We start from the raw sequence: 56,947 nt of genomic DNA on the forward strand, positions 1-56,947 counted from the left end.
GTTTCAGGGCGTGCTGAAACTCTACGGCTTCGACTGGGACACCGAGTGGGCCGAGGGCGAGGCGCGGGAAAGCGTGATCGTGTTTATCGCCGATGATTTGCCGGAAGAGAAAATCCGCGCGGGGTTTGCCAGGGTGGCGGCAGGCTGAAGGCTGTTCGGTGCCTGTGATGCAGTCATCGCGGGCAATCCCGCTCCCACAGGTCAAGCGGCGGGCACAATGTTTTTGGTCGCCTCAAACCCTGTTGGAGCTGGCTTGCCAGCGATGGCGGTTCAACCGGCAACACAATGTTCGAGGGATGAGCCTAGTAAGGTCTGCTCAAGATGATCCAGATGTCGATTCATCAACCTGTCGGCTTTGGAAAGATCTCTGCGCTCCACCGCCTCAACCAACGCCAGATGTTCCTCCCACGCGCAACATCTGTGCGTCTGCTTACCGCATCGCGCAATCGCCAGTGAGGTCAGCGGCACCAGTGTGCCGAGAAAATGCGCCAGCGGTGCATTCCCGGCCATCTTCGCCAGTTGCAAATGGAACTCCCCGGACAGACGAATCGCCGCACCGCGTCGATCTTTATCCACAGCCTGGCGCTCACGCTCGATCAGGGCGCGCAGGCGTTTCAGGTCTTCAGCCTGCGCATGCTGACAAGCCAATCGCACCAGCGTGTTTTCAGTCAGACGCCGGGCGTGCAGCGCCTGACGTGTCTGCTCGGCGTCCGGCGCGGCCACTCGCGGTCGATGGTTGGCCCGCAGCACGATGATCTGTTCGTGGGACAACTGGGTCAGCACCCGACGCACATCAGCGCGGCTGACACCGAACATCTGCTTCAGGCTTTCTTCGGTGAAACGGCTGGCGGTATCGAGGCGCTGTTCGAGGATCGCGTCGAGCAGGCGCGGATACAGATCGTCCACCGGCGCGTGCAGGCGGGAGAAGGGCAGGGGCGCCGAGGTCGGGCGAGGGTGCGACGGCGTGGCAAGACTGTTCATGGCCGGTCTCCAGTGTGAGGCGTTTCAGTGGCTCAGGTTGTCATCCGGAATATTCAGCGCGATGCCCATCCGCTGGCCTTCACGCAGGATGTGCCGGCGCATTTCGGCACTGGCCTGTGCGCTGTTCTTGCTGCGGATCGCGCGCACCACGGCTTCGTTTTCTTCAAGGCGTTCGGCCAGGTGCTCCGGTGAATTGCGCAGCACTTCGGCACTTTGCTTGAGGGCGTTGCTGGTCTGTTGCACCACGCTCTGGAAAATCGGGTTCGAGGTCAGGGTGAACAGTTCTTCGTGGAAGGCGATGTAGGCACTGACCCCGGCTTCGCTGTCGCCCGCTTCGAGGGCTTCGCGCATGTCCATCAGGGTCAGGCGCAATTGCCCGACTTCCTTGCTGCTGATCGACTGCGCCACCAGACCGACAATGAACGGTTCAAGGGTGTAGCGCAGTTGCAGCACGTCTTCGAGGCTGGCGCCGGCCACAGCGCTGTCGTGGCTTTGACTGTCACCGGCCTGAGCGTCCAGCACGACCACGCCTTTGCCCGGCATCGAGCGCACCAGGCCGAGGGTTTCCAGCACGATCACTGCTTCGCGCAGGCTCGGGCGGCTGATGCCCAGTTGTTCGGCCAGTTCACGCTGGCCCGGCAGCATCTCGCCGGAGCGCCACTGACCCCGGGCGAGGGCGGCCCGGAGTTTTTCGACCACTGAGTTGACGACGGTTGATGTAGTAATCACGTGTTCGCTCCATGAGCCGTGCCTGCATTGGCGCAGGCACGGCGCTCATTCAGAATTCTTTGGCCGCCGCTTGAGCGACCGTTTTTCTCGGCTGAAAGTTATAGCCCTGCTCGCCGTTGAGCACCTTGTTCGCCCGTTGCACGTCGATGTCCTTTTCCCAGCGGGCGATGGCCACGGTGGCGACGCAGTTGCCGATCAGATTGGTCAGCGCCCGGCCGATACCCATGAACCAGTCCACGGCGAGTACCAGCACCAGACCGACCACCGGAATTGCCGGGATGGCCGTCAGCGTGGCGGCGAGAATCACCAGCGCCGAACCGGGAATGCCGTGGGCGCCTTTGGAGGTAATCAGCGACACCAGCAAAATCGTCAGCAGGTCGGTCATGGCCAGCGGCGTGCCGGTGGCGTTGGCAATGAACACGATGGCCAGGGTCAGGTAGATCGAAAAACCGTCGAGGTTGAACGAGTAACCGGTAGGAATCACCAGCCCGACAGTCGAGCTGCCGATGCCCAGATGTTCAAGCTTGCGCATGATCTGCGGCAGCACGGCGTCGGAGGACGCGGTGCCCATGACGATCAGCAACTCTTCACGCAGGTACTTGAGCAACGGCCACATGCGCAGGCCTGACAGGCGCATCACCAGACCGAGAATCAACGCGACGAAGGCGATGCAGGTCAGGTAGAACAAACCGACCAGACTGCCCAGGTGTTGCAGCGAATCGAGGCCATATTTGCTGGTGGTGAAGGCGATGGCGCCGAACACGCCGATCGGTGCCAGACGTACGATCATGCCCATGATCCGGAAGATCACATGGCTCAGTTCGTTGATCAGCCGCGAGATCCCGGAAGCCGCTTCGCCCACCAGATTCAACGCGCTGCCGAACAGCACCGAAAACAGCAGCACTTGCAGGATGTTGTTATCGGCGAAAGCGCCGAGCACCGAAGTCGGGATCAGGTCCATCAGGAACTGAGTGGTGGTGTGCATGTGCTGGCCGCGCTCGGCGATGTCGCCCATGTCGGCGGCGGAAAGTTGCTCCAGATGGATGTTGGCGCCGCTGCCGATCCCGGTGCTGAAGGCGAACACCAGACCGATCACCAGAGCGATGGTGGTCAGCACTTCGAAGTAGATCACCGACTTGAGGCCGATGCGCCCGACCTTCTTCAGGTCGCCGGCGCCGCTGATGCCACTGACCACCACGCAGAACACGATCAGGCCGATGAGCATCTTGATCAGTTTGATAAAGCCGTCGCCGAGCGGTTTGAGCTGGGCCGAGTATTCAGGGAGGGTCAGCCCGCAGACGATGCCGAGCACCAGTCCGAGAACCACTTGAAGAAAGATTGAACGCGAGCACCATCTGAGCATGGGAGGAATCCTGGTCGGTGTCCTGGCTGCCTTGCGCGGGGCGCATCGGATTCAGGACTTAATTATTGTGGTCTTACCGGTATGTCCAGTGCGGGTGCAGTCTAGGCGCTGTTTTTTGCGGATCGCAAGTGAAAAATGACGAATTGGCATGACCGGTCTGACCAGTTAGGCGCCAGGCCCCGACCTTGAGCCGTTTGGTGTGGAAAACTTTTTCGCAGACGAAAAAAAACCGGCCAGTGATGGCCGGTTTTTCATGCTGCGGGTTTAACGTCGCGATTAAGCGCCGTATACCGGCAGTTTCTTGCAGATGGCTTTGACTTTCTCACGAACGGCGTCGATCACCGCTTCGTTGTTCAGGTCAGCCAGGATGTCGCAGATCCAGCCAGCCAGCTCTTTGCACTCAGCTTCCTTGAAGCCGCGAGTGGTCACAGCCGGAGTACCGAAGCGCAGGCCGGAAGTGACGAACGGGGAGCGTGGGTCGTTTGGCACGGAGTTCTTGTTCACGGTGATGAACGCTTTGCCCAGAGCGGCGTCGGCGTCTTTACCGGAGATTTCCTGCTTGATCAGCGACAGCAGGAACAGGTGGTTTTCAGTACCACCGGAAACCACGTCGAAACCGCGCTCGATGAACACGCCGGCCATGGCCTGGGCGTTTTTCACCACTTGTTGCTGGTAAGCCTTGAACTCAGGCTGCAGTGCTTCCTTGAAGCAGATCGCTTTGGCGGCGATCACGTGCTCCAGCGGGCCACCCTGGGCGCCCGGGAATACCGCGGAGTTCAGCTTCTTCTCGATGTCGGCGTTGGCCTTGGCCAGGATCAGGCCACCACGTGGACCGCGCAGGGTCTTGTGGGTGGTGGTGGTCACGACGTCAGCGAACGGAACCGGGTTCGGGTAGACGCCAGCGGCGACCAGACCGGCCACGTGAGCCATGTCGACGAACAGGTAGGCGCCAACCTTGTCGGCGATGGCGCGGAAGCGCGGGAAGTCCAGAACCTGGGAGTAGGCAGAGAAACCGGCCACGATCATTTTTGGCTTGTGTTCTACAGCCAGGCGTTCGACTTCGTCGTAGTCGATCAGGCCGTTGGCGTCGATGCCGTACTGGATGGCGTTGTACAGCTTGCCGGAGGAGGAAACGCTGGCGCCGTGGGTCAGGTGACCGCCGTGCGCCAGGCTCATGCCCAGGATGGTGTCGCCGGCCGACAGCAGGGCCAGGTAAACAGCGGCGTTGGCCTGGGAACCCGCGTGTGGCTGAACGTTGGCGTAGTCGGCGCCGAACAGTTCCTTGGCGCGGTCGATGGCCAGTTGCTCGACAACGTCGACGTACTCGCAACCACCGTAGTAGCGCTTGCCCGGGTAGCCTTCGGCGTATTTGTTGGTCAAAACCGAGCCTTGAGCTTCCATCACCGCTGGGCTGGTGTAGTTCTCCGAAGCGATCAGCTCGATGTGTTCTTCCTGGCGCCGGGCTTCTTGCTCCATGGCGGCAAAAAGATCGGCGTCGTACTTGGCAATAGTCAAATCACGGCTGAACATGGCGGTCCTCAAGGATCGGGGGCAGAAAAGGGGGGCATTCTAACCCAACGGGTTTTGGATGGCATATGAAACGACATCATGTCGCAGACAAGTGGCGTTCATGACCAGATATGTGGCGTCCGTGCCGGCCTTTTCGCTGACCAGCCGGGTCGCACAGTAACCGAGGCCGGCCCGCGATTTTGTGATCGACATCAATCCCTGTGGAAGCGAGCTTGCTCGCGAAGGTCGCGCCGCTGATCTTCAGTCGAACATGAACAGCGCATCATTGCTGAACTGCGCCTCGAACCGTCCCGCCGGCATCGGCCGTCCGAACAGATAGCCCTGAACCTCGTCGCAGCCATGCTCGCGCAGGAAGTCCAGTTGTTCATGGGTTTCCACACCCTCGGCGATCACCGCCAGATTCAGGCTGTGAGCCATGGCGATGATCGCCCGGGCAATCTGCGCGTCCTGCTCGCCGGACGGCAGTCCGTCGACGAAGGTGCGGTCGATCTTCAGCACGTCGATCGGGAATTGCTTGAGGTAGTTCAGCGACGAGTAACCGGTGCCGAAGTCGTCGACCGCGATGCTCAGGCCGAGGTTCTTCAGACCGGCAAGGATCTGCATCGCCTCGCTGACTTCGCGCATCAGGATACTTTCGGTCAGCTCCAGTTCAAGGCACGCCGGCGGCAGGCCGGTTTCCTTGAGAATCGTGGCGATCCGCGTACCGAGCTGGCCGTCGGAGAACTGCCGGGCGGAAATGTTCACCGAAACCTTCGGCACGCGCACGCGGCTCTGATGCCAGGTCTTGAGCTGGCGGCAGGCCTCGCTGATCACCCAGTCGCCGACGTCCACCACCAGCCCGAGCTCTTCGAGCACCGGAATGAAATCTCCCGGCGGCACCAGTCCGCGACGCGGATGACGCCAGCGCAGCAGGGCTTCGGCACCGGTCAGGCGTTTGCCGTCGCCGCTGAACTGCGGCTGGTAATACAGCACGAATTCGTTTTGCTCGAGGGCGTGGCGCAGATCGCTTTCCAGTTCCAGACGCTCCAGCGCACTGGCGTTCATGTCGGCCTGATAGAACTGGAAGTTGTTCTTGCCGCGCTCCTTGGCGTGATACATCGCGGTGTCGGCGTTCTTCATGAGCTGGCTGAGTTCGTTGCCGTCCTGCGGGCTCAGGGCGATGCCGATACTGGCGGTGACGAAGAATTCGCGACCTTCGAGCACGAACGGCCGAACGAGGCTGGCGAGGATCTGCTCGGCCACGTGGATCGCACGGTTCAGCGCCATCTCGCGGCTGGAACGATGTTGCAGCAGCAGGGTGAATTCGTCGCCACCCATCCGCGCCACGGTGTCGTCATCGTCGACACAGGCTAGCAACCGTGTGGCCATGTCCTTGAGCATGCGGTCGCCGGCCGCGTGACCGAGGGAGTCGTTGATCGGTTTGAAACGGTCGAGGTCGAGGAACATCAGCACCACCCACGACTTCTGCCGTTCGGCCGATTGCAGCGCGGTGTGCAGCCGATCCTGGAACAGCGTGCGGTTCGGCAGGTGGGTCAGGGCGTCGTAGTAGGCGAGGCGGTGAATCCGCTGCTCGCTGGCCTTGCGCTCGCTGATGTCGCTGAAGAAGCACACGTAACTGGCCAGGTCGCCCTCGTCGTCGAGCACGGCGGTGATGCCCACCCATGCCGGGTAATGCTCGCCGTTGCGGCGCTTGAGCCAGACTTCGCCTTCCCAGGTGCTGTGCTGATGCAACTGCTTGAGCACGTAGCGCAGGTGCGCGTCCTGCTGTTCGTCGACGGTCAGCATGTTCGGCAACTGGTCGAGCACCTCGCTCACCGCGTAACCGCTGACCCGACTGAACGCCTCGTTGGCCTGGACGATATAGCCGGCCGGGTCGGTGATCAGGATCGCCGAGGTCGAGTGCTCGAATACCGTGGCCGCCATGCGCAGGTCTTTTTCGGCGCGGCGCTGCTGGCTGATGTCGCGACCGACCCCGAGCACGCCTTCGAACGCACCGTGCTCGTCCCACACCAGCACCAGACGCAGTTCGATCGGGATCTTGCGGCCATCGGCACGCAGGCAGTCGAACAGGAACAACTGGGTCTGCACCTGGCTACGCAAAATCACCAGTTGCTCGGGTTTGCCCAAGGCTTTGCTGACCCGATCCATCAGGAGATAGATGCCGCTCAATTGCTGCGGGTTAGCGATGGTCGATTGCCAGCCGTTCTGGAAAATCCATTCGGCGTCATAGCCCAGCACCGCCTGCACCGACGGGCTGACGTAGTTCAGCGAGAGCTTGCTGTCGGTGGAGAAAATCACGTCGCTGATGCTTTCGGCGAGCATCCGGTAACGCTGCTCGCTGTCGCGCAACGATTCGCTGGCTTCGATCTGCTCGGTGATGTCCTTGGCCACGCCGATGATCCGCGTGACCTGATCGTGCTTGTCCCGCGCCAGCGCCTGTTCGCGAATGTCGAAACGCCGCCACTTGCCGTCGCGATGACGGAAGCGCAGCTGGCATTGCAACAACTGGCTGTAACCGGCGTGACGCTGCATCTGCCGCGAGCGGTGGTAATAGTCGGCATCTTCCGGGTGCAGGAGGATTTCCCAGAAGTACTCGCCCATCTGATGCAGTTCGGTGCGGTTGTAACCGAGGGTCTGGCCGAGGTGGTGATTGCTGAAAATCATCCGCTGGCTGATCACATCCTGCACGTACAGATGATCCGGCACGGTGCGCACCACGTCCGACCAGAAACCTTCGCGCTCCAGCAGCGACAGCTCGATCAGCTTGCGGCTGGTAATGTCGTTGATGCTCAGGATCACGGCTTTGTAATCGTGCTGCTCCTCAGGCAGGCGCAGCACCAGCCACAGGTGCTGGTCGCGGCCATTGATGTCCGGCAGTTTGATTTCCAGTTCCAGCTGCTTTTGCTGCTGAAGCACGGCGTCGAGTACCTGATTGCCGATGGCGCACTGACTGTGCGGCTGGCCGTCGATCAACAGTTGCCAGGCGTGATCGCAAGAATTGACGTTGAGCAGTTGCAACGCGACCTGGTTGACCTCGGTGACCCGCAATTCGTGGAGCAATTGCTGGCGCTGCGCCGGCTGGTCGAGCCAGGCCTTGAGCTGGTCGCTGGTCTGGATCTGGGCTTTCTCGAAAACCTGCTTGAGTCCCGAAAGATCGAGCACGCACAACGCCACCCCGGTGCCTTCGAAAATATCCTGATAACGCCGACGCCCTTCATGCACCTGGCGCTGGCGGCGACGCATGTTGAGCAATGCGATAAACGGCAGCAGCGAGAGCGCCAGGCCCAGCAGGCATTTGCCGATGAACGCCGGCAGCAGTTGTTCGAGCACATGCTGGCGGTCGAACAGGCCACGCAGTTGCCAGTCGCTGCTGCTCAGCGGCACGGTCAGCACGCTGTTGGCCAGATCGTCCGGGGTCAGGGTGCTGGTCTTGGTGGACGGCAGGGCTTTGTCACGGCTGATGATCTGATGATTGACGCGGTTTTCCACCAGCCACAATGGGCGGATACCGCTGTCGCCCTGTTTGGTCAGCGCGTCGAAGAAGGTCGGCGTCAGGCGCAGCGCCCAGTAACCGCGCGTGCTGCCGCTGGCCTGATGCAGCAACAGATGCACTACCGAACCGTCGTCGGCGTTACTGAAATAATGGGCTTGAGCGCGGCTGCGGCGCACCAGATCGCTGAGGTAATCGGCGTCGTGGCTGTCGGTGGCGCTGTCGCTGAGGATTTTTCCGGACGGGGTGAGCAGCGCGAGGCTGCGCAGGTCGGGCAACGATTGCTGAAGCTTGCGCAGCAGCGCCTGCTGTTCGTCGGCCGACTGGGGCTGTTCGACGATCGGTAGCAGATTGAGGGCGATCTGCGCGTTCAGCGCCATGTTCAGGCTGACCTGAGCGGCGAGGTCGGCGGTGTAGTCGATGGTGTACTGGCGCTGGTTTTTCTGGGTTTCGTGCAGTTGATCGAGCAACTGCCAGAACAGCAGCGCCAGCAGCATCAGCACCAGTGTCGCCAGCGCGCCTTTCAATGTTCCGCGCAGGGGCGAGCCGGGCGCCGGTTGGGTGCTGCTCACAGAGGCTGGCGGAGTGACGTTGGACAAGCTGTAATCCTGCGGTCTGGCTGGACTGGCGCGACGTGCACTATAAGCCGGACGCCCAAGGGGCGGCTAGCATGCCTTGAGTTGTGGCGAAGTGCCAGCCCCACTCGGCTGGACTGCCTTCTGTCATTAAGGTAGCTTTGCCGGTTACGCGGGAGCCCAGACACTGTTAAAACTACTGCGCTCGGAAATACTGCGTTGAAAACAGGCTCGGACTGCTCATTTACAACCCGTAAACTCCGCGTCCTCGCCTGTTTCCGCCTTGTCTTTCCTTCGCTCGTTACGTTTTAACAGCGTCTGGCCCAGCTCCTAGACTCAGACTTTTTCCGCGCGCACGCATTGATGGCCATCAAGTGGTCAAGTGAACGACGCGCATCGGTCTGGCCGGGCATCGCCTGCGCTCCAATCATTCATCAGTCACTGACCCAAGGTTCTCCATGGCTCAATACGTCTTCACCATGCATCGGCTGGGCAAAGTTGTTCCGCCGAAGCGGGAAATCCTGAAAAACATTTCGCTGTCTTTCTTCCCCGGCGCCAAGATCGGCGTACTCGGCCTCAACGGTTCGGGTAAATCCACGCTGCTGAAAATCATGGCCGGCGTCGACACCGAGTTCGAAGGCGAAGCGCGCCCGATGCCGGAACTGAACATCGGTTACCTGCCGCAAGAGCCGCAACTGGATCCGACCAAGACCGTACGTGAAGTGGTCGAGGAAGCGGTCAGCGTGATCAAGGATGCGCAAGCGCGTCTGGACGAGGTCTACGCTGCCTACGCCGACCCGGATGCCGACTTCGACAAGCTGGCCGCCGAACAGGCCAAGCTCGAAGCGATCCTGCAGGCCAGCGATGGTCACAACCTGGAGCGTCAACTGGAAGTCGCCGCCGATGCGCTGCGTCTGCCGGCCTGGGACGCCAGGGTCGAGCACCTGTCCGGTGGTGAAAAGCGTCGTGTGGCCCTGTGCCGTCTGCTGCTGTCCGCTCCGGACATGCTGCTGCTCGACGAACCGACCAACCACCTGGATGCCGACTCCGTTGCGTGGCTCGAACACTTCCTGCACGACTTCCCGGGCACTGTGGTCGCGATCACGCACGACCGTTACTTCCTGGACAACGTCGCCGGCTGGATTCTGGAACTCGACCGCGGCGCGGGCATTCCTTACGAGGGCAACTACTCGGGTTGGCTGGAAGCCAAGTCCGAGCGTCTGGCCCAGGAATCCAAGCAGCAATCGGCTCACGAAAAAGCCATGAAGGAAGAACTGGAGTGGGTGCGCAAAGGCGCCAAGGCCCGTCAGTCCAAATCCAAGGCTCGTCTGCAACGCTTCGAAGAAATGCAGTCGCAGGAATTCCAGAAGCGTTCGGAAACCAACGAGATCTACATCCCTGCCGGTCCGCGCCTGGGTGACAAGGTCATCGAATTCAAGAACGTCACCAAGGGCTACGGCGATCGCGTGTTGATCGACAACCTGTCGTTTTCGATGCCCAAAGGCGCCATCGTCGGCGTGATCGGCGGTAACGGTGCCGGTAAGTCGACCCTGTTCCGCATGCTGATGGGCAAGGAAACGCCGGACTCCGGCAGCATCGAGATCGGCGAAACCGTACAACTGGCCTGCGTGGATCAGAGTCGCGAAGACCTGGATGGCAGCAAGACCGTGTTCCAGCAGATCTCCGACGGTTCCGACCAGATTCGCATCGGAAACTACGAGATCCCGTCGCGTACTTACGTCGGTCGCTTCAACTTCAAGGGCGGCGACCAGCAGAAGTTCGTCAAGGACCTGTCCGGTGGTGAGCGCGGTCGTCTGCACCTGGCGCTGACCCTGAAGGAGGGCGGCAACGTCCTGCTGCTCGACGAACCGTCCAACGACCTCGACGTTGAAACCCTGCGTTCCCTGGAAGAAGCCCTGCTGGACTTCCCGGGCGCCGCCATTGTGATCTCTCACGATCGGTGGTTCCTTGACCGCGTCGCGACTCACATCTTGGCGTACGAAGACGACTCGCAAGCGGTGTTCTTCGAAGGCAACTACACCGAGTACGAAGCCGATCGCAAAAAGCGCCTCGGCGAAGCAGCGGCCCAGCCACACCGGGTACGCCACAAGAAACTGGCCTGATTACAGGTTGGTTGCATGAAAAAGCGGAGCCTTCGGGCTCCGCTTTTTTTTGCCTGCAATGCAGACTGTTTTATAGCGTGTGTACTATTTGTTTTCATAAATGCGACATTTTTGTCTGTTGCTGTGTACATGTCGTTTGTTACAGTCCGGCTCAATCTCCTCCAACGACAACAAATTTGCCGAGACTTTTCCCATGATCGAATCCGTCGAATCCTTCCTCGCCCGTCTGAAAAAACGCGATCCGGATCAACCCGAATTCCACCAGGCTGTCGAAGAAGTCCTGCGCAGCCTGTGGCCGTTTCTCGAAGCCAATCCGCACTATCTGACCTCGGGGATTCTGGAGCGCATCTGCGAGCCGGAGCGGGCGGTGGTATTCCGGGTGTCGTGGGTCGACGATCAAGGCAAGGTCCAGGTCAATCGCGGTTTCCGCATCCAGATGAACAGCGCCATCGGCCCGTATAAGGGCGGCTTGCGCTTCCATCCTTCGGTGAACCTGGGCGTACTGAAATTCCTCGCCTTCGAACAGACCTTCAAGAACTCCCTGACCTCGCTGCCGATGGGTGGTGGCAAGGGCGGTTCGGACTTCGATCCGAAGGGCAAAAGCGACGCCGAGGTCATGCGTTTTTGCCAGGCGTTCATGAGCGAGCTGTATCGCCACATCGGTGCCGACGTGGACGTGCCGGCCGGCGACATCGGTGTCGGTGCGCGGGAGATCGGTTTCCTGTTCGGTCAGTACAAGCGCCTGAGCAATCAGTTCACCAGCGTGCTGACCGGCAAGGGCATGACCTATGGCGGAAGCCTGATTCGCCCGCAAGCCACCGGTTTCGGTTGCGTGTACTTCGCCGAGGAAATGCTCAAGCGCCGCGAGCAGGCCGTTGAAGGCAAGCGCGTGGCGATCTCCGGTTCCGGCAACGTTGCGCAGTACGCGGCTCGCAAAGTGATGGATCTGGGCGGCAAGGTGATTTCCCTGTCCGACTCCGAGGGCACGCTGTATTGCGAGGCCGGCCTGAGCGAAGAGCAATGGCTGGCGCTGCTGGAACTGAAGAACGTCAAGCGCGGGCGGATCAGCGAACTGGCTTGCGCCTTCGGCCTGGAGTTCCGTGCGCGTCAGCTGCCATGGTCGTTGCCGTGCGACATCGCGCTGCCATGCGCGACTCAGAACGAACTCGACGCCGAATCCGCCCGCACTTTGTTGCGTAACGGCTGCACCTGCGTGGCCGAGGGCGCGAACATGCCGACCACTCTTGAGGCTGTGGATATCTTTATCGAGGCCGGCATTCTGTTCGCGCCGGGCAAGGCCTCCAATGCCGGCGGCGTGGCGGTCAGTGGGCTGGAAATGTCGCAGAACGCCATGCGCCTGCTGTGGACGGGCGGCGAGGTGGACAGCAAACTGCACGGGATCATGCAGTCGATCCACCACGCCTGCGTGCATTACGGTGAGGAAAACGGCCGGATCAACTACGTCAAAGGCGCGAACATCGCCGGCTTCGTCAAAGTCGCCGACGCGATGCTCGCCCAGGGCGTGGTTTAAGCAACGGGGTTCACGAGCGCTCGATGCGGATCACTTCAATCAGTTGATCGCCGGCCGGGCGCTGCCACAGCACTTCGTCGTTGAGCCGCGCGCCAAGCAACGCACGGCCCAGCGGTGAGGCCCAGTTGATCAGGCCGTTGGCCGCATCGGCCTGATCTTCGCCGACCAATTGCACCCGACGCTCGGTGTTATGTTCGTCGGCGTAGGTCACCCAACTGCCGATCTGCACTTTGTCGGTCGAGGTCGGAACGGCCGCGACCTGTGCGCTGGCGACCCGTTGATTGAAATAACGCAAATCCCGTTCGAGGTCGGCCAGTCGCTGCTTGTCGGCCTGTTCGCCCCTGGCGGCCTCTTCGGCGTGCAGGGTTTGCAGTTCGGCGACCTTGGCCTGCAACTGGGCAAACCCTTGCGGCGTGACGTAATTGGGCTGGGTGCTGACCTGCCGTTCGACCGGCTGATCGGCTTGCGCAGCGGCGTTCTCTTCGTTGACGAAAGCGCGACTCATGATGGGCTCCTGTTATAGCCGTTGGGCCATGGTCGCAGGCAAAAGGTTTCGCCGGATGTCTGGAAACGACCTACTGCGAACGATAAGCCCGCGCGGCACCCTGATCCTTTTCCTGCTGCCAGGCGCGCTCGCGTTCGTCCCAGTGCTCGTTGCGATACTGTTCGCGATCCTTGTTTTCCAGCATTGCCTGACACTGCCGGAAGCCGTCGCTCCAGCCTTCGGCGTATTGCTTGTCCTTGAGATAACGCGGCACGTTCTTGCGAAACTCGCCGCTGATCGAACCGGCCGCCTGACGACCGCTGATGCAACCGTCATCGAAACCGTCGGCGAACGCCGGTGGATAACCCTTGGCAATCAAATCTTCGTGGGTGCTCTGACAGCCACCCAACAACAGCAATACACCCGCAAAAACCGCACACCGCCACATCACACTCTCCCGGGCCGGTTTTCCGGCTTATGGGGAAAGTCTAGAAGATGATTCGTCGGGCTTTGGTGAAAGGCCTGTAAGTAATTCGTTAACCAGTGGAGATCCCTGTGGGAGCGGGCTTGCCCGCGATGAGGCCATCAGACTCAACATCTCTGTTGACTGATCATTCGCTATCGCGGGCAAGCCCGCTCCCACAGGTTCAGGGAAATGTTCGGGATCAGTAGTGATACCACTTCACTTCCAGCATCACCTCGGTCTCCGGTGTGGCCAGGTGGCTGAATTCACGCTGGGCACTCAGGCGCAGGCCGAGGTTGCGCGACAACTCCCATTGCTGATTCAGACTCAGGCTACGGCGCACTTCACCATTGAAGAAGTAATCGCCTTTGGCCTCCACGCTGAGATTGCCCAGCGGGTTCTTCCACAACACGCCGGTATTGAAACCGCCTGCGGGAGAAACGAACTCGGCGAAATCATTGTTGTGTTCGACGCGCACGGTGCCGAGGGCGAACCCCAGCACATCGTCACCCAGCGCCCAGGTTCCGCCACCGCCACCGTTGACGTGGCTGACCAGGGTTTCGTCGTCATGCTTGCCCGGCACACGTTCAAGACCCCCGGTGACTTGCCACGACAGCGGCTGCAACAGCGCGTTGCGCGGCGTCAGTGAGCGGATGGTCGCCAGATCCAGTTGCTGGAATTGCCAGTGATTGCCTTCGTACTGGCGCAGCTTCATTTGCAGGATTTCGATCTGCGCGCCAAGGGGGAAACTCTCGGCGTTGTCGTTGAGGTCGTGATAGGCCATGCGCAAGCCGTACTCGCCGAACGCGCGGTCACCGCGAGTGCCGAGACCTGCCTGCCAGGTGCGCGATTCGTGGCCGTCTTCGGGCAGGCCCGGTTGCGGAATTTGCAGCTCCGGCGCCGGGTTTTTGTTGATCGCCCGCAGCAATTCGAAACTGCGCTGCGCCCGCTGCGGATCACGTTCCTGGCCGTTGGCGCGGTAGCGTTCCAGCCGATACGCCGCGTCGATGATCAGCGCTTGGCGATCCCGGGGCAGGGCCTTGAAGGTCGGATCCTGCAATTGCTGTTGATCGGCGCTGACTTTCAGCACCCATTCCTGTTCCTCGCCGCTCAGGGGGGCGGCACGGCTGAGCAGTTCGCGCTCGCGGGACGGACGATATTCGATGTGCTCGACCAGCCCGGCTTCCTTCACCGCTTTGACGGTGTCGGTGGGGATCGCGGTCAGCGGGAATTGTTCGGTCAGGCGCAGACTCGGGCGCGCCACCTGCAACAGTTCGAGCAGGCGATACGAGCAGTTTTCATCGAAGAAGAAATAGTCGAACTGGATCTGCTTCAACTCCCACACGTGTTCGACCATCCGCGCGGTTTCGGCTTGCGTCAGATTGAGCCGGTATTCCCACAGATCGCGGTTTTCCAGGCTGCGGTATTCCGAGAGTTTTTCCTGATAGGGCACCAGCGCGAACAGTCCCGGATAACCACCCATCAAGCCTTTCCAGGCGTAAAGAATGCTGTTGTCCGAGCCTTCGATGTAGGCGCCGAAGTTGATCGCGTAGCTGAGCAGCGAGGTCTTGTCGCTTTGCACGTCGGCCTGGTCGATGCGCAGCAGGGTGTGGCCGAACATCGACGACGGGCTGTTGAGGTAGGCCGCCGGGAAAATCATCACCGCGCTGTGGGGCGAGACGTCCTTGAACCACTTCTTGAATTCGGCGCAGTCCGGCGTCGGCAGGTCGGTCAGGTTGAGCTGGTCTTTCAGCCAGCGCGTGCGCGCCGGGTAGATGCACTGGGCGTGTTGCTCACCGAGACTGGCGGGGGCGTACAGCGCTTGTACGGTGGCCGCCAGTTCATGGTCGGGGTGTTTGTTGCCATCGGGGGCGAGGAAGAATTTTTTGTCGCTGACGTAGCTGCGCCAGCCACCGAGTTTGGCGGTTTCGTAATGACCGAGGGAAATCCAGAAACGGTCGTTGGCCAGTTGCTGCAAACGTTGAGGGTCGATGTGGGGCGCGGCGGACAGCGGGGCGCAGACACACAGCGCCAGCCAGGCAAGGCGTTTGAGCATAAATGGCAACTTAAGTCGAAAGAAACAAAGACCCAAGGAGGGCGGGCCGAAAAAATAAAACCCGCTTCCCGAAGGAAGCGGGTGGGTCGAGCTTAAGCCTGAGTCGCGTACTTGGCCAGACGTGGGTCTGCCTTCAGGACGGCCAGGGTGTTGGTATGCACGTCTTCGGCGGTCACGTCAGCCTTGCTGAAGATCTGCTGGAAGTGCTCGTGAGTGACGGCGGCGAAGTGCGCACGGTCTTCCGGCGCCACGCCCAGTACCACGGCATAGGTCGTCAGCGCTTCGCCGTTGCCTTTTGCCATGTCTTCGGACAGCTCGTTCATCATGCCATTCATGGCAAACCAGGATTTGCCGCCGTAGGTCAGCGAAGCGTTGGTGGAGCAACCGTTGGTGCCGGACGTCATGCCGAAGGTGGCATTGCCGGAGGTGCCGTTGGTGGTGGATGCCAGGAAGTGAGCCGGGGTGCCACGCTGACCTTCGAACAGCATGTTGCCCCAACCGCAATCCGGGCCCCCTGGAGCTTGCGCCATCGCGTTGATGGATACAGCGGTGAAGAGAGTACCGAGAAGAATCCGTTTCATAGCTTTGTTCTCTTTATGTGCATACCAATGGACAGGGTTCTGGCCCCCAAGCTCTGTACGAAACAGATCCAGACGAAGCCAGTGGGCCGGTATTAGTTCCAGCCGCGCAGTTTGGAGTTTAGGCACGTTCCGAGGGTTCCGTGAGTTTTTGCACAATATTTGGAATAAACCCCGGTTTGGCGGGGCCCGAGTGCAGGCAGGCCGGTTGTCTATGCTTTGTGGTGTGGCGCGCCTTGCCAGTGGGGCACGGGCAGCGCCAGAATGCCGCTATCTGCCCCGCCTGATTGTTAAGGAAGCCCGATGCCTGATCCTGTTGCTGCCAGCTTGCGTCTAGCGCCCGAAGCGCTGACCCGTCCGTTTTCCGCTGAACAGTTCAGCTTCACTACCACCAATGATCTGGAGCCCTTTCGCGGTGTGCTTGGCCAGGAACGTGCGGTCGAAGCCTTGCAGTTCGGTGTGGCCATGCCACGCCCCGGTTACAACGTATTCGTCATGGGCGAGCCCGGCACCGGCCGTTTCTCGTTCGTCAAACGCTACCTGAAAGCCGAAGGCAAACGCCTGCAGACCCCGGCGGACTGGGTCTACGTCAACAATTTCGATGAGCCGCGCGAACCTCGCGCCCTGGAGTTGCCGTCCGGCAGCGCCGCTGCGTTCATCGGCGATATCAACGGCCTGATCGACAACCTGCTGGCGACCTTTCCTGCGGTTTTCGAGCACCCGTCCTACCAGCAGAAGAAGAGCGCCATCGATCGCGCCTTCAACCAGCGCTACGACAAGGCACTGGACGTCATCGAGCGCCTGGCCCTGGAAAAAGACGTCGCCCTGTATCGCGACAGCAGCAACATCGCCTTTACCCCGATGCTCGAAGGCAAGGCGCTGGATGAAGCTGAATTCGCCCAGTTGCCGGAAGCCGAGCGCGAACGCTTTCACGATGATATTTCCAGCCTTGAAGAGCGTCTGAACGAAGAACTCGCCAGCCTGCCGCAATGGAAGCGCGAGTCGAACAACCAGCTGCGTCAGCTCAACGAAGAAACCATCACCCTGGCCTTGCAGCCCTTGCTCGCACCGCTGTCGGAAAAGTACGCGGAAAACGCTGCCGTCTGTGGTTACCTGCAAGCGATGCAGGTGTATCTGCTGAAAACCGTGGTCGAGCAACTGGTCGATGACAGCAAGACCGACGCGGTCGCGCGCAAGCTGCTGGAAGAGCAATACGCGCCGAGTCTGGTGGTCGGTCATCCGGCCAGCGGCGGTGCGCCGGTGGTGTTCGAACCGCATCCGACCTACGAAAACCTGTTCGGTCGCATCGAATACACCACCGATCAGGGCGCGCTCTACACCACCTATCGCCAGTTGCGTCCGGGTGCGTTGCACCGCGCCAATGGCGGTTTCCTGATCCTTGAAGCAGAAAAAATGCTCGGCGAGCCGTTCGTATGGGATGCGCTCAAGCGCGCCCTGCAATCGCGCAAGCTGAAGATGGAGTCGCCGCTGGGCGAAATGGGCCGTTTCGCCACCATGACGCTCAACCCGCAGCACATTCCGTTGCAGGTCAAAGTGATCATCATCGGTGCGCGCCAGCTGTATTACACGCTGCAAGACCTCGATCCGGACTTCCAGGAGATGTTCCGCGTTCTGGTGGACTTCGACGAAGACATCCCGATGGTCGACGAAAGCCTGGAGCAGTTCGCCCAGTTGCTGAAAACCCGTACTTCGGAAGAAGGCATGGCGCCGCTGACCGCCGACGCGGTGGCGCGTCTGGCGACCTACAGTGCGCGCCTGGCCGAGCATCAGGGGCGTTTGTCGGCGCGGATCGGCGATCTGTTCCAGCTGGTCAGCGAGGCGGATTTCATCCGGCATCTGGCCAACGATGAAATGACCGACGCCGGCCACATCGAGCGTGCGCTCAAGGCCAAGGCCACCCGCACCGGTCGTGTCTCGGCGCGGATTCTCGACGACATGCTGGCGGGGATCATTCTGATCGACACCGACGGCGCGGCGGTCGGCAAATGCAACGGTTTGACTGTGCTTGAAGTCGGCGACTCGGCGTTCGGTGTGCCGGCGCGGATTTCCGCCACGGTGTACCCGGGCGGCAGCGGCATCGTCGACATCGAGCGCGAGGTCAACCTCGGTCAGCCGATCCACTCCAAGGGCGTGATGATTCTCACCGGGTATCTGGGCAGCCGTTATGCACAGGAATTCCCGCTGGCGATTTCCGCGAGCATCGCGCTGGAGCAATCCTACGGCTACGTCGATGGCGACAGTGCGTCGCTGGGCGAGGCGTGTACGCTGATTTCGGCGTTGTCGAAAACCCCGCTCAAGCAGTGCTTCGCGATCACCGGGTCGATCAACCAGTTCGGTGAGGTGCAGGCGGTGGGCGGGGTCAACGAGAAGATCGAAGGCTTCTTCCGTCTCTGCGAAGCGCGCGGTTTGACGGGCGAGCAGGGTGCGATCATTCCGCAGGCCAACGTCGCCACGCTGATGCTCGACGAGAAGGTGTTGGCGGCAGTGCGTGCCGGGCAGTTCCACGTTTACGCGGTGCGTCAGGCCGATGAAGCGTTGAGCCTGCTGGTGGGCGAGCCGGCCGGTGAGCCGAACGAGGAAGGCGAATTCCCCGAAGGCAGCGTCAATGCGCGGGTGGTGGAGCGCCTGCGAGTGATTGCCGAGATGATCAGCGAAGACGATTTGAAAGAGGCCGAGAAGGAACTGGCGCAGGAGGCGCTGGCTGAGGCCAAACCGGCTTGAGTCAGGCGGCGATCATAAAACGGGAGCCTTGTGCTCCCGTTTTTGTTTTGTCGCGAACGTCGGCAAAAGTGCCATCACTCTGGCGTCAATATTCACACAATGACCATTCGGCGCCTTCTGGTTCTGTGCGGCTTGCGCGCCGGACTTTTCTTCTATTCTCTGCTCAAGGACATCGACAGTATCACTGGATCGAAACAGCTCTTCAGCAAGGGCTGAACACCGGCTTTACCGAGGGTCGCCGCCATGTCGCGCAACCTCTGCCTCACCCGTCAATGCCTGGGTCTTGTGACCCGTATCGAATGCGCCATCAAGCCGTTGGCCGGCGATAACGGCATGTGGACGCTGCTCTTCGCCGCCGGCATGGCCGGTGAACAACCTTCCGCCATCAAGGCTCAGGGCCCGTTTCACGGGCCGATCGCCGCCGAGTCGATTCTCGACACCATCGTTGAAAGCCTGACGATGCACGGCTATGAACTGGCCAATGATCCACAGATCTGGTCGTTGCATCTGCAGGCGCAGTTGCGACAGATCAATGGTGGACGCGGACGCAGCATCGGCACTTTCGACCATTAGCGTCGATCAACGGTGCCGATCAGGGCGCTGCGCCCTGGGTCTGCGCTTTGTCGAGTTTGACCTCGAAGCCGTATTGCACGGTGGTGAGGTCGGTTCGCTGGTAGGTTTCCACGTGCGTCGGATGGCCGTAGAAATAATGCACGCCGAATAACGCCGGCCCTTCCGCGCTCGCGTCGTGACTGACCGACAGAATCTGCTTCAGGTAATGTCCGCTGTCGTCCTTGACGAAGAATCGCCATTCGTTGGCGGGGAATCGCTTCAAATCCACCACCAAGGCGTTGCTCCTGATTTCCAGACCTTTGGGCAGGGCCTTGGCTTCATAAGCCTTTTTGTCCACTGTGGCCAGGAACAACGGCATCGAGCCGACGGCAATCGCCGGGGTTTCCGGGAACAGATTCAGGTCGTAGGTGATGGTCGCCTGTAGCGGATCGACCTGGTATGCCTCGGGCGGCAGTTCGATGGGCTCGTCGAGTTTGCCGTTGTGTTTTTCAGTGAAAAACGTCACCGGGCTTTCGCCGGGGCTGAAGTCGTCGCCGAGCATTTCATCATTGAAGGTTTTGCGGTGGTCGAACTCGATGCGCGCGGCGCTTGGTTCTTCGACCGATTGGCGGATATGAACGCCGCTTTTCAGCTGTTCTTCTGTCAGGGATGCGCCCTTGAGCCAGTCGGGCGCCTGGTCGTCGTAGACGGTGATCGGCAGGTCTAGTGGCTGCACGGTTTTTTCCGTGGTGTGCGGATCGAACTCGCGCACGGGCAGATCCAGCGCCTTGCGGGTGACGGTCGCTTCGGAAAAATCCAGCAGGCTGACTTCAAGGGTGTCGATCGGGCCGTTGAAGTACACCTTGTTGTAGTGGCGCGGGTGCTGTTGCTCAAAGGCCCGTTGTTCATCGTCCAGTTTTTTTTCCAGCGCCTCGCTCCAGGCTTTCTGCTGTTGCAGATAAGCCAGCTGCTTTTGATAGAACGCCACCTGTTCGGGGTTTTCGTTGATGGCGCCGGCACGCACCAGATACTGGCCCGTCGAGTCGCGGGCCTGGACGATCAACGGATTGAGCCGGGTGTTGGCGACTTCCGGGGCGAGCGGCAACTGGTTGCTGAACTCCAGTTCGGCGTAGTGCGTGTCAAGTTTCAGCAAGGTCACGCTGAGGTTGCCGTCGGAGCGGGTCTGGCCGACGTCCTTTTTATCCAGATTGAAACTGTGCAGGCGTTTCGGGGCGATGACTTCCACCTGGCCTTGCAGGCTGACCGGGCGCGGCAGATTCTTCTTGTCGACATTCAACCCTTCGATAAACGGGTAGGTAACGGTCAGGTCATCGGGGTTGGTGACGTTGGAGCTGGATGGGCTCAGCTGAATGCCAGGATCGGTTTCCGACCATTCCGGCTGATAGGCAATGACCCGTTTGTTGCTCAGGGTTACCGATTGCCATTCCACGCCATGGGGGAACAGAAAGCCGCCGGGGATGTTGAGCACGAAAGGGAACACCGGTTGCAGATCGGTGAGGTAATCGGAGCTGGAATCCTTGTGCAACACAAACAGGCCATTGATGAACGTGTCGACCAGTGCCTGGGGTGTCGGGTAGTGCCGGAGTACGCCGAGGGCGTCTTCGCCGTATTCGGTCCGGGGCGGTTTGTTGTCGAGCTTCTGTTGCGCGCGTTCGAGCAGCAACAGCGAACCGCCGAGTTCGGTCACGGCATCCTTGAGTTTCGGATCGGTGATAGCGTCCAGCGATTGCTCGAACCGGGCGGTCTTTTCTTCAAGGCTGACGGCATGCTTTTCATCGCCGGGCGAACATCCGCCAAGCCACAGGGCGAAGCAAATTCCGGCAGTCGTTATCGGCAATCGCACATCCATTTTCCAGTCGTCCTGTCCACTGTCGCTGGGCTGTCAATGGTTTGGACACTAGCAGAAAAACTTTGACACACACACGCAGGTGGCGGATTTCCGGGCGGTTTCTGGCTGTCATGGGCGGCTGGTATACTCGCCGCCGATTTCAACCCTTCTTGTGTGAGAGTCAATGGAACGCTTTATCGAAAATGCAATGTACGCCACGCGCTGGCTGCTGGCGCCGATCTACATCGGGCTGTCCCTCGGGCTGCTGGCGCTGGCATTGAAATTCTTCCAGGAAGTGTTTCATGTCATTCCCAACGTTTTCTCCATGGCCGAGTCCGAGCTGATTCTGGTGCTGCTGTCGTTGATCGACATGGCGCTGGTCGGCGGCTTGCTGGTGATGGTGATGATTTCCGGCTACGAGAACTTCGTCTCCGAACTGAACATCGATGAAGGCAAAGAGAAGCTCAGCTGGCTGGGCACCATGGACTCCTCGTCGCTGAAGATGAAAGTGGCGGCGTCGATCGTGGCAATCTCCTCGATCCACCTGCTGCGGATCTTCATGGACGCCAAGAACGTCGATCCCGAGCACCTGATGTGGTACGTGATCATCCACATGACCTTCGTGGTCTCGGCGTTTGCCATGGGTTACCTGGACAAGCTCACCAAGCACTGATGAGCTGACGATTGCTGTAACAAAACCGCCCGTTTGTTGCGAAACAGACGGGCGGTGTCGTTTGTGGCTTGTGCTTTGTGGCGCCGAGGCATATCCCTGTAGGTCTCAAGGCTCGCCACCGCGTGAGGTGCGTTCATGAACCTGCAAGAGTTGAATGCGTTTGCCGTCGCCAGAAAGGTCGACGAACTGAATCTGATCTCCATGGAAGGCGGAATCTATCTGCTCGAAGCCCGGATGCATGGCGCGGCGTACCCGCTGAGCGATGCACAGGGGAAAATGCTGACGCTGCGTTCGGTCGAGCATGCCCGGGATGTGCTGCATGACTTGCCGGTGCTGCCGTTCAACCTGGTGCACACCTCGGTGCACGATGAAATGTGCGGTCTTGGCGCCAGTGCCGAAGAAAGCCTGAAGGTGCCGCTGGCCTGGCGATCCGCGCTGTAGGCCCTGGGGCCTGATCAATGCCGGAACATCTGTGCTAGTCTGCTCGCCCTTTTGGTTCCGGGCGCGCCGGGACGCGCTGTGTACGCACGGCATGTCCTGAGGCCGTCCGCACAGCGGAGCAGTGTCATGTCCGAAGTAAATCTGTCCACCGACGAAACCCGCGTCAGCTACGGCATCGGCCGTCAACTGGGTGACCAGCTGCGCGACAACCCGCCACCGGGTGTCAGCCTGGACGCCATCCTGGCCGGTCTGACTGACGCCTTCGCCGGCAAGCCAAGCCGCGTGGGTCAGGAAGAGCTGTCCGCCAGCTTCAAAGTGATCCGCGAGATCATGCAAGCCGAAGCCGCTGCCAAGGCTGAAGCCGCCGCTGGTGAAGGCCGTGCGTTCCTGGCTGAAAACGCCAAGAAAGACGGCATCACCACGCTGGCTTCCGGTCTGCAATTCGAAGTGCTGACTCAGGGCGAAGGCGCCAAGCCATCCCGTGAAGACACCGTACGTACTCACTACCACGGCACGCTGATCGACGGCACTGTGTTCGACAGCTCCTACGAGCGTGGCCAGCCGGCTGAATTCCCGGTGGGTGGCGTTATCGCTGGCTGGACCGAAGCCCTGCAACTGATGAATGCCGGCAGCAAATGGCGTCTGTACGTGCCGAGCGAACTGGCTTACGGCGCTCAAGGCGTTGGCAGCATCCCGCCGCACAGCGTTCTGGTGTTCGACGTCGAGCTGCTCGACGTTCTGTAACCCCCGTTACCCTGCACAAGCGTGGCTTGTGCAGGGTTGCTTCGCCGTTCTCATACTTCGATCTTGTTGTGCAGTTCACTGGTCGGGCGCAAGGCCCGGGCATAGCAGAACAGGAACAGATTGCGCACCAGCTCCTTGAGCACCAATGGCTCGCTGGAACTCAGGCCGTTGACGTCCAGATCCCCTTGATCCTGCAATTCGTGCAGGGCTTCTTCTTCCAGTACGGCGCAGACCTCACCGGTTTCCCTATGCAGGATCCTGAGGTACGGGTGCGGGCGATCCAGCCAGGCGTCGATCAAATAAGTCATGGGTCTCATCTCCATTGAAAAGGTTTCAATGAGAATAATTCTTATTCGTCAAATAGCAAGCGCCTATTGGCGGTTTGTGATTTTTTGCGGGTAAAGATTGCGTAAGGTCAAAACGGCTGGCGTTTGGCTGTTGCGAGGATTTGTTGGGGATCGTGGGGGAGGGTGAAGCTCCATCCCACGGCGGGCGCGGGATGGAAGACAGCAGACTCAGACTTTTCTGACAAACTCGGATTTGAGTTTCATCGGGCCGATGCCGTCGATCTTGCAGTCGATGTCGTGATCGCCATCGCACAGGCGGATGTTCTTGACCTTGGTGCCGACCTTGACCACCAGGGAGGTACCCTTGACCTTCAGGTCCTTGATCACGGTGATGGTGTCGCCGTCCTGCAGGACATTACCGACCGAATCTTTCTTCACGGCATCATCGGACGCCACTTCGGCTTCACCGCCGGCAGACCACTCGTGGGCGCACTCCGGGCACACCAGTTGGGTGCCGTCTTCGTAGGTGTATTCGGAATTGCATTTCGGGCAGGGTGGCAACGTGCTCACTAAGGCTCCTTGGAGAGGGGATCGCTAAAAGTCGCACATTGTATAGGGTTTTAGCCGCCGATGGCAGGCAACAAAAAACCGCAGGCTCCATCGGAGGCTGCGGTTTTTTGATGACGCGATGCTGATCAGTGCGTGCGGGCGACCGAGAACTCGCTCAGTTCAACCAGTGCATCGCGGTATTCGCTGGCCGGCAGCGCGTCGAGGCACTTGATCGCACGGGCCACGTAATCGCGGGCCAGTTGCGCGGTGTATTCCAGCGAACCGGACGCTTCCACGGCGATGCGGATGCTTTCCAGGTCTTCGATCCCACCTTTCTGGATCGCCTGGCGTACCAGTGCGGCTTGCTCTGGCGTGCCTTCGCGCATGGTGTAGATCAGCGGCAGGGTCGGCTTGCCTTCCGCCAGATCGTCACCGACGTTCTTGCCCAGGGTTTCGGCGTCGCCCTTGTAGTCGAGCAGGTCATCTACCAGCTGGAACGCCACGCCCAGGTGATCGCCGAAGGTGCGCAGGGCTTCGCTCTGCTCGGCGGTGGCACCTGCCAGCGCCGCGGCGCTGTGGGTCGAGGCTTCGAAGAGCATCGCGGTCTTGCCGCGGATGACTTCCATGTAGGTTTCTTCGGTGGTGCTGGCATCGCGAACCTTGGACAGCTGCAGCACTTCGCCTTCGGCGATGATGCGCGTGGCCTGGGACAGGATCTTCATCACCGGCATCGAGCCCAGTTCGACCATCATTTCGAACGAGCGCGAGTACAGGAAGTCGCCGACCAGTACGCTCGGGGCGTTGCCCCACATGGCGTTGGCGGTGGAGCGGCCACGGCGCATGCCGGACATGTCGACCACGTCGTCATGCAGCAGGGTGGCGGTGTGCAGGAATTCAATGGTGGCAGCCAGCAGGCGCATGTCGTCGCCTTCGCGACCCAGGGCCTTGCCACACAGCAGCACCAATAAAGGACGCAGGCGTTTGCCGCCGGCCGACGTGATGTAATCGCCGATTTTCGATACCAGCGGCACTCGGGAAGTCAGCTGCTTCTTGATGATGCCGTTGACGGCGCTAAAATCGTCCGCCACCGCGCGGTAGAAAGCTTGGGGTTGCATCAGCGACAGGTGCTCCAGAAGGGTTGCGCGGCATGCTAGGACCCACGTCCGGGCCTGTCAAGGCGCGATGGACGGCCCCTTGCATGACTTCGAAGGCTTGCGTACAATCGCGCACCCTGAACTTCCTGGGCAGCACCTGCCTTACGCAATTGCACTTGGGCCGTTCCAGCCCCATGCAGCCATGCCAGCCAATACCTCTTCTTATAAAGAGCTGGGTGAGCAGGATTATCGGAGAAATACCATGTACGCAGTAATCGTTACCGGCGGTAAGCAATACAAGGTCGCTGAAGGTGAATACCTGAAGATCGAAAAACTGGAAGTCGCTACTGGCGAATCCGTGACTTTTGACCGCGTTCTGTTGGTCGCCAATGGCGACGACGTGAACATCGGCGCACCTGTTGTTGCTGGCGCAACCGTCAAGGCTGAAGTGATCTCCCAAGGTCGTCACGATAAAGTCCGCATCATCAAGTTCCGTCGCCGTAAGCACCACATGAAGCGTATGGGCCACCGCCAGTGGTTCACCGAGATCAAAATCACCGGTATTCAGGCTTAATACAGCCTAATTCCTCACTAGGAGAATTGAACTCATGGCACACAAAAAAGCTGGTGGTAGTACCCGTAACGGTCGCGACTCAGAAGCCAAACGCCTTGGCGTGAAGATGTATGGCGGCCAGGTCATCAAGGCCGGCAACATCATCGTTCGTCAGCGCGGCACCCAATTCCACGCTGGCTACGGCGTTGGCATGGGTAAAGATCACACCCTCTTCGCGAAAATCGAAGGCGTGATCAAGTTTGAAGTAAAAGGCGCCTTCGGTCGTCGTTACGTGAGCGTTGTCGCAGCCTAACTGCGAGAGTGCTGGAGAAGCCCTGTCTTGCGACGGGGCTTTTTCGTTTGTGGGGTGAGTCTCTTGCAAAGCTGTTTGTATGGGCTGCCGGCGTGCGATGCAGGTCGTGGTTTGGGGTCGCTGCGCTCATTTTTGCAAGAGTCTTATGTCTTGATTGTTTTTCGGCTCGTCCGTGCGGCGAGAGGCGTTGGTTATGAAGTTTGTTGATGAAGTATCGATCCGCGTAAAGGCTGGCGACGGCGGCAATGGTTGCATGAGTTTCCGTCGGGAAAAATTCATTGAAAATGGTGGCCCGAACGGTGGTGACGGTGGCGACGGCGGTTCCATCTTCATGATGGCCGACGAAAACCTCAACACCTTGGTGGATTACCGTTACACCCGTCACTTCGAGGCTGAGCGCGGTTCCAACGGTGGCAGCACCGACTGCACCGGCAAGAAGGGCGAAGACCTGATCCTGCGCGTGCCGGTTGGCACCACGATCATCGACTCGGCTACCCAGGAAGTCATCGGCGACCTGACCAAATCCGGTCAGAAGCTGATGGTGGTTCAGGGTGGCTGGCACGGTCTGGGCAATACCCGTTTCAAATCCAGTACCAACCGTGCGCCGCGTCAGACGACCCCGGGCAAGCCGGGCGAGCAGCGCGACCTGAAACTGGAAATGAAAGTTCTGGCTGACGTCGGCCTGCTGGGTCTGCCGAATGCCGGTAAAAGTACCTTTATCCGTTCGGTTTCGGCTGCCAAGCCGAAAGTTGCCGATTACCCGTTCACTACGCTGGTGCCAAACCTGGGTGTGGTCAGTGTCGATCGCTGGAAAAGCTTCGTCATCGCCGATATCCCGGGGCTGATCGAAGGCGCTTCCGATGGTGCCGGCCTGGGGATCCGTTTCCTCAAGCACCTGGCGCGTACCCGTCTGTTGCTGCATCTCGTGGACATGGCTCCGCTGGATGAAAGCAGTGCGCCGGACGCTGCTGAAGTGATCGTCAACGAGCTGATCAAGTTCAGCCCGTCCCTGGCGGAGCGTGATCGCTGGCTGGTGCTGAACAAGTGCGACCAGATCCTCGAGGAGGAGCACGAAGAGCGCGTCAAGGAAATCGTTGAGCGCCTGCAATGGGAAGGTCCGGTCTACGTGATCTCGGCCATCGCCAAAGAAGGCACCGAGCGCCTGACGCGCGACATCATGCGTTACCTGGAAGATCGTGCCGATCGCCTGGCCAATGACCCGGCCTACAAGGAAGAGCTGGCTGATCTCGATCAGCGCATCGAAGACGAGGCCCGTGCCCAGTTGCAGGCGCTGGATGACAAGCGTGCCCTGCGTCGCAGCGGCGTGAAGTCGGTCCATGACATCGGCGAGGATGATTGGGACGAAGAAGATGTGGATGACGAAGACGGTCCGGAAATCATTTACGTGCGTGACTGATTCGTTGCAGTAAACTTAAGCGCCGCTCAATCGAGCGGCGTTTTAGTATCCGGAAATCGATTGTTGGTCACGAAGAACCACGAATAACGTTACGGGCAGTGTCAGGTCGCGCTGCCCTCAAGCTAAGGTTGAAGATGATGCGGAGCAAGGTGACAGGTGCGCAGCGTTGGGTCGTGAAGATCGGCAGCGCTTTGCTGACGGCGGATGGCAAGGGGCTGGATCGCGCAGCAATGGGTGTCTGGGTCGAGCAGATGGTGGCTCTGCATGAGGCTGGCGTCGAACTGGTGCTGGTGTCCTCCGGGGCTGTGGCGGCGGGCATGAGTCGCCTCGGCTGGACCGCTCGACCCAGTGCGATGCACGAGCTCCAGGCTGCTGCAGCCATCGGTCAGATGGGTCTGGTGCAGGCCTGGGAGTCGAGCTTTGCCGAGCATGGTCGGCACACTGCGCAGATTCTCCTGACTCACGACGACCTGTCCGATCGCAAGCGCTACCTGAACGCCCGCAGCACCTTGCGTGCGCTGGTCGAGCTGAAAGTCATTCCGGTGATCAACGAGAACGACACCGTGGTTACCGATGAAATTCGCTTCGGTGATAACGACACGCTCGCAGCGCTGGTGGCAAACCTGGTCGAGGCTGATCTGCTGGTGATCCTGACGGATCGCGACGGCATGTTTGACGCCGATCCGCGCAATAATCCGGACGCCCAGCTGATCTACGAAGCGCGCGCCGATGATCCGACGCTGGATGCAGTGGCGGGCGGCACTGGCGGTGCGCTGGGTCGTGGCGGCATGCAGACCAAGCTGCGTGCGGCGCGGCTGGCGGCGCGTTCCGGGGCACACACCATCATTGTTGGCGGGCGTCTGGAGCGTGTGCTTGACCGTCTGAAGGCGGGTGAGCGGATTGGTACGTTGCTGTCGCCCGAGCGCGGCATGCTCGCGGCGCGCAAGCAGTGGCTGGCCGGTCATCTGCAAACCCGCGGCACGCTGGTGCTGGATGATGGCGCGGTTTCCGCTTTGTCCCAAGGCAATAAAAGTTTGCTGCCGGTCGGTGTCAAGCTGGTTCAGGGCAGCTTCCGTCGTGGCGAAATGGTGGTTTGCGTGGCGCCGGACGGGCGTGAGATTGCCCGTGGCCTGGCCAACTACAGCGCGCTGGAAGCACAAAAAATCATCGGTCAGTCGTCGGATGCGATTGTCGGTTTGCTGGGTTACATGGCTGAGCCGGAACTGGTTCACCGTGACAATCTGATTCTGGTGTAAGGAAAACGCGATGCGCATGGCAAAAGGATTGTTGGGCTTGTTGATGGCGCTGCCATTGCTGGCCTCGGCCGAGGAAATCGGTCAGGTGTCGACGGTGTTCAAATTTGTCGGGCCGAACGACCGGATCGTGGTCGAGGCATTCGATGATCCGAAGGTTGAGGGTGTGACCTGCTACCTGTCGCGCGCCAAGACCGGTGGTGTGAAGGGTGGGTTGGGTCTGGCCGAGGATCGTGCCGAGGCGTCCATTGCCTGCCGTCAGGTCGGTCCGATCAACTTCAAGGGTGAGTTGAAGGATGGTGAAGAGGTGTTCAAGGAGCGCACTTCGCTGGTGTTCAAGACCATGCAGGTGGTGCGTTTCCTCGACAAGAAGCGCAACACGCTGGTGTATCTGGTCTACAGCGATCGTCTGATCGAAGGCAGTCCGCAGAATGCGGTGACGGCGATCCCGATTCTGCCGTGGGCGGCGGCTCATTAATCGCGCGTAAACAAAGAGGAGCCGGCTGGCTCCTCTTTTTTTGCCTGTGTTTTGCTGGAGTGGGGGCAAATCGCAGGCAATAAAAAACCGACCCTGAGGTCGGTTTTTTAATGACTACGTCGCTTAGGCAGCTTCTTTCAGTGCCTTGACGTGGCCATTCAGACGGCTCTTATGACGAGCAGCCTTGTTCTTGTGGATGATGCCTTTATCGGCCATGCGGTCGATAACTGGCACAGCCAGAACGTATGCAGCTTGAGCTTTTTCAGCGTCTTTTGCGTCGATGGCTTTAACTACATTCTTGATGTAGGTACGAACCATGGAACGCAGGCTGGCGTTGTGGCTGCGACGCTTCTCAGCCTGTTTTGCACGTTTTTTGGCGGAAGGTGAGTTGGCCACCGTCGAGCTCCTCGAAAGACTTTTTAGGAAATAGCAAACAAAATAGGCCGCGAATCATGCCGATGAGTTGAAGTCTTGTCAAGGGCGCTTGAAACGTTCCGCTAAGTGGTAGGCGTGGTGCGACGGGATATTTCTTTCCGGCGTGTGACCTGTAAACTCGCGAGCTTTGGCTCTGTGCTGTTGCGGCGCGGAGTATCGCACAAGTGGGCGCGTTATTCGCCTGCTGTTTATCGACAGGCACACATTCCTTCAATGAATCTGCTCAAATCGTTGGCCGCCGTCAGCTCTATCACGATGCTTTCCCGGATTCTCGGGTTTGTTCGCGACACGCTCATCGCCCGCACCTTCGGCGCCGGAATGGCGACCGATGCCTTCTTCATCGCCTTCAAACTGCCCAATCTGCTGCGCAGGATTTTCGCCGAGGGGGCGTTTTCCCAGGCTTTTGTGCCGATCCTGGCCGAATACAAAAGCCAGAAGGGCGAAGAGGCGACCCGCACCTTTATTGCTTACGTTTCCGGCCTGCTGACACTCGTACTGGCGCTGGTCACCGCGCTGGGCATGATTGCCGCGCCCTGGGTGATCTGGGCCACGGCGCCGGGTTTCACCGATACACCGGAGAAATTCCAGCTGACCTCCGACCTGCTGCGAGTGACCTTCCCTTATATATTGCTGATCTCCCTGTCTTCGCTGGCGGGGGCGATCCTCAATACCTGGAACCGTTTCTCGGTGCCGGCGTTCGTGCCGACCCTGCTCAACGTCAGCATGATCGTGTTTTCGCTGTTTCTGACACCTTATTTCGATCCGCCGGTCATGGCCCTTGGCTGGGCGGTGCTGGTCGGTGGTCTGGCGCAGTTGCTCTATCAACTGCCGCACCTGAAAAAAATCGGCATGTTGGTGCTGCCGCGCCTGAACCTGCGTGATACCGGCGTCTGGCGGGTGATGAAACAGATGTTGCCGGCGATCATCGGCGTCTCGGTCAGCCAGATTTCACTGATCATCAACACCATCTTCGCCTCTTTCCTGGTAGCCGGCTCGGTATCGTGGATGTATTACGCCGACCGTTTGATGGAATTGCCGTCCGGTGTGCTCGGTGTGGCGCTGGGCACGATCCTGCTGCCGACACTGGCCAAGACCTACGCCAGCAAGGATCGCCACGAATATTCGCGGATTCTCGACTGGGGCCTGCGCCTGTGCTTCGTGCTGGTGCTGCCTTGCGCGCTGGCGCTGGGGATTCTGGCCGAGCCGTTGACCGTTTCGCTGTTCCAGTACGGCCAGTTCAGCGGGTTTGACGCGGAGATGACCCAGCGGGCGCTCATTGCCTATTCTGTCGGTCTGTTGGGGATTATCGTGATCAAAGTTCTGGCGCCGGGCTTTTATGCGCAACAGAACATCCGTACCCCGGTAAAAATCGCAATCTTCACCCTGGTCGTTACTCAACTGTTCAACCTGGTGCTGATCGGTCCGCTGGCCCATGCCGGTCTGGCACTGGCGATCAGCGCCGGTGCCTGCCTGAACGCCGGGCTGCTGTTCTATCAACTGCGCAAGCAGCAGATGTATCTACCGCAACCGGGCTGGCTGAAATTCGGTTTCAAGCTGTTGGTCGCGGTGGCAGTGATGTCGGTGGTGCTGTTGATCGGCATGCATTTCATGCCTGCGTGGGATCAGGGCCACATGCTGGAGCGCTTTCTGCGCCTGGGTGCCTTGGTGGTTGCCGGTGTGGTGGCTTATTTCGGCATGTTGCTGCTGCTCGGTTTCCGCCTGCGCGACTTCAATCGCAAGGCGTTGAGCTGAGGTTGCACCCTTGAAAGACGGGCGTGAGCCGGCAGTTTTGTCGGCTCGATCACTTTGGGTTACGGTGTTGCCTGTCGTCGGCCGTCGGGTGTGGTTATAATCGGCCACTTTATGAGCAAGAAGCGCGTTATGCAGCTGGTTCGAGGCCTCCACAATCTGCGCCCCCAGCATCGGGGCTGCGTCGCCACTATTGGCAACTTTGACGGTGTTCACCGTGGTCACCAGGCCATTCTGGCCCGACTGCGTGAGCGTGCGCTTGAGTTGGGCGTGCCCAGCTGCGTGGTGATTTTCGAGCCACAGCCACGGGAATTCTTTGCTCCGGAGACCGCACCGGCGCGTCTGGCCCGGTTGCGCGACAAGCTGCAATTGCTGGCCGCCGAGGGTGTCGACCGGGTCTTGTGCCTGGCTTTCAACCAGCGCTTGAGCAAGCTCAGCGCCAGTGAATTCGTCGACACCATCCTCGTTGATGGTCTCGGCGTGCAGCATCTGGAAGTCGGCGACGATTTCCGCTTCGGTTGCGACCGCCTCGGCGATTTCGATTTTCTGCTGCAGGCCGGGCAGGTTCACGGTTTTACCGTGGAAGCCGCGCAAACCGTCGAGCTGGACGGGATTCGTGTCAGCAGCACCCAGGTGCGCAACGCGTTGGCCGCCGCCGATTTTGCTCTGGCCGAACGCTTGCTTGGCCGCCCGTACCGGATTGCCGGTCGCGTGCTGCATGGCCAGAAACTGGCCCGCCAGTTGGGTACGCCCACGGCGAACATTCAACTGAAGCGCCGTCGCGTGCCGATCACCGGGGTTTACCTGGTCGATGTGGATATCGACGGCAAGACCTGGCCCGGCGTCGCCAATATCGGCGTACGGCCCACGGTGCAAGGTGATGGCAAGGCCCACCTTGAAGTCCATCTTTTAGATTTTGCCGGCGATCTGTATGACCGGCGTCTGACGGTGGTTTTCCACCAGAAGCTGCGTGAAGAGCAGCGTTTCGCCTCCCTGGAGGCATTGAAAACGGCGATCAGCGCGGATGTCGCCGCCGCCCGTGCACTAGCCGCACCTAGCGCCCATCGCTAATGAAGAGCCTTAAATGACCGACTATAAAGCCACGTTAAACCTTCCGGACACCGCCTTCCCAATGAAGGCCGGCCTGCCACAGCGCGAACCGCAGATCCTGCAGCGCTGGGACAGTATTGGCCTGTACGGAAAGTTGCGCGAGATTGGCAAGGATCGTCCGAAGTTCGTCCTGCACGACGGCCCTCCGTACGCCAACGGTACGATCCATATCGGTCACGCACTGAACAAGATTCTCAAGGACATGATCATCCGCTCGAAGACCCTGTCGGGCTTCGATGCGCCGTATGTCCCTGGCTGGGACTGCCATGGCCTGCCGATCGAGCACAAGGTTGAAGTGACCCACGGCAAGAACCTGGGCGCGGACAAGACCCGCGAACTGTGCCGTGCCTATGCCACCGAGCAGATCGAAGGGCAAAAGTCCGAATTCATCCGTCTCGGCGTGCTGGGCGACTTCGCCAACCCGTACAAGACCATGGACTTCAAGAACGAGGCCGGTGAAATCCGTGCCCTCGCCGAAATCGTCAAGGGCGGTTTCGTGTTCAAGGGTCTGAAGCCGGTGAACTGGTGCTTCGATTGCGGATCGGCCCTGGCCGAAGCGGAAGTCGAGTACGAGAACAAGAAATCCTCGACCATCGACGTGGCGTTTCCGATCGCTGACGAAGCCAAGCTGGCCGCCGCATTCGGTCTGCCATCGCTGAGCAAACCTGCCTCGATCGTGATCTGGACCACCACCCCGTGGACCATCCCGGCCAACCAGGCACTCAACGTTCACCCGGAATTCACCTACGCGCTGGTCGACATCGGCGACAAGCTGCTGGTGCTGGCTGAAGAGCTGGTCGAGTCCTGCCTGACCCGTTACGGCGTCGAAGGCACCATTCTGGCCACTGCGCCGGGTTCGGCGTTGGAACTGATCAACTTCCGTCACCCGTTCTACGACCGTCTGTCGCCAGTGTATCTGGCCGACTACGTGGAACTGGGCGCCGGCACCGGCGTGGTTCACTCCGCTCCGGCTTACGGTGTGGACGACTTCGTGACTTGCAAGAAATACGGCATGGTCAACGACGAAATCCTCAACCCGGTACAGAGCAACGGCGTTTACGTGCCGTCGCTGGAGTTCTTCGGCGGTCAGTTCATCTGGAAGGCCAACCCGGCCATCGTCGACAAACTGACCGAAGTCGGCGCGCTGATGCACACCACCGTCATCGAACACAGCTACATGCACTGCTGGCGTCACAAGACCCCGCTGATCTACCGCGCCACCGCGCAGTGGTTCATCGGCATGGACAAGGAGCCGGTGTCCGGCGACACCCTGCGCCAGCGCTCGCTCAAAGCCATCGAAGACACCAAGTTCGTGCCGGCCTGGGGCCAGGCGCGCCTGCACTCGATGATCGCCAACCGTCCGGACTGGTGCATCTCCCGTCAGCGTAACTGGGGTGTGCCGATCCCGTTCTTCCTGAACAAGGAAAGCGGCGAGCTGCACCCACGCACCGTCGAACTGATGGAAGAGGTCGCCAAGCGCGTTGAAGTCGAAGGCATCGAAGCCTGGTTCAAACTCGACGCTGCCGAACTGCTGGGCGATGAAGCGCCGCAGTACGACAAGATCAGCGACACCCTCGACGTCTGGTTCGACTCGGGCACCACGCACTGGCACGTCCTGCGCGGTTCACACCCGATGGGCCACGAGACCGGCCCGCGTGCCGACCTGTATCTGGAAGGTTCGGACCAGCACCGTGGCTGGTTCCACTCGTCCCTGCTGACCGGTTGCGCCATCGACAACCACGCGCCGTATCGCGAGCTGCTGACCCACGGCTTCACCGTGGACGAGTCCGGTCGCAAGATGTCCAAGTCCCTGGGCAACGTGATCGCGCCGCAGAAAGTCAACGACACCCTGGGCGCCGACATCATGCGTCTGTGGGTCGCTTCGACCGATTACTCGGGCGAAATGGCCGTGTCCGAGCAGATCCTGCAGCGCAGCGCGGACGCCTATCGTCGTATCCGTAACACCGCGCGTTTCCTGCTTTCCAACCTGACCGGGTTCAACCCGGCCACTGACCTGCTGCCGGCCGAAGACATGCTGGCACTGGATCGCTGGGCCGTGGACCGTACCCTGCTGCTGCAGCGCGAGCTGCAAGAGCACTACGGCGAATACCGTTTCTGGAACGTCTACTCGAAGATCCACAACTTCTGCGTGCAGGAGCTGGGTGGTTTCTATCTGGACATCATCAAGGACCGCCAGTACACCACCGGCGCCGACAGCAAGGCCCGTCGTTCTTGCCAGACCGCGCTGTTCCACATCTCCGAAGCGCTGGTGCGCTGGATCGCACCGATCCTGGCCTTCACCGCCGACGAACTGTGGCAATACCTGCCGGGCGAGCGCAACGAGTCGGTGATGCTCAACACCTGGTACGAAGGCCTGACCGAGCTGCCGGAAGGCTTCGAGCTGGGTCGCGAGTACTGGGATCGCATCATGGAAGTGAAGGTGGCGGTCAACAAAGAGATGGAAATCCAGCGCGCGGCCAAGGCCGTCGGTGGCAACCTGCAAGCCGAAGTGACGCTGTTCGCCGAAGACGCGCTGACCGCCGACCTGGCCAAGCTGAGCAACGAGCTGCGCTTTGTCCTGATCACCTCGACGGCCACTGTCGCGCCGTTCGTGCAGGCTCCGGCCGATGCTGTGGCCACCGAAGTCAGCGGCCTGAAACTGAAGATTGTCAAATCCGCCTTCCCGAAATGCGCCCGATGCTGGCACTGCCGTGAAGATGTCGGCGTGAACCCGGAGCATCCGGAAATCTGCGGCCGTTGCGTGGACAACATCGATGGCGCCGGCGAGGTTCGTCACTATGCCTAATGCCGTTGGCCGTTTCGGACGGCTGAGCTGGCTCTGGTTGAGCTTGCTGGTTCTGGTCATCGACCAGGCCAGCAAGTTTTACTTCGAAGGCAAGCTCGAGATGTTCCAGCAGATCGTGATCATCCCTGATTACTTCAGCTGGACACTGGCCTACAACACCGGCGCTGCGTTCAGCTTTCTGGCTGACAGCTCCGGCTGGCAGCGCTGGTTGTTTGCCCTGATCGCGGTGGTGGTCAGTGCGGTGCTGGTGGTCTGGCTCAAGCGCCTGGGCCGCAACGAAACCTGGCTGGCCATTGCGCTGGCGCTGGTGCTGGGCGGCGCCCTGGGCAACCTGTATGACCGCATTGCCCTGGGCCATGTGATCGACTTCATTCTGGTGCATTGGCAGAACCGCTGGTACTTCCCGGCGTTCAACTTCGCCGACAGCGCGATTACCGTTGGCGCGGTGATGCTGGCACTGGACATGTTCAAAAGTAAAAAAACCGGAGAAGCCGTTCATGACTGAACAGGTATTGGCTGAGCAACGCATCGGCCAGAACACGGAAGTCACTTTGCACTTTGCATTGCGCCTGGAGAACGGCGACACGGTCGACAGCACCTTCGACAAGGCTCCGGCGACCTTCAAGGTCGGCGATGGCAACCTGCTGCCGGGCTTCGAGGCGGCGCTGTTCGGTTTCAAGGCCGGCGACAAGCGTACGCTGACCGTCGAGCCGGAAAACGCCTTCGGCCAGCCGAACCCGCAAAACGTACAGATCATCCCGCGTTCGCAGTTCGTGGACATGGAGCTGTCGCCGGGGCTGCTGGTGATCTTCAACGATGCGGCCAATACTGAGCTGCCGGGTGTGGTGAAAGAGTTCGACGACGCGCAAGTGACCGTTGACTTCAATCATCCGCTGGCTGGCAAGAAGCTGACCTTTGACGTCGAGATCATCAACGTCAAAGCGCTCTGAGTCACACAGCAGAATCCCTGTGGGGCCGGCTTGCTCGCGAATGCTGACTGACATTCAACATAAACGTTGTCTGAAACACCGCTTTCGCGAGCAAATCGAATCGTCGCTACCCCATTAGCTTTTCAACGTTTTCGCTATTTCTTGCGCGCAAGACACGAGGCACAGCATGCAAATCAAACTCGCCAACCCCCGTGGCTTCTGCGCCGGCGTGGACCGGGCGATCGAAATCGTCAACCGCGCCCTTGAGGTGTTCGGGCCGCCGATCTATGTGCGTCATGAAGTGGTGCACAACAAGTTTGTGGTCGAGGACCTGCGCAGTCGTGGCGCGATCTTCGTCGAGGAACTGGATCAGGTACCGGACGACGTCATCGTGATCTTCAGTGCCCACGGCGTCTCGCAAGCCGTGCGTAGCGAAGCTGCCGGCCGTGGCCTGAAAGTGTTCGACGCCACCTGTCCGCTGGTGACCAAGGTGCACATCGAAGTCGCGAAATACAGCCGCGACGGCCGTGAATGCATCCTGATCGGCCACGCCGGTCACCCGGAAGTCGAAGGCACCATGGGCCAGTACGACGCCAGCAATGGCGGCGCGATCTACCTCGTTGAAGACGAGAAGGATGTCGCCGAATTGCAGGTGCGCAATCCCGAAAAACTCGCCTTTGTCACCCAGACCACGCTGTCCATGGATGACACCAGCCGAGTGATCGACGCATTGCGTACGCGTTTCCCTGCCATTGGCGGGCCGCGCAAGGACGATATCTGCTACGCCACTCAAAACCGTCAGGATGCAGTCAAGCAACTGGCTGACGAATGCGACGTGGTGTTGGTCGTGGGCAGCCCGAACAGCTCCAACTCCAACCGCCTGCGTGAGCTGGCCGAACGCATGGCCACGCCGGCCTATCTGATCGATGGCGCCGAAGACCTGCAAAAGAGCTGGTTCGACGGTGTCGAGCGCATCGGCATCACCGCCGGCGCCTCTGCCCCGGAAGTCCTGGTGCGTGGCGTGATCCAGCAGTTGCAGGCCTGGGGCGCCACCGGTGCCGACGAGCTGGCCGGGCGTGAGGAGAACATCACGTTCTCGATGCCTAAAGAGCTGCGCGTTCGCTCGATCTGATCGCTTTATCCTTTCGGCACAGCGCCTGTTCGGCCTTTTGGCTGGTCAGGCGAACGCGACCGGTTGCCGCCAGCACCACCTGGAGCTGGCTGACCGGCTCGCGAGCCGAGCACAGGTGCAATGTCCCCGCCTGAAACTTCCGGTCCGGCACCAGTGGCTGGCCCAGGCTACTGAAACGTATGTACCGGCTCACCAGCCAGTTGCCGACAATCGGTATCTTTCCATCACTCGCCTGCTCGATCAGCAATGGATTATCGGTGTCCTCGGCTCCCTTTCCGCTGATATCCAGAATGATCCGCCAGCCCTGGCCCCAATCACCGTTGATGCCGTGAATCACCACACTCTGATTGCGCGTGATGGCCATTGTCCGGGCATTACGGATGCCGTCGAGCAAAGACTGTGCGGCCTGCTGGCGCCGGTTTGATTCGGTGAAGTCCGCCAGCGCCGGACCGACCAGCGACAGAACAATTGCGCCGATCGCCAGTCCCATAAGCAGCTCGACCAGACTGAACCCCTGTTGCGGCATGTGCGCGCCCTCCCTGGATTGTGCACAGCGACGCAGTCCGTGCGCCGTTCGCGGTAAATCAACCGGCGCATGCCGGTCGAATGTTCTAGGTTTGTACAGGTATAGCCGACGGCAACGGAGGGCATCGATGGATCATCGTACAAAAGGTTTCACGCTGATCGAGCTGCTGGTGGCGCTCGCGGTGTTTGTAATCCTGATCACGATGGCGGTGCCGGCGTTCACCCGTTCGGTGCAGGGCAGCAAGGCCGACACCGAAGTCGGCGACCTGCAACGGGCCCTCAATTACGCGAGGCTCGAGGCGATCAACCGGGGTACCACCACCCGCTTGCGACCGAGTGCCGGCGGCAACGTCTGGACCGGCGAGCTGGCGGTCTACGACAGTACTGGCACTTCGGCCAATGTATTGCGGGTTGTTCCAGCGATGAGCAGCGGCGCGACTCTGACGCTACCCTCTGGAGTGACCGCGCTGGATTTCAACAATCTGGGCGGGCTGGCGGCGCCGTCCACGGCGGTGCTCATCAGTTACGTGCTGGGAACGCAAAGCAGGACGCTGAACGTGTGTCTGAACGGAAGAATTCAATTGGGTGGAAGTTGCGGATGAGGGCAGGGAGCAAGCACGCACAGGAGGGCATGACGCTGATCGAAGTGCTGGTCGCGTTGTTGATTCTGACGGTCGGTTTGCTGGGCGCGGCAGCGGTTCAGCTCAATGCGCTGAAGTACACCGACAGCTCGCGGATGACCAGCCAGGCGAGTTTCATCGCCTACGACATGATGGACCGGATCCGCGCCAACTCGGGCGCCGACTACACCGTCACACCCCCCACCACGGGCAACCTGAGTGTCGCCCGGGATCAGGATCTCTACGACTTCACCACCAACATCGTCAATTTCGGCGGCCCGACCGCCACCGGCAGCATCACCCTCAATCAACGTGTGTACACCATCACCATCACCTGGAATGACGCGCGCGCCGCCAATACGTCCAGTGCGCCCCGCAGCTTTGTCCTGACCAGTCGCGCCGCGGTAGATCCGGTGGGCGCACCATGAAACGTCATAATCTGGGTTTCGGTCTGATCGAAATGCTGGTGGCCCTGGCGCTGGGGCTGATCGTGGTGCTCGGCGTGGTGCAGATCTTTCTGGCGGCGAAAAACACCTACGTCAGCCAGAACAGCGCGGCCGCCATGCAGGAAGATGCGCGGTTCGTGCTGAGCAAGATGATTCAGGAACTGCGCATGGTGGGCATGTTCGGTTGCCTGGGCACGATTACCGATTCCAGCTCGGCGGGGGATTTCACGGCGGCCCAGATCGCGCCGATCAGCTGGGACAACGCCAATCTCAAGCTGACCCTGGTCACGGCTGATGTCGGCAGTGCAGGCGGGACGCCGACCTGGACCGTGGTGTCCGATTGCCGCAACAGCGCCACCGCTTATACCGGCGCACGGGCTGCGGCGACGGGGCAGATCGCGTTTCCGATCCGTCGGTTGATCTACAGCTTCAGCAACAACCAGATTCTGATGGGCACCGGCAGCGGTAATCCGGCCCAGCAAGTGCTGGTGAATAACGTCAGTGCGTTCACTGTGATGTTCGGTCTGGCAAGTTCCGCAACCGATGTCGCGGCGTCCACCTACAGTGCCAACCCCGGTGATCCGGCGCGGATCCGCAGCGTGCGCCTGAGCCTGACCCTCACTGATCCGAACAATCGGGTCCGCAATCAAACCTTCAACGTGGTTGCCGCCTTGCGCAACCGGTTGCAGTGAGGGGCGAGCGATGAACGTTTCTCTCCATCGGCGACGGTCCCAGGACGGCATGGTGTTGCTGGTCAGCCTGGTGTTTCTGCTGCTCCTGACGGTGATCGGCCTGTCATCGATGCAGAGTGCCAACCTGCAGGAAAAAATGGCCGGCAGCGTAAGCCTGCGCAATCAATCGTTCCAGACTGCCGAGGCGGCGCTGCGCATCGGCGAAAGTGCGGTGCAACTGGACGGCTACACGCTCGCAGTGTGCGCCAGCACCACCCAATGTGCGCCACCGGCGGAATCCTCGGTGGTCACTGCGGCGGGGCTCAACTCCACGTCGGGCGTGACCTGGATCGCCGCTGGCAGCGGGTTTTACGGAGTACAGAACATCGGCACGACCCTGACGGCGGTAAACGTGCCGAGCAACACTTCGGCGACCTTGTACCGGGTCACGGCCGTCGGCATCGCCGGCACTTCGCGCAGTGTGGTGGAGAGTGTCTATGCGAAGTACTGAGCGACGCTTCAAATGGCTGTCGCTGTTGCTCGGCATGCTGACCGGGCTTTATCTGACTGCACCGGCGTATGCCTTTACACCGTCCGATTCGCCGCTGTTGAGCGCGGCGGCTGTGCCACCGAACGTGATGTTGATGATCGACGACTCGGGCAGCATGAACAGCATCATCTATGCGACGGGTTTTGATCCGACCGTGGATCGCACGGCAGCCCGGCAGTGCAACGCGGTCATCGGCCTGTGCCTGAGCTCAACTGCCATCACCGGCGATACGATCTTCCTGTCGAGCCTGCCGACCTCCGGCTGCTCCGGCGGCGCCTATGCCTTCTACAACAACAGCCTGACGCCACTCTGCCTGAAATTGCCGGATCCGGTAGGCAGCGGCAACACCCGCTATTCGGCCGATTACATTTCCTATGTGGTCGGGCTGGCGATCAGCAACGGCACGCGCGACTTCACCACCGGGGCGATTCCCAACGATTACCGGATCAACGTGGCGCGCAATGTTTCCACTGCACTGGTCACCAGCAACCGCAACCTGCGCATGGGGCTGGCGACCTTCAACCCGGCCACCAGCAACAACCCCGGCAATGGTGGTTTCATTGCGCGCTCCATCAGCGACCTGTCACCGGTCAGCGGTAGCGTGACCCAGGCTCAGGCTGACACCAACTACAACGCACTGATTTCCTCGATCAACGGCCTGAACGCGGTGGCCAACACGCCTCTGGCCGAGACCTATTACGAAATCACCCGCTACATGCGCGGGATGGCGCCGTACTACAACAGCACGCCGAGCACTTACACCAGCCCGATCCAGTACCGCTGCCAGAAAAACTACGGGGTGGTTATCACCGACGGCCTGCCGACTTACGACCGCACCTTTCCGAGCAACGACCCGCTCGGCGGCAGTCGCCTGCCGAACTGGGACGGCATCAACAATGACGGGAACAATCTGAACGGGGACGGGGAGGGCGATACGCTGTATCTGGACGATATCGCCAAGTTCGCCTTCGACATCGATATGCGTTTCTCCGGAACCGACGCGGCGGGCAAGAGCTGGAATGCGGTGGATTTTCCCCGGCAGTACATGAATACCTACACCGTGGGTTTTACCGCTTCCAACGACATGCTCTCGGACGCCGCCGATTACGGACAGGGCCGCTACTACCAGGCGACCGACAGCGCCGGTTTGAATGCCGCATTGTCTTCGGCGTTGAGTGATATCACCTCCAAGGCGGGTTCCGGCGGTGCGGGTGTGACCAGCGGCACCACGCTGACCAGTAGCAGCAGTTTTTACCAGACCACCTATGACCCGAAGGATTGGCGCGGCACGATCAAGTCGTTTGGCTTTACCTCCGCCGGGGCGGTCAATACCTCGGCCGTGCAGTGGACCACCGATACCGCCATCGTGCCTGGCGCCACCGCGCCGACCTACCAGTCGTGGAATTCCCTGAGCAACACGGCGATAACGCTGGCCTATGGCAACTTCTCCCCGGCCCAGCAGACTGTTCTCAGTCAGGGTTTGCCCACCGGCATCAGCGGTATCGACCTGGTCGAATGGAGCAAGGGCACCAACAAGACCGGGCTCAAAGTGCGCAGTGTGTTGCTTGGGGACATCATCAACTCGCCACTTGTACTGGCTTCGCCCACGGAAAAAACCGCTTCCGATCTGGCCGGCGACACCACCTACAGCACCTATCTGACCACCAAGGCTGCGAACATGAACGCCAGCCTGGTGGTGAACGCCAACGACGGTTTTGTCAGCGTCATCAACTCGGCCAACGGTACCCGGCGCTATGCCTACATGCCGTCCAGCGTATTGCCCTCGTTGCGTCTGATTGCCGATCCGAACTACGTCAACGGCGTCAGCCACAAGTTTCTGGTGGATGGTCAGCTCGGTGTATTCGATGCCCAATTCGGCACGGTCTGGAAAACCCTGGCCATAGGCGGTACGGGTGCCGGTGGCAAGACTTTCTACGGGCTTCAGCTGTTCGACGCCTCGGCGGGCAACGTGATCCGCGCCTTGTGGGAGGTCAGCGCGCCGGCAGCCGCCAGCACTTCCAACGCTTTCAATGATCTGGGTTACGCCTATGCCCGTCCGGAAGTGGCACGCTTGGCCGATGGTCGCTGGGCGGCGTTCATTGCCAACGGTTACGGCAGCAACTCCGGGGTGGCGGCGCTGTATGTGCTGGATGTTCGCGATGGTTCGCTGATCAGGAAAATCGTCATCGACAGTACGGAAACCAACAATGGCTTGTCCTCGGTGAAGCTGCGGGTCAATTCGCAGAACGTGGTGCAAGCCGCGTATGGCGGTGACTTGAAGGGACGGTTGTGGAAGTTCGACCTGAGCGCCACTGCTTCCGACAGTTGGGGCGTGGCGTTTTCCGGCAAGCCGCTGTTCACCACGGCCGGCGGGGCAACTCAGCCGATCACCGCGCAGCCGTTGCTGGCGGACAACGCTCTGGGCGGCAAACAGATTTTCGTCGGCACCGGTAAATTCAACGAAACCGCCGACAAGACCAACAAGGATTTGCAGGCGTTCTATTCGGTGTGGGATGCCGATGGCGGATCGGGCCAGATCACGGTCAGCAGTTTGCAGGCTCAGGCGATTACCGGCGTGTTCTCCGGCAGTTCCGGGCAGTTTGTCACCACCAGCCAGAACGACACGACTTATCCGGCGGAGAAGGGCTGGTACCTGCCACTGGTGTACAACAACGCATTGACCGGCGAACGGGTGATCAATCAGGCCAGTCTGGTGCTTGGGCGTATTGTGTTCACCACGGCCAGTGTCGATACCACTGACCCGTGTTCCAGTTTCGGTACCGGCAAACTGATCGAACTCGATGCGTTCAGCGGTAAGATGCTCAACTACGCCGTGCTCGACACCAACGCCGATGGCGTGGTCGACAGCAACGACACGATCTCCAGTGGCGTGGTGTTCACCGGCGGTATCCCGACCCTGAACGCCATCGTCAACGGTGCAACACGCAAGATCGAGACCGACTCCAGTGGCGGCATCACCACCCTGGTGGAAAAGGGCGGCGGCGGCAGCCGTCGCATAATGTGGCGACAAATACAGTAAGTGAGAGTTCGAGGCATGCGCAGATCCAACCGAGGTTTCACCCTGATCGAAATCATGATCGTGATTGCGATCATCGGTATCGTCATCACCATCGGCTATCCGAGCCTCACCGAATATGTGAAGAAGGGCCGCCGCGCCGACGTGGTCAGCAACTTGTCGGAACAGGCACAGATCCTCGAGCGCTTCTATTCGAAGAACAACGTCTACACCGGTGTCACCGGGTTGAGCACCGGCAACGATTTCTACACCATCACGCCGACGATCACCGATCAGACCTTCCTGCTGACGGCGACCCGCAAGACCGGCACGGCGATGGCCACTGACAAGTGCGGGGATTTCACCCTCACCAACACTGGCGTCAGAAGCATGAACAACGCGACCACCGGGCTGACCACCAAGGATTGCTGGGGCCGCTGAGCCGCATTATTTCGGGCGCCTTTTGCGCCCACTGTCTTTTTTACGGTTGGATCAAACATGACCAGGCAACAGCAAGTGGTGATTGTCGGTGGCGGGGTGATTGGCCTGCTCACTGCGTACAACCTCGCCTCCGAGGTCGGCAGCGTGGTGCTGCTGGATCGTTCGAACGTCGGCCAGGAATCGTCCTGGGCCGGCGGCGGTATCGTGTCTCCGCTGTACCCGTGGCGCTACAGCCCGGCCGTCACCGCACTGGCGCACTGGTCGCAGGATTTTTATCCACAGCTGGGCGAGCGACTTTTTGCCGATACCGGGGTCGATCCCGAAGTGCACACCACCGGCCTGTACTGGCTGGATCTGGATGACGAAGCCGAAGCGTTGGCGTGGGCTGCGCGGGAAAACCGCCCGTTGCGGGCTGTGGATATCTCGGCGGCGCATGATGCGGTGCCGGTGCTCGGTGGTGGTTTTTCCCGGGCGATCTATATGGCCGATGTGGCCAACGTGCGCAATCCACGACTGGTGAAGTCTTTGAAAGCGGCGTTGCAGGCGCTGCCGAATGTAACGATTCACGAGCAGTGCGAAGTCAGCGGGTTTGTCCGTGAAGGCGAACGGGTGGTGGGCGTGCAGACTTCCACCGGTGTGATCGCTGGCGATCAGATCGTGTTGACGGCGGGCGCGTGGAGCGGCGAATTGCTCAAGACTCTGAATCTTTCGCTGCCAGTGGAGCCGGTCAAGGGCCAGATGATTCTCTACAAGTGTGCGGCGGATTTCCTGCCGAGCATGGTGCTGGCCAAGGGGCGCTACGCGATTCCGCGCCGTGACGGACACATTCTGATCGGCAGCACGCTGGAGCACGAAGGCTTCGACAAGACCCCGACTGACAACGCGCTGGAAAGCCTAAAGGCATCGGCAGTCGAGTTGTTGCCGGCGCTGGTGGAGGCTGAAGTGGTGGGGCATTGGGCCGGGCTGCGACCGGGTTCACCCGAAGGGATTCCATACATTGGCCGGGTTCCGGGGTTTGACGGTCTGTGGCTGAACTGCGGGCATTACCGCAATGGGCTGGTGCTGGCGCCGGCGTCCTGTCAGTTGTTTGCCGACGTAATGCTGGGCCGTGCGCCGATCATTGATCCAGCGCCGTATGCACCGGCCGGACGGATCTAGTCGGTTTTTCTTCCGGCGACTGATAATCGCCTTCGCGGGCAAACCCGCTCCTACACCTGTGGGAGCGGGCTTCAGTCCAGGCCCAGCTTCTTGAGCCTGTAGCGCATCGACCGAAACGACAGACTCAACCGCTGCGCCGCCGCCGTGCGATTCCAGCGGGTTTCCTCCAGCGCCTGCAAAATCAGTTTGCGCTCTACGCTCTCAAGATAGTCTTCGAGGTTGTCGATCTGGGTGAGATCGGCAATACCGCCCTCGGCGGTGCCGTTGCCTTCACTCAGACGTAGATCTTCGGCCTCGATCATGCGGTTTTCACACAGGGTGTGCGCCCGCTCAAGCACGTTCTCCAGTTCCCTCACGTTGCCAGGGAAACGGTAGTTTTTCAGCGCTTCAAGGGCATGAGGATGGAGCCGTGCCGCCGGTTGCCCGGTGCCACTGGCCAGGCGCTTGAGCATATGGCCGGCCAGCGCTTCGATGTCCTCGCGACGCTCGCGCAGAGACGGTACACGCAACTCGATCACGTTCAGCCGGTAATACAGGTCCTGACGGAAACGCTCGGCAGCCACTTCCGCGTCGAGGTCCTTGTGCGTCGCACAGAGGATGCGCACATCGACCACGGTTTCCTGCTGGCCGCCGACGCTGCGCACGGCTTTTTCCTGGATCGCCCGCAGCAGCTTGACCTGCATCGGCAGCGGCAGATCCGCCACTTCATCGAGAAACAGCGTGCCGCCATGGGCCGCCTGGAACAGCCCCGGTTTATCCTCCACTGCGCCGCTGAAACTGCCTTTGCGATGGCCGAAAAATTCGCTTTCCATCAACTCTGAAGGAATCGCCCCACAGTTCACCGGCACAAACGGCTGGCTGGCGCGCGGGCCCTGTTCATGAATCAGACGGGCCACCAGCTCCTTGCCGCTGCCGGACTCGCCGCTGATATAGACCGGTGCCTGGCTGCGGGCCAGTTTGTCGATCTGTTTGCGCAAGTTGCGCATCGGCGGTGAGTCGCCAAGCAACCGCCGGTCGATCGAAGTGCAGACATTGCCCGGCGCCGGCATGCGCAACGCCGAGCCGACCAGCTCGCGCAGGCGCGTCAGGTCCACCGGTTTGGTCAGGAAGTCGAAGGCCCCGGCCTTCAGAGCGTTGATCGCCGTTTCCAGGCTGCCGTAGGCGGTGATCATCGCGACCGGCAGTTGTGGATAACGTTGCTGAATGTGCTGCACCAGCTCCAGGCCGGTGCCGTCGGGCAGGCGCATGTCGGTCAGGCACAGAGCGAAGGTTTCGCGGTGCAGCAGCGCCTGAGCTTCTGCGAGATTGCGTGCGCTGAAGGTGTCGAGTTTCATCCGTCCCAGGGTGATTTCCAGGAGTTCGCGGATATCCGGCTCGTCGTCGACGATGAGGATTTTTTGCCGTGGGCTCGTGTTCAACTTTGTTTCCGTCCGTGAGCAAAGGTGATGCGAAAGCAGCCGCCGCCTTGGCGTGATTTGAAGTCTAGGCGCGCTTGATTGCTTTCGCACAGCTCACGGGACAGATAAAGCCCAAGGCCGGTGCCCTGGCTGCTGGTGGTAAAAAACGGTTCGAACAGGTGAGCCTGCTGATCCAGCGGCACGCCAGGGCCATTGTCCTGCACCTCGAGCACGGCCAGCGTGCTTTCGGGGTCGATCAGCAGCGTCAGCCAGACCTCGGCCGGATCGTGCAAAAAGGCGCTATGGCGCCAGCCGTTGCGTAACAGATTGTCGAGAATCTGTGTGAGCTGGCCAGGATCCATCAGCGTGCGAAAATCCCCCGGACCGATGTGCAGGTGAATGTGCTGGCGCTCGCCGGCCTGTTCGCGGCTCTCGTTGACGAACTGCTCCAGCCACGGCTTGAGATCCAGCCGTTGCGGTGCGCTCTGCTGGCGGCGGGACAGTTGCAGGACGTTTTCGATGATTCGGTTCATGCGTTGGGAGTGGTCTTGAATGATCTGCGTCAGACGCCGATCCGCGCCGTCGAGTTCCTCGGATTCCCGCAACAGCTGCGCGGCATGACTGATGGCCCCCAGCGGATTGCGGATTTCATGGGCGATACCGGCGGTCAGCCGGCCCAGCGCGGCGAGTTTCAATTGCTGGGCCTGCTGGGCGATCTGTGCGAGGTCTTCGAGAAATACCAGGGTCTGGCGGTTCGGACTCTGTTCCAGGGCAATGAAGCTCGGTTGCAGCTCCACACCGTTGCCGCCGATCTTCAGGCTTTGCGGGCGCAGCGTCGGGTTGTTCAGCCACAGTTGCAGGCGCTCGACCAATGCGCTCGAGTGCTCGTCGATCAACTCGCCTTCAAGGTGTGCCTGGCCCAGCAGGGTCTTGGCGCTTTGGTTGGCCAATTGCACCCGGCGCTGTTCGTCGAGCACCAGAATGCCGGTGCGCATGCGTTGCAGGATCAGCGCGTTGAGGGTTTCGAGCCCAACGACTTCGCTGGCGCGCTGCTCGGCCAGGTTCTCGCTGACCTCCAGACGGCGCATCAATCCTTGCACCAGCAATGACGCCGCGAAGCACAGGGCGCCGAGTGTGCCGGCCTGGAGATAATCGTTGGCGCTCAGGGGATGGCTGAAACTCAGCAGAAAGCTGAGCCCGACGATGCCGAGGGTGGCGATGGCGGCGATCAGCAAACCAATGCGTCGTCGCAGTAAGGTATTGCTGATCGCCACCGAGACAATCAGCAAATTACCGATCGCGCTGGCCACGCCGCCCGCCGCATAGAACACGCCACACAGCAGCAGGATGTCGACCAGTGCCAGGCCGAACAACTGGGCGGGGCGGCGGATGTTCTCGAGGAACACCACCAGCAGGATGTTCAGCACCAGGTACAACCAGCTGCCATTGCGCAGCCACTCGTCGTTGGTCGAGTTCAGCAGGCGGTTGTCCATGTTGCTGGAGATCAGCAACACCAGGGTGATGCCGACACTCAAACGGTACAGATGATAGAGGCGCAGCAGTCGCTGGGCCTGTCTGCTGTCGGCGTTGTCGGCCTCAGCGATCACTGGAGCCTGGGCCTTGCTCAAGGTGAGCCTGGCTGCAATACCACTGTTGTTGAAGATTCAGCGCGCGGTCGCGGGGCAGGTGCACGCCGCAATGGGCGCAACGCACCATCGGTGCGGCATCCTGTTCGCGAGGTGATCGGGCGGACGAGGCGGGGGCATTGAATTTGCGCCACAACCAGACAGCGGCGGCGATCAAGGCAATCCAGAACAGTAAACGAAGCATGATGGGCGGCTTTTCGGCTAATGATTCGGCAGTTTAGCCAAGGACCCGACGAGCGCACAGCCCAATCACACGCCGCAATAAAAAGGGAGATCCGAAGATCTCCCTTTTTGGCATCACCGACGTGATCAGTCGAACAGACCGAAGGTCAGGTAGCTGAAGATGGAACGATCGCTGTCGCTCGACTCCGGTTCCGGCTCTTCGATCACGTCGCCGTTTTCGTCTTTCGGCTTGAGCTCGTTCGGGATCGCGTCTTTCGCATCCTGGAACTGCTTCTGCACGTCCTGGTTGGCGCGGGTTTCTCCCGGCGGCAGCGGAGGACGGGATTCGATCAGGCCCAGCGTGGCCTTGCTCAGGAACGAACGGTTGTCTGCTTCGGCAACGCGAGGTACGAACTGGCCGTCCTGCAGGCTCGGATGGTTCGGGTAGTTGAGCTTCAGGGTTTCCAGGCTGGTGGCCGCCAGTTCGTCCAGATGCAGACGCTGATAGGCTTCGGTCATCACCGCCAGGCCGTCACCGACCGATGGGGTTTCCTGGAAGTTTTCCACTACATAACGACCACGGTTGGCAGCGGCGACATAAGCCTGACGGGTCAGGTAGTAGTCGGCCACGTGGATTTCGTAGGCGGCCAGCAGGTTGCGCAGGTAGATCATGCGCTGCTTGGCGTCCGGCGCGTAGCGGCTGTTCGGGTAGCGGCTGGTCAGCTGGGCGAACTCGTTGTAGGAGTCACGGGCGGCACCCGGGTCACGCTTGGTCATGTCCAGCGGCAGGAAGCGCGCCAGCAGGCCGACGTCCTGGTCGAACGAAGTCAGGCCCTTCAGGTAGTAGGCGTAATCCACGTTCGGGTGCTGCGGATGCAGACGAATGAAACGCTCGGCAGCGGACTTTGCAGCTTCCGGCTCGGCGTTCTTGTAGTTGGCGTAGATCAGCTCCAACTGCGCCTGATCGGCATAGCGACCGAACGGATAACGCGACTCCAGGGCCTTCAGCTTGGCTGTGGCGCTGGTGTAGCTGTTGTTATCCAGGTCCTGTTGAGCCTGCTGGTACAGCTCGGCTTCACTCAGGTTTTCGTCTACGACTTCCTTCGATGAGCAAGCAGCGGTCAATGCGAGGATGGCGATCAGCAGCAGGTGTTTCACTTGCATGGCGGCTTGCGTCCCTATGACGGCCGCTGTCTTGGGCGGGGCCGTCCTGTTATGATGAGCGCCCCGTTGAAAAGCCCCGGGGCAAAAGACGCCGTATTTAACCACAAGCGCGCAGCCGAAACCAAAGGCTGTAGCCGACGCCCAGTCCGAGCATGTCCGATAAAATTGAACTTCGCGCAGAGGTGCCGTCCGAATTGGGCGGCCAACGCCTCGATCAAGTCGCCGCCCAACTCTTCGCCGAGCACTCGCGCTCGCGCCTTTCCGCCTGGATCAAAGAAGGTCGCCTGACTGTGGACGGGGCGGTCATCCGCCCGCGCGACATCGTTCATGGCGGTGCCATCCTTGAGCTGACTGCCGAGCAGGAGGCCCAGGGTGAATGGGTCGCTCAGGACATCGAACTCGACATCGTCTATGAAGACGACGACATTCTGGTGATCAACAAGCCTGCCGGCCTGGTGGTGCACCCTGCCGCCGGTCACGCTGATGGCACCTTGCTCAACGCCTTGCTGCACCACGTGCCGGACATCATCAATGTCCCGCGCGCCGGTATCGTGCATCGTCTGGACAAGGACACCACCGGTCTGATGGTGGTGGCCAAGACCATTCAGGCGCAGACCAAACTGGTCGCCCAGCTGCAAAACCGCAGCGTCAGCCGGATCTACGAGTGCATCGTGATCGGCGTGGTCACCGCCGGCGGCAAGATCAATGCCCCGATCGGCCGTCACGGCCAGCAGCGTCAGCGCATGGCGGTGATGGAAGGCGGCAAGCCTGCCGTCAGCCACTACCGCGTGCTGGAGCGCTTCCGTTCCCACACCCATGTACGGGTGAAGCTGGAAACCGGTCGTACTCACCAGATTCGCGTACATATGGCACACATCAACTTCCCGTTGGTCGGTGACCCGGCGTACGGCGGTCGTTTCCGCATTCCGCCGGCCGCGAGCCAGACCATGGTCGAATCCCTCAAGCACTTCCCGCGTCAGGCCCTGCACGCGCGGTTCCTCGAGCTGGATCACCCGACCACCGGCGAACGCATGAGCTGGGAATCGCCGCTTCCGGAAGATCTGGTGTGGTTGTTGACCCTGCTCAAGCAGGATCGCGAGGCATTCGTCGGATGAACTGGCTGACGCCGGACTGGCCCGCGCCGGCCAGCGTCAAGGCCTGTGTCACCACCCGCGAGGGCGGCGTCAGCGAGGCGCCGTTCGACAGCCTCAACCTGGGCGATCACGTCGATGACCGCCCGGAGGCCGTCGCCGAAAACCGTCGGCGCCTGACCGAACACTTCTCCATAAAACCTGCCTGGTTGCAGCAAGTGCACGGGATTGCCGTGGCGCATGCGGACCCGTCCGTGGTGGCCACGGCGGATGCCAGCTGGACCGCAACACCCGGCATCGCTTGTGCAGCGATGACTGCCGATTGCCTGCCGGCGCTTTTCTGCGATCGTGCCGGTACTCGCGTGGCGGCGGCGCACGCGGGCTGGCGTGGTTTGGCGGCTGGCGTGCTGGAAGCCACACTGGACAGTCTGGATGTTGCCGCTGAGGACATTCTGGTCTGGCTCGGCCCGGCCATCGGCCCGCAAGCCTTCGAAGTCGGCCCGGAAGTCCGGGAAGTCTTCATCAATCAATTGCCTGAAGCCGAGACAGCCTTTGTCCCGAGCCACAACGCCGGCAAGTTCATGGCTGACATCTATAAGCTGGCGCGGCTGCGTCTGGCGGTTCGCGGTGTCACTGCTGTTTATGGCGGCGGTTTCTGTACCGTGACCGATCCGCGCTTCTTCTCTTATCGCCGTGCATCGCGCACTGGTCGCTTCGCCTCCCTCGTTTGGCTCGAGTCGCCCGACGCCCGCTAAGCTTGTCTGATCTGCATCAACTCCCTGGCGCTTGAATCTTCCAGAATCGACCGCATCTATAGCGGTATCTGGCAGGTTTCTTTATTCAGGATGGTTTTTTAGGTCCGGCCTGCTCAAAAGGAAGGTGACCCATGCGTATAGACCGTTTAACCAGCAAGTTACAGTTGGCGTTGTCCGATGCCCAATCCCTGGCTGTCGGCCACGATCATCCGGCCATTGAGCCGACACATTTGATGCAAGCGATGCTGGAACAGCAGGGTGGTTCGATCAAACCCCTGTTGATGCAGGTGGGCTTCGACGTCAACAGCTTGCGTAAAGAGCTGACCAAAGAGCTCGATCAATTACCGAAAATCCAGAATCCGACCGGCGACGTCAACATGTCGCAGGACTTGGCGCGCCTGCTCAACCAGGCCGATCGCCTGGCTCAGCAGAAGGGCGACCAGTTCATTTCCAGCGAGCTGGTGCTGCTCGCCGCGATGGACGAGAACAGCAAGCTCGGCAAGTTGCTGCTCGGCCAGGGCGTGAGCAAAAAAGCGCTGGAGAATGCAATCAACAACCTGCGCGGTGGCGAAGCGGTCAATGACGCCAACCACGAAGAGTCGCGTCAGGCGCTGGACAAGTACACCGTCGACCTGACCAAGCGCGCCGAGGAAGGCAAGCTTGACCCGGTGATCGGCCGTGACGACGAGATCCGCCGCACCATTCAGGTTCTGCAACGCCGCACCAAGAACAACCCGGTGCTGATCGGCGAACCTGGCGTGGGTAAAACCGCGATTGCCGAAGGTCTGGCCCAGCGCATCATCAACGGCGAAGTGCCGGATGGTCTGCGCGGCAAGCGTCTGCTGTCCCTGGATATGGGGGCGCTGATTGCCGGTGCCAAGTATCGCGGCGAGTTTGAAGAACGCCTGAAAGCGCTGCTCAACGAGCTGTCGAAGCAGGAAGGGCAGATCATTCTGTTCATCGACGAACTGCACACCATGGTCGGCGCCGGCAAGGGCGAAGGCTCGATGGATGCCGGCAATATGCTCAAACCGGCCCTGGCCCGTGGCGAGCTGCATTGCGTCGGCGCGACCACGCTCAACGAGTACCGCCAATATATAGAGAAGGACGCAGCCCTCGAACGACGCTTCCAGAAAGTGCTGGTGGACGAGCCGAGCGAAGAAGACACCATCGCGATCCTGCGTGGCCTCAAGGAGCGTTACGAGGTTCACCACAAAGTGGCGATCACCGACGGTGCGATCATTGCTGCAGCCAGGCTCAGCCATCGCTACATCACGGACCGGCAGTTGCCGGACAAGGCGATCGACCTGATCGACGAAGCGGCCAGCCGCATCCGCATGGAGATCGACTCCAAGCCGGAAGTGCTGGATCGTCTGGAGCGGCGCCTGATTCAGCTGAAGGTGGAATCCCAGGCCCTGAAGAAAGAAAGCGACGACGCGGCGAAGAAACGTCTGGAGAAACTTCAGGAAGAAATCGATCGCCACGAGCGTGAGTACTCGGATCTGGAAGAAATCTGGAACTCGGAAAAAGCCGAGGTACAAGGTTCTGCACAGATTCAGCAGAAGATCGAACAGGCCCGTCAGGAACTGGAAGCCGCGCGCCGCAAAGGCGACCTGAACCGCATGGCGGAGTTGCAGTACGGGGTGATCCCGGATCTGGAACGCAGCCTGCAGATGGTCGACCAGCACGGCAAGAGCGAGAACCAGTTGCTGCGCAGCAAGGTGACCGAAGAGGAAATCGCCGAAGTCGTTTCGAAGTGGACCGGTATTCCCGTGTCGAAAATGCTCGAAGGCGAGCGCGACAAGCTGATGAAGATGGAAAGCCTGTTGCACCAACGCGTGATCGGCCAGGACGAAGCGGTGGTCGCGGTGGCCAACGCGGTGCGGCGTTCCCGTGCCGGGTTGTCCGACCCGAACCGCCCGAGCGGCTCGTTCATGTTCCTCGGCCCGACCGGTGTCGGTAAAACCGAGCTGTGCAAGGCGCTGGCCGAATTCCTCTTCGATACTGAAGAGGCGATGGTGCGGATCGATATGTCCGAGTTCATGGAGAAACATTCCGTGGCACGGCTGATCGGTGCACCACCGGGCTACGTCGGTTACGAAGAGGGCGGTTATCTGACCGAAGCGGTACGGCGCAAGCCTTACTCGGTGATCCTGCTGGACGAAGTCGAGAAGGCGCACCCGGATGTGTTCAACATCCTGCTGCAAGTGCTGGAGGATGGTCGTCTGACCGACAGTCACGGTCGTACGGTGGATTTCCGCAATACCGTGATCGTCATGACCTCCAACCTCGGTTCGATGCAGATTCAGGAGCTGGTCGGCGATCGTGAAGCACAACGGGCAGCAGTGATGGATGCGATTTCCACCCACTTCCGTCCGGAGTTCATCAACCGGGTCGACGAAGTGGTGATCTTCGAGCCATTGGCGCGGGATCAGATCGCGGGCATTACCGAGATCCAGCTGGGCCGTCTGCGCAGTCGTCTCGCCGAGCGCGAGCTGAAGCTGGAGCTGAGCCCGGAAGCGATGGACAAGCTGATTGCGGTCGGTTACGACCCGGTCTATGGCGCACGGCCGTTGAAGCGGGCGATCCAGCGCTGGATCGAGAACCCGTTGGCGCAGTTGATTCTGTCGGGACGCTTCATGCCAGGGGAGACCGCGACCGGCGTCGTGGAGAACGACGAGATCACGTTCAACTGACACCTGCCGGTGGTGAAGTAAGTAAGGCCTCGCACAGCGAGGCCTTTTTTTTCGCCAGGCTGTTGAACTCAAAGGAAAAGGCTTGTAAAGTGCGCCCCGCAGTCAGTCACCAACACGGTTTCAGCTCACTGGGCAGAAATCTGAAATAAGTTGCAAATCATTAACTTGAAAGCAATTTAGGGGGTTGACAGAGGTGTTCTAGGTTGTAGAATAGCGCGCCTCAGACACACGAACGCAGCGATGCGAAAACGATGTCGAGAAGCTGCAAGTTTCACCGTTGTAAATTGAAATATGTAGTTCCGTGATAGCTCAGTCGGTAGAGCAAATGACTGTTAATCATTGGGTCCCAGGTTCGAGTCCTGGTCACGGAGCCAATTTCAAACCGGGGTATAGCGCAGTCCGGTAGCGCGCCTGCTTTGGGAGCAGGATGTCAGGAGTTCGAATCCCCTTACCCCGACCATTTTTGGGTCGTTAGCTCAGTTGGTAGAGCAGTTGGCTTTTAACCAATTGGTCGTAGGTTCGAATCCCACACGACCCACCATTTTTGAAACCAGTTTGCGCTGGGATCGAATCTTAAGATCAGAGGCCAAAAGCGCTGATCGAAGAAGGCGATCTTTGAAAGGTCGCCTTTTTTTTACCGGGGTATAGCGCAGTCCGGTAGCGCGCCTGCTTTGGGAGCAGGATGTCGGGAGTTCGAATCCCCCTACCCCGACCATATTGAAAATCCTCGTATCGAAAGATACGGGGATTTTTTTTGGCCTCCGGAAATGTTTCATTCAAGTCATCGTACAACTTGCCGATAGCCCGCTAACAAAAGGGGGCTGCCATTGATCGTCCCTTGAATCCGGCCAAGACAAGAAAAAGGGCGTTCGTCATGTTGCTTCGTCAGTTGAATATTGCTCCCCGTGCCGCCCTGGGCTTTGCCCTGATCGCGGTGCTGGTGGCGTTGCTCGGGGTGTTTGCGCTGGGGCAGATGTCGAGCATCCGCGACAGCGAAGTGGCAGTGGAGACGCAGTGGCTGCCGAGCATTCGTGGTGGCGACGAGATTCGCGAGATCATGTTGCGCATTCGCACCATTTCTCTGCGCATGGCGCTGGATCAGGATCCGGCCAACATCGCCACGTACCGCAGCCAGATGGACACCCGCGACAAGGAACTGAGCGAGAAAATCGCCGCTTACGACCGACTGGTGACTACTCCGGAAGGCCAGCAGTTATACGATCAGTTCAAGAAAACCTTCGCCGCCTACCGTGCCGGGATCGCCCAGTCGTTCACGCTGGCCGAGCAAGGCAAGCGCGATGAGCTGACCAAGTTGCTGCTGGTCGACATGAAAACCGTGGTCGACGGCTCTGGCAAACAACTTAATGACCTGGCAGACCTGTTCACCCGGCAGGTCGCTGCCGAAAGCCAGAACTCTGCCGCCCACTACGAAACCTCGCGCACCATCGTGAGCTTATTCATCGCTCTGGCGGCATTGGCCACCGTCGCCCTGGCCATGTTGCTCACCCGCAGTATCGTTCACCCCCTGAGCTCCGCTGTCGACGCTGCTGAACACGTCGCCAGAGGCGATCTGACCCGTCCGATCGAAACCCACGGTAACGATGAAGTCAGCCGTCTGCTCAAGGCGTTGGCGACCATGCAGCAGAACCTGCGCGAAACCCTGCAGGGCATCAGCGGTTCGGCCACGCAATTGGCGACAGCTTCCGACGAACTGAGCGCGGTCACCCATGACAGCACGCAAGGGTTGCAACAGCAGAACAACGAAATCGAACAGGCCGCCACCGCCGTCAACGAGATGACCACGGCGGTCGAGGAAGTTGCCCGCAATGCGGTGTCGACCTCCGACGCCACCCGTCAGTCCAGCGAATCGGCGCAGTTGGGTCAGGAGCGGGTCAGTGAAACTGCTGGCGCCATCAACGCCTTGGCCAGCGAAGTCGAACACACTGGCGAGCTGGTGCAATCACTGGCCAATCAGTCTCAGAACATCGGCAAAGTGCTGGACGTGATCCGGGCGATCGCCGAACAGACCAACCTGCTGGCGCTCAACGCCGCCATCGAAGCAGCGCGGGCCGGGGAGAGCGGGCGCGGGTTTGCGGTGGTCGCCGACGAAGTCCGGGCGCTGGCTTATCGCACTCAGCAATCGACCCAGGAAATCGAGCAGATGGTGCAGGGCATGCGTAATGGCTCGAGCCTGGCGCTGGAGTCAATGAAGGCCAGTGCCTCGCGCGCTGCCACCACGCTGGTGCTGGCCGAGCGGGCCGGTCAAGCGTTGCAGACGATCACCGCCTCGGTACACGAAATCCACGAGCGCAATCTGGTGATCGCCAGCGCCGCTGAAGAACAGGCGCAGGTGGCGCGGGAAGTGGACCGCAATCTGGTGAACATTCGCGATCTGTCGGTGCGTTCGGCGGCTGGCGCCGATCAAACCAACGCGTCGAGCCATGAGCTGTCGCAACTGGCCAATGCGTTGCAGGGCATGGTGCGACGCTTCCAGTTGTAATCATGCAGGTGTGAAAAAGCCGCGCTTCTCGTCAGAGAAAGCGCGGCTTTGATTTGTCGGGCACTCGAAAAATCAGGCACCGTCCTGGTCTTTCAGATGTTCGAACAGACCTTTCGGCATTTTCTTGCCATTGGCTTCGAAGTTGGCTTTGACGTTGTTGTACGCCTCTTGCTCGTCGATGAAGCCGTCGTGGTTGGTGTCGATCTTGTCGAAGTCGGACTTCGGCGCGACTTTCAGGAACTCGGCGCGCGAAACCTTGCCGTCGCCATCGGTGTCGGTCTTGGCCATCGACGCATCGCCGCATTTGCCTTCACCGCATTTGCCTTCCGGGGTTTTCACCGAGGTCTCGGCCGAGGCGACCATGTAGCCCTGAGCCAGCGGTTGCGCAGCGAACACCGAGCCGGACAGCATCAGGCCGCCGGCCAGTACGGCACCGACCAGGCCAAGGGAGTTTTTGCCGATTTTCGAAGTACGGGACATTGCATTCTCCTTCGGTTGCACAGCGCAACCACACGTTAAGGGCGATCAAGCCGGAGCAGGTGTGCTCGGGTGTGGCCATTAGGCGATGGCGGTGTATCGCGTCTGTGTCGAGGAGCGGGGCGTTTGTAAGCGAAGGTGGGGAAAGCGGGGGCAGATACAGTAAAAGACAAAACACCGCGGGAGCGAGTCAGCCCCCGCGGTGTTTTTACATCAGTGCAGCTTCAGGCGCGGCTCGGTGCCGCGTCCGATCTTGCTGCCCAGCATCAGCATCGCCGTGCGGAACGGCCCGTACAGCGCCATCTGGTGCATGCGGTACAGCGACACGTAAAACATCCGCGCCAGCCAGCCTTCGAGCATTACGCTGCCGGTCAGGTTGCCCATCAAGTTACCCACAGCCGAAAAACGCGACAGCGAAATCAGCGAGCCGTAGTCGGTGTACTTATACTCCGGCAGGGTCTTGCCTTCGATGCGCAGTTTCAGCGATTTGGCCAACAGCGACGCCTGTTGATGCGCAGCCTGGGCCCGTGGCGGAACGTTGCGATCCGAGCCTGGTTGCGGACAGGCGGCGCAGTCACCGAAGGCGAAAATGTTTTCGTCACGGGTGGTTTGCAGTGTCGGCA

Annotated in this window: 51 protein-coding genes and 4 tRNA genes (2 of these 55 running past the window's edge); 34 read left to right on the forward strand and 21 right to left on the reverse strand. The window is 60.4% G+C overall.

Annotated elements, in window-relative coordinates; translation table 11 throughout:
* Positions 1-148, forward strand: partial view of a GTPase gene (gene yjiA, locus MKZ87_RS09320; protein WP_176247737.1) — the 3' end only. 827 nt of this gene lie to the left of the window's left edge; only the last 148 of its 975 coding nucleotides appear in the window; its start codon lies off the left edge, out of view; it ends in the stop codon at positions 146-148.
* Positions 149-270: 122 nt separating this feature from the next.
* Here the strand turns inward: yjiA and MKZ87_RS09325 are convergent, their stop codons facing one another.
* The 5 genes from MKZ87_RS09325 to morA all read right to left on the reverse strand — a co-directional run bounded on the left by MKZ87_RS09325 (position 271) and on the right by morA (position 8,692).
* Positions 271-981 carry a GntR family transcriptional regulator gene (locus MKZ87_RS09325; RefSeq protein ID WP_085703152.1) on the reverse strand — a complete coding sequence of 237 codons (711 nt, stop codon included), beginning with the start codon at positions 979-981 and terminating at the stop codon, positions 271-273.
* A 24-nt stretch (positions 982-1,005) separates the two neighbouring features.
* A complete protein-coding gene (locus tag MKZ87_RS09330) occupies positions 1,006-1,710 on the reverse strand; it encodes a FadR/GntR family transcriptional regulator (protein WP_085697546.1) in 705 nt (234 codons plus the stop codon).
* Between the two features lie 49 nt (positions 1,711-1,759).
* Positions 1,760-3,073: a C4-dicarboxylate transporter DctA gene (locus MKZ87_RS09335; RefSeq protein WP_085608708.1), complete on the reverse strand. Its 1,314-nt coding sequence runs from the start codon at positions 3,071-3,073 to the stop codon at positions 1,760-1,762.
* A 276-nt stretch (positions 3,074-3,349) separates the two neighbouring features.
* Positions 3,350-4,603, reverse strand: coding sequence for a serine hydroxymethyltransferase (glyA, locus tag MKZ87_RS09340; protein WP_085697545.1), 1,254 nt, complete (start codon positions 4,601-4,603; stop codon positions 3,350-3,352).
* Positions 4,604-4,843: 240 nt separating this feature from the next.
* Positions 4,844-8,692: a cyclic di-GMP receptor MorA gene (gene morA, locus MKZ87_RS09345; RefSeq protein ID WP_085697544.1), complete on the reverse strand. Its 3,849-nt coding sequence runs from the start codon at positions 8,690-8,692 to the stop codon at positions 4,844-4,846.
* A 434-nt stretch (positions 8,693-9,126) separates the two neighbouring features.
* Here morA and ettA point away from each other — a divergent pair, with 434 nt between their 5' ends.
* Positions 9,127-10,791 carry an energy-dependent translational throttle protein EttA gene (ettA, locus tag MKZ87_RS09350; protein ID WP_085697543.1) on the forward strand — a complete coding sequence of 555 codons (1,665 nt, stop codon included), beginning with the start codon at positions 9,127-9,129 and terminating at the stop codon, positions 10,789-10,791.
* A 193-nt stretch (positions 10,792-10,984) separates the two neighbouring features.
* Positions 10,985-12,322, forward strand: coding sequence for an NADP-specific glutamate dehydrogenase (gene gdhA, locus MKZ87_RS09355; protein WP_085703153.1), 1,338 nt, complete (start codon positions 10,985-10,987; stop codon positions 12,320-12,322).
* A gap of 10 nt (positions 12,323-12,332) precedes the next feature.
* Here gdhA and MKZ87_RS09360 read toward each other — a convergent pair whose 3' ends face one another.
* From MKZ87_RS09360 to MKZ87_RS09375, 4 genes are all read right to left on the reverse strand, one after another.
* Positions 12,333-12,827: a GreA/GreB family elongation factor gene (locus MKZ87_RS09360; protein ID WP_085703154.1), complete on the reverse strand. Its 495-nt coding sequence runs from the start codon at positions 12,825-12,827 to the stop codon at positions 12,333-12,335.
* A 70-nt stretch (positions 12,828-12,897) separates the two neighbouring features.
* A complete protein-coding gene (locus MKZ87_RS09365) occupies positions 12,898-13,254 on the reverse strand; it encodes a hypothetical protein (protein WP_007950973.1) in 357 nt (118 codons plus the stop codon).
* Between the two features lie 217 nt (positions 13,255-13,471).
* A complete protein-coding gene (locus MKZ87_RS09370) occupies positions 13,472-15,325 on the reverse strand; it encodes a DUF4105 domain-containing protein (protein ID WP_085703155.1) in 1,854 nt (617 codons plus the stop codon).
* 92 nt (positions 15,326-15,417) lie between these two features.
* Positions 15,418-15,906 carry a DUF3015 domain-containing protein gene (locus MKZ87_RS09375; RefSeq protein WP_007950971.1) on the reverse strand — a complete coding sequence of 163 codons (489 nt, stop codon included), beginning with the start codon at positions 15,904-15,906 and terminating at the stop codon, positions 15,418-15,420.
* Positions 15,907-16,206: 300 nt separating this feature from the next.
* On the opposite strand from MKZ87_RS09375, the gene MKZ87_RS09380 reads away from it, so the two are divergent.
* On the forward strand, positions 16,207-18,645 hold the full coding sequence (locus MKZ87_RS09380; RefSeq protein WP_085697539.1) for a Lon protease family protein: 2,439 nt from the start codon (positions 16,207-16,209) through the stop codon (positions 18,643-18,645).
* 243 nt (positions 18,646-18,888) lie between these two features.
* The gene (locus MKZ87_RS09385; RefSeq protein ID WP_007950969.1) at positions 18,889-19,218 is read left to right on the forward strand and encodes a hypothetical protein; all 330 of its coding nucleotides are present in this window, start codon (positions 18,889-18,891) and stop codon (positions 19,216-19,218) included.
* 19 nt (positions 19,219-19,237) lie between these two features.
* Here the strand turns inward: MKZ87_RS09385 and MKZ87_RS09390 are convergent, their stop codons facing one another.
* Positions 19,238-21,067, reverse strand: coding sequence for a hypothetical protein (locus MKZ87_RS09390; RefSeq protein ID WP_085703156.1), 1,830 nt, complete (start codon positions 21,065-21,067; stop codon positions 19,238-19,240).
* Between the two features lie 163 nt (positions 21,068-21,230).
* Here MKZ87_RS09390 and MKZ87_RS09395 point away from each other — a divergent pair, with 163 nt between their 5' ends.
* From MKZ87_RS09395 to MKZ87_RS09405, 3 genes are all read left to right on the forward strand, one after another.
* On the forward strand, positions 21,231-21,719 hold the full coding sequence (locus tag MKZ87_RS09395; protein ID WP_085689720.1) for a TIGR00645 family protein: 489 nt from the start codon (positions 21,231-21,233) through the stop codon (positions 21,717-21,719).
* 135 nt (positions 21,720-21,854) lie between these two features.
* A complete protein-coding gene (locus tag MKZ87_RS09400; protein ID WP_085689722.1) occupies positions 21,855-22,160 on the forward strand; it encodes a DUF6482 family protein in 306 nt (101 codons plus the stop codon).
* Positions 22,161-22,286: 126 nt separating this feature from the next.
* Positions 22,287-22,904: an FKBP-type peptidyl-prolyl cis-trans isomerase gene (locus tag MKZ87_RS09405; protein ID WP_085689724.1), complete on the forward strand. Its 618-nt coding sequence runs from the start codon at positions 22,287-22,289 to the stop codon at positions 22,902-22,904.
* A 50-nt stretch (positions 22,905-22,954) separates the two neighbouring features.
* Here the strand turns inward: MKZ87_RS09405 and MKZ87_RS09410 are convergent, their stop codons facing one another.
* The 3 genes from MKZ87_RS09410 to MKZ87_RS09420 form a co-directional block, all read right to left on the reverse strand.
* Positions 22,955-23,212: a hypothetical protein gene (locus MKZ87_RS09410; protein ID WP_085697537.1), complete on the reverse strand. Its 258-nt coding sequence runs from the start codon at positions 23,210-23,212 to the stop codon at positions 22,955-22,957.
* A gap of 207 nt (positions 23,213-23,419) precedes the next feature.
* Positions 23,420-23,761 carry a zinc ribbon domain-containing protein YjdM gene (locus MKZ87_RS09415; protein ID WP_007950963.1) on the reverse strand — a complete coding sequence of 114 codons (342 nt, stop codon included), beginning with the start codon at positions 23,759-23,761 and terminating at the stop codon, positions 23,420-23,422.
* A 125-nt stretch (positions 23,762-23,886) separates the two neighbouring features.
* Positions 23,887-24,855: a polyprenyl synthetase family protein gene (locus tag MKZ87_RS09420; RefSeq protein WP_266200701.1), complete on the reverse strand. Its 969-nt coding sequence runs from the start codon at positions 24,853-24,855 to the stop codon at positions 23,887-23,889.
* A gap of 241 nt (positions 24,856-25,096) precedes the next feature.
* Between MKZ87_RS09420 and rplU the strand changes: the two genes are divergently transcribed.
* From rplU to MKZ87_RS09445, 5 genes are all read left to right on the forward strand, one after another.
* A complete protein-coding gene (gene rplU / locus MKZ87_RS09425) occupies positions 25,097-25,408 on the forward strand; it encodes a 50S ribosomal protein L21 (protein WP_003228361.1) in 312 nt (103 codons plus the stop codon).
* Positions 25,409-25,442: 34 nt separating this feature from the next.
* Positions 25,443-25,700 carry a 50S ribosomal protein L27 gene (gene rpmA / locus MKZ87_RS09430; RefSeq protein WP_003228360.1) on the forward strand — a complete coding sequence of 86 codons (258 nt, stop codon included), beginning with the start codon at positions 25,443-25,445 and terminating at the stop codon, positions 25,698-25,700.
* Between the two features lie 193 nt (positions 25,701-25,893).
* A complete protein-coding gene (gene cgtA, locus MKZ87_RS09435; protein WP_085697536.1) occupies positions 25,894-27,117 on the forward strand; it encodes an Obg family GTPase CgtA in 1,224 nt (407 codons plus the stop codon).
* Positions 27,118-27,254: 137 nt separating this feature from the next.
* On the forward strand, positions 27,255-28,373 hold the full coding sequence (gene proB, locus MKZ87_RS09440; protein ID WP_045121906.1) for a glutamate 5-kinase: 1,119 nt from the start codon (positions 27,255-27,257) through the stop codon (positions 28,371-28,373).
* 10 nt (positions 28,374-28,383) lie between these two features.
* Complete coding sequence (locus tag MKZ87_RS09445) at positions 28,384-28,848, forward strand: CreA family protein (protein ID WP_085697535.1); 465 nt, start codon at positions 28,384-28,386, stop codon at positions 28,846-28,848.
* A gap of 123 nt (positions 28,849-28,971) precedes the next feature.
* Here the strand turns inward: MKZ87_RS09445 and rpsT are convergent, their stop codons facing one another.
* Positions 28,972-29,244, reverse strand: a complete 273-nt coding sequence (gene rpsT, locus MKZ87_RS09450) for a 30S ribosomal protein S20 (protein ID WP_003228351.1) — start codon at positions 29,242-29,244, stop codon at positions 28,972-28,974.
* 252 nt (positions 29,245-29,496) lie between these two features.
* Here rpsT and murJ point away from each other — a divergent pair, with 252 nt between their 5' ends.
* From murJ to ispH, 6 genes are all read left to right on the forward strand, one after another.
* Positions 29,497-31,035: a murein biosynthesis integral membrane protein MurJ gene (gene murJ, locus MKZ87_RS09455; RefSeq protein WP_085697534.1), complete on the forward strand. Its 1,539-nt coding sequence runs from the start codon at positions 29,497-29,499 to the stop codon at positions 31,033-31,035.
* A gap of 129 nt (positions 31,036-31,164) precedes the next feature.
* The gene (gene ribF / locus MKZ87_RS09460; RefSeq protein WP_085697533.1) at positions 31,165-32,103 is read left to right on the forward strand and encodes a bifunctional riboflavin kinase/FAD synthetase; all 939 of its coding nucleotides are present in this window, start codon (positions 31,165-31,167) and stop codon (positions 32,101-32,103) included.
* Between the two features lie 13 nt (positions 32,104-32,116).
* Positions 32,117-34,948 (forward strand): isoleucine--tRNA ligase, encoded by a 2,832-nt coding sequence (gene ileS, locus MKZ87_RS09465; RefSeq protein ID WP_227233581.1) that lies wholly within the window; start codon positions 32,117-32,119, stop codon positions 34,946-34,948.
* Positions 34,941-35,453 (forward strand): signal peptidase II, encoded by a 513-nt coding sequence (lspA, locus tag MKZ87_RS09470; RefSeq protein ID WP_085697531.1) that lies wholly within the window; start codon positions 34,941-34,943, stop codon positions 35,451-35,453. Before ileS ends, lspA begins: the two co-directional genes overlap by 8 nt.
* 7 nt (positions 35,454-35,460) lie before the next feature.
* Positions 35,461-35,898, forward strand: coding sequence for an FKBP-type peptidyl-prolyl cis-trans isomerase (gene fkpB / locus MKZ87_RS09475; protein ID WP_176247739.1), 438 nt, complete (start codon positions 35,461-35,463; stop codon positions 35,896-35,898).
* Positions 35,899-36,064: 166 nt separating this feature from the next.
* The gene (gene ispH, locus MKZ87_RS09480; RefSeq protein WP_007963828.1) at positions 36,065-37,009 is read left to right on the forward strand and encodes a 4-hydroxy-3-methylbut-2-enyl diphosphate reductase; all 945 of its coding nucleotides are present in this window, start codon (positions 36,065-36,067) and stop codon (positions 37,007-37,009) included.
* On the opposite strand, the gene MKZ87_RS09485 is transcribed toward ispH, so the two are convergent.
* Entirely contained in the window at positions 36,981-37,535 is a 555-nt protein-coding gene (locus MKZ87_RS09485) for a GspH/FimT family pseudopilin (protein WP_085703161.1), read from the reverse strand. The two genes, ispH and MKZ87_RS09485, sit on opposite strands and share 29 nt — an antisense overlap.
* Positions 37,536-37,662: 127 nt before the next feature.
* Here MKZ87_RS09485 and MKZ87_RS09490 point away from each other — a divergent pair, with 127 nt between their 5' ends.
* From MKZ87_RS09490 to thiO, 7 genes are read left to right on the forward strand one after another with little or no spacing between them, the layout of a single operon-like run.
* The gene (locus MKZ87_RS09490; RefSeq protein WP_085703162.1) at positions 37,663-38,136 is read left to right on the forward strand and encodes a GspH/FimT family pseudopilin; all 474 of its coding nucleotides are present in this window, start codon (positions 37,663-37,665) and stop codon (positions 38,134-38,136) included.
* Entirely contained in the window at positions 38,133-38,582 is a 450-nt protein-coding gene (gene pilV / locus MKZ87_RS09495; RefSeq protein WP_085697527.1) for a type IV pilus modification protein PilV, read from the forward strand. Before MKZ87_RS09490 ends, pilV begins: the two co-directional genes overlap by 4 nt.
* Positions 38,579-39,292 carry a PilW family protein gene (locus MKZ87_RS09500; RefSeq protein WP_085703163.1) on the forward strand — a complete coding sequence of 238 codons (714 nt, stop codon included), beginning with the start codon at positions 38,579-38,581 and terminating at the stop codon, positions 39,290-39,292. The genes pilV and MKZ87_RS09500 overlap by 4 nt, the downstream gene beginning before the upstream one ends.
* Before the next feature lie 10 nt (positions 39,293-39,302).
* The gene (locus MKZ87_RS09505; protein ID WP_085703164.1) at positions 39,303-39,782 is read left to right on the forward strand and encodes a pilus assembly PilX family protein; all 480 of its coding nucleotides are present in this window, start codon (positions 39,303-39,305) and stop codon (positions 39,780-39,782) included.
* Positions 39,769-42,861: a pilus assembly protein gene (locus tag MKZ87_RS09510; protein WP_085697524.1), complete on the forward strand. Its 3,093-nt coding sequence runs from the start codon at positions 39,769-39,771 to the stop codon at positions 42,859-42,861. The genes MKZ87_RS09505 and MKZ87_RS09510 overlap by 14 nt, the downstream gene beginning before the upstream one ends.
* 15 nt (positions 42,862-42,876) lie before the next feature.
* Positions 42,877-43,278 (forward strand): type IV pilin protein, encoded by a 402-nt coding sequence (locus MKZ87_RS09515; RefSeq protein WP_039771691.1) that lies wholly within the window; start codon positions 42,877-42,879, stop codon positions 43,276-43,278.
* Positions 43,279-43,335: 57 nt separating this feature from the next.
* Positions 43,336-44,436, forward strand: coding sequence for a glycine oxidase ThiO (gene thiO, locus MKZ87_RS09520; protein WP_085703166.1), 1,101 nt, complete (start codon positions 43,336-43,338; stop codon positions 44,434-44,436).
* A 71-nt stretch (positions 44,437-44,507) separates the two neighbouring features.
* Here the strand turns inward: thiO and MKZ87_RS09525 are convergent, their stop codons facing one another.
* The 4 genes from MKZ87_RS09525 to MKZ87_RS09540 form a co-directional block, all read right to left on the reverse strand.
* A complete protein-coding gene (locus MKZ87_RS09525) occupies positions 44,508-45,854 on the reverse strand; it encodes a sigma-54-dependent transcriptional regulator (protein WP_266200711.1) in 1,347 nt (448 codons plus the stop codon).
* Positions 45,851-47,440, reverse strand: coding sequence for an ATP-binding protein (locus MKZ87_RS09530; RefSeq protein ID WP_266200753.1), 1,590 nt, complete (start codon positions 47,438-47,440; stop codon positions 45,851-45,853). Before MKZ87_RS09530 ends, MKZ87_RS09525 begins: the two co-directional genes overlap by 4 nt.
* On the reverse strand, positions 47,430-47,663 hold the full coding sequence (locus tag MKZ87_RS09535; RefSeq protein ID WP_085703168.1) for a PP0621 family protein: 234 nt from the start codon (positions 47,661-47,663) through the stop codon (positions 47,430-47,432). The genes MKZ87_RS09530 and MKZ87_RS09535 overlap by 11 nt, the downstream gene beginning before the upstream one ends.
* A gap of 125 nt (positions 47,664-47,788) precedes the next feature.
* Complete coding sequence (locus tag MKZ87_RS09540) at positions 47,789-48,805, reverse strand: outer membrane protein assembly factor BamD (RefSeq protein ID WP_085697519.1); 1,017 nt, start codon at positions 48,803-48,805, stop codon at positions 47,789-47,791.
* A gap of 152 nt (positions 48,806-48,957) precedes the next feature.
* On the opposite strand from MKZ87_RS09540, the gene rluD reads away from it, so the two are divergent.
* The 8 genes from rluD to MKZ87_RS09580 all read left to right on the forward strand — a co-directional run bounded on the left by rluD (position 48,958) and on the right by MKZ87_RS09580 (position 55,847).
* Positions 48,958-49,920, forward strand: coding sequence for a 23S rRNA pseudouridine(1911/1915/1917) synthase RluD (rluD, locus tag MKZ87_RS09545; protein WP_085703169.1), 963 nt, complete (start codon positions 48,958-48,960; stop codon positions 49,918-49,920).
* Positions 49,917-50,651 (forward strand): peptidoglycan editing factor PgeF, encoded by a 735-nt coding sequence (pgeF, locus tag MKZ87_RS09550; protein ID WP_227233576.1) that lies wholly within the window; start codon positions 49,917-49,919, stop codon positions 50,649-50,651. The genes rluD and pgeF overlap by 4 nt, the downstream gene beginning before the upstream one ends.
* A 131-nt stretch (positions 50,652-50,782) precedes the next feature.
* Positions 50,783-53,347, forward strand: a complete 2,565-nt coding sequence (gene clpB, locus MKZ87_RS09555; protein ID WP_085697517.1) for an ATP-dependent chaperone ClpB — start codon at positions 50,783-50,785, stop codon at positions 53,345-53,347.
* Between the two features lie 298 nt (positions 53,348-53,645).
* Positions 53,646-53,721: transfer RNA gene (locus tag MKZ87_RS09560), tRNA-Asn, on the forward strand.
* A 9-nt stretch (positions 53,722-53,730) separates the two neighbouring features.
* Positions 53,731-53,807, forward strand: a tRNA-Pro gene (locus tag MKZ87_RS09565).
* Positions 53,808-53,812: 5 nt separating this feature from the next.
* Positions 53,813-53,888, forward strand: a tRNA-Lys gene (locus MKZ87_RS09570).
* A 97-nt stretch (positions 53,889-53,985) separates the two neighbouring features.
* Positions 53,986-54,062 (forward strand) — tRNA-Pro (locus MKZ87_RS09575).
* Positions 54,063-54,221: 159 nt separating this feature from the next.
* Entirely contained in the window at positions 54,222-55,847 is a 1,626-nt protein-coding gene (locus MKZ87_RS09580) for a methyl-accepting chemotaxis protein (RefSeq protein WP_085703171.1), read from the forward strand.
* A gap of 72 nt (positions 55,848-55,919) precedes the next feature.
* Here MKZ87_RS09580 and MKZ87_RS09585 read toward each other — a convergent pair whose 3' ends face one another.
* Both MKZ87_RS09585 and MKZ87_RS09590 read right to left on the reverse strand, forming a co-directional pair.
* Entirely contained in the window at positions 55,920-56,327 is a 408-nt protein-coding gene (locus MKZ87_RS09585) for a hypothetical protein (protein WP_007959573.1), read from the reverse strand.
* 210 nt (positions 56,328-56,537) lie between these two features.
* A protein-coding gene (locus MKZ87_RS09590; RefSeq protein WP_085703172.1) for an NAD(P)/FAD-dependent oxidoreductase crosses the window boundary here: on the reverse strand, positions 56,538-56,947 show its final stretch. Its footprint extends 889 nt past the window's final position; the window shows 410 of its 1,299 coding nt (coding positions 890-1,299); the start codon falls outside the window, past its right edge; its stop codon occupies positions 56,538-56,540.

The organism is Pseudomonas sp. MCal1, assembly GCF_026341415.1.
Lineage (GTDB): Bacteria > Pseudomonadota > Gammaproteobacteria > Pseudomonadales > Pseudomonadaceae > Aquipseudomonas.

Coding starts and splice junctions, on each gene's coding strand:
- MKZ87_RS09585 (WP_007959573.1), bottom strand. CDS start 56,327: ATGTCCCGTACTTCGAAAATCGGCAAAAACTCCCTTGGCCTGGTCGGT.
- MKZ87_RS09380 (WP_085697539.1), top strand. CDS start 16,207: ATGCCTGATCCTGTTGCTGCCAGCTTGCGTCTAGCGCCCGAAGCGCTG.
- MKZ87_RS09375 (WP_007950971.1), bottom strand. CDS start 15,906: ATGAAACGGATTCTTCTCGGTACTCTCTTCACCGCTGTATCCATCAAC.
- pilV (WP_085697527.1), top strand. CDS start 38,133: ATGAGGGCAGGGAGCAAGCACGCACAGGAGGGCATGACGCTGATCGAA.
- gdhA (WP_085703153.1), top strand. CDS start 10,985: ATGATCGAATCCGTCGAATCCTTCCTCGCCCGTCTGAAAAAACGCGAT.
- thiO (WP_085703166.1), top strand. CDS start 43,336: ATGACCAGGCAACAGCAAGTGGTGATTGTCGGTGGCGGGGTGATTGGC.
- MKZ87_RS09500 (WP_085703163.1), top strand. CDS start 38,579: ATGAAACGTCATAATCTGGGTTTCGGTCTGATCGAAATGCTGGTGGCC.
- rplU (WP_003228361.1), top strand. CDS start 25,097: ATGTACGCAGTAATCGTTACCGGCGGTAAGCAATACAAGGTCGCTGAA.
- ispH (WP_007963828.1), top strand. CDS start 36,065: ATGCAAATCAAACTCGCCAACCCCCGTGGCTTCTGCGCCGGCGTGGAC.
- MKZ87_RS09485 (WP_085703161.1), bottom strand. CDS start 37,535: ATGCCGCAACAGGGGTTCAGTCTGGTCGAGCTGCTTATGGGACTGGCG.
- MKZ87_RS09390 (WP_085703156.1), bottom strand. CDS start 21,067: ATGGATGTGCGATTGCCGATAACGACTGCCGGAATTTGCTTCGCCCTG.
- ettA (WP_085697543.1), top strand. CDS start 9,127: ATGGCTCAATACGTCTTCACCATGCATCGGCTGGGCAAAGTTGTTCCG.
- MKZ87_RS09510 (WP_085697524.1), top strand. CDS start 39,769: ATGCGAAGTACTGAGCGACGCTTCAAATGGCTGTCGCTGTTGCTCGGC.
- MKZ87_RS09405 (WP_085689724.1), top strand. CDS start 22,287: ATGTCCGAAGTAAATCTGTCCACCGACGAAACCCGCGTCAGCTACGGC.
- MKZ87_RS09490 (WP_085703162.1), top strand. CDS start 37,663: ATGGATCATCGTACAAAAGGTTTCACGCTGATCGAGCTGCTGGTGGCG.
- MKZ87_RS09535 (WP_085703168.1), bottom strand. CDS start 47,663: ATGCTTCGTTTACTGTTCTGGATTGCCTTGATCGCCGCCGCTGTCTGG.
- ribF (WP_085697533.1), top strand. CDS start 31,165: ATGCAGCTGGTTCGAGGCCTCCACAATCTGCGCCCCCAGCATCGGGGC.
- MKZ87_RS09420 (WP_266200701.1), bottom strand. CDS start 24,855: ATGCAACCCCAAGCTTTCTACCGCGCGGTGGCGGACGATTTTAGCGCC.
- MKZ87_RS09335 (WP_085608708.1), bottom strand. CDS start 3,073: ATGCTCAGATGGTGCTCGCGTTCAATCTTTCTTCAAGTGGTTCTCGGA.
- MKZ87_RS09515 (WP_039771691.1), top strand. CDS start 42,877: ATGCGCAGATCCAACCGAGGTTTCACCCTGATCGAAATCATGATCGTG.
- pgeF (WP_227233576.1), top strand. CDS start 49,917: ATGAACTGGCTGACGCCGGACTGGCCCGCGCCGGCCAGCGTCAAGGCC.
- cgtA (WP_085697536.1), top strand. CDS start 25,894: ATGAAGTTTGTTGATGAAGTATCGATCCGCGTAAAGGCTGGCGACGGC.
- MKZ87_RS09325 (WP_085703152.1), bottom strand. CDS start 981: ATGAACAGTCTTGCCACGCCGTCGCACCCTCGCCCGACCTCGGCGCCC.
- ileS (WP_227233581.1), top strand. CDS start 32,117: ATGACCGACTATAAAGCCACGTTAAACCTTCCGGACACCGCCTTCCCA.
- rpmA (WP_003228360.1), top strand. CDS start 25,443: ATGGCACACAAAAAAGCTGGTGGTAGTACCCGTAACGGTCGCGACTCA.
- proB (WP_045121906.1), top strand. CDS start 27,255: ATGCGGAGCAAGGTGACAGGTGCGCAGCGTTGGGTCGTGAAGATCGGC.
- MKZ87_RS09505 (WP_085703164.1), top strand. CDS start 39,303: ATGAACGTTTCTCTCCATCGGCGACGGTCCCAGGACGGCATGGTGTTG.
- MKZ87_RS09445 (WP_085697535.1), top strand. CDS start 28,384: ATGCGCATGGCAAAAGGATTGTTGGGCTTGTTGATGGCGCTGCCATTG.
- lspA (WP_085697531.1), top strand. CDS start 34,941: ATGCCTAATGCCGTTGGCCGTTTCGGACGGCTGAGCTGGCTCTGGTTG.
- MKZ87_RS09580 (WP_085703171.1), top strand. CDS start 54,222: ATGTTGCTTCGTCAGTTGAATATTGCTCCCCGTGCCGCCCTGGGCTTT.
- rluD (WP_085703169.1), top strand. CDS start 48,958: ATGTCCGATAAAATTGAACTTCGCGCAGAGGTGCCGTCCGAATTGGGC.
- glyA (WP_085697545.1), bottom strand. CDS start 4,603: ATGTTCAGCCGTGATTTGACTATTGCCAAGTACGACGCCGATCTTTTT.
- MKZ87_RS09370 (WP_085703155.1), bottom strand. CDS start 15,325: ATGCTCAAACGCCTTGCCTGGCTGGCGCTGTGTGTCTGCGCCCCGCTG.
- MKZ87_RS09385 (WP_007950969.1), top strand. CDS start 18,889: ATGTCGCGCAACCTCTGCCTCACCCGTCAATGCCTGGGTCTTGTGACC.
- MKZ87_RS09395 (WP_085689720.1), top strand. CDS start 21,231: ATGGAACGCTTTATCGAAAATGCAATGTACGCCACGCGCTGGCTGCTG.
- MKZ87_RS09360 (WP_085703154.1), bottom strand. CDS start 12,827: ATGAGTCGCGCTTTCGTCAACGAAGAGAACGCCGCTGCGCAAGCCGAT.
- MKZ87_RS09540 (WP_085697519.1), bottom strand. CDS start 48,805: ATGCAAGTGAAACACCTGCTGCTGATCGCCATCCTCGCATTGACCGCT.
- MKZ87_RS09400 (WP_085689722.1), top strand. CDS start 21,855: ATGAACCTGCAAGAGTTGAATGCGTTTGCCGTCGCCAGAAAGGTCGAC.
- murJ (WP_085697534.1), top strand. CDS start 29,497: ATGAATCTGCTCAAATCGTTGGCCGCCGTCAGCTCTATCACGATGCTT.
- clpB (WP_085697517.1), top strand. CDS start 50,783: ATGCGTATAGACCGTTTAACCAGCAAGTTACAGTTGGCGTTGTCCGAT.
- MKZ87_RS09410 (WP_085697537.1), bottom strand. CDS start 23,212: ATGACTTATTTGATCGACGCCTGGCTGGATCGCCCGCACCCGTACCTC.
- MKZ87_RS09365 (WP_007950973.1), bottom strand. CDS start 13,254: ATGTGGCGGTGTGCGGTTTTTGCGGGTGTATTGCTGTTGTTGGGTGGC.